At 64.3% G+C, this 56929-nt stretch carries 49 protein-coding genes (1 of these 49 cut by a window edge); 27 read left to right on the top strand and 22 right to left on the bottom strand.

Going from position 1 to position 56929, the window contains the following annotated elements; all coding sequences use genetic code 11:
• The 4 genes from DGA31_RS23360 to DGA31_RS23345 form a co-directional block, all read left to right on the top strand.
• Positions 1-5: the 3' end of an NUDIX hydrolase gene (locus DGA31_RS23360; RefSeq protein ID WP_241509637.1), read on the top strand. It extends 559 nt beyond the left edge of the window; only the last 5 of its 564 coding nucleotides appear in the window; the start codon falls outside the window, past its left edge; the stop codon is at positions 3-5.
• 165 nt (positions 6-170) lie between these two features.
• The gene (locus DGA31_RS23355; protein ID WP_056840741.1) at positions 171-542 is read left to right on the top strand and encodes a translation initiation factor Sui1; all 372 of its coding nucleotides are present in this window, start codon (positions 171-173) and stop codon (positions 540-542) included.
• Between the two features lie 99 nt (positions 543-641).
• Positions 642-2555, top strand: coding sequence for an arginine decarboxylase (speA, locus tag DGA31_RS23350; RefSeq protein WP_109514135.1), 1914 nt, complete (start codon positions 642-644; stop codon positions 2553-2555).
• 307 nt (positions 2556-2862) lie between these two features.
• The gene (locus tag DGA31_RS23345) at positions 2863-4296 is read left to right on the top strand and encodes a contractile injection system protein, VgrG/Pvc8 family (RefSeq protein ID WP_109514134.1); all 1434 of its coding nucleotides are present in this window, start codon (positions 2863-2865) and stop codon (positions 4294-4296) included.
• Here DGA31_RS23345 and DGA31_RS23340 read toward each other — a convergent pair.
• Positions 4198-5550 carry an MATE family efflux transporter gene (locus DGA31_RS23340; protein ID WP_109514133.1) on the bottom strand — a complete coding sequence of 451 codons (1353 nt, stop codon included), beginning with the start codon at positions 5548-5550 and terminating at the stop codon, positions 4198-4200. The genes DGA31_RS23345 and DGA31_RS23340 overlap by 99 nt on opposite strands.
• 225 nt (positions 5551-5775) lie before the next feature.
• Here DGA31_RS23340 and DGA31_RS23335 point away from each other — a divergent pair, with 225 nt between their 5' ends.
• Positions 5776-10737: an alpha-2-macroglobulin family protein gene (locus DGA31_RS23335; RefSeq protein WP_109514132.1), complete on the top strand. Its 4962-nt coding sequence runs from the start codon at positions 5776-5778 to the stop codon at positions 10735-10737.
• Positions 10738-10808: 71 nt separating this feature from the next.
• Here the strand turns inward: DGA31_RS23335 and DGA31_RS23330 are convergent, their stop codons facing one another.
• On the bottom strand, positions 10809-11102 hold the full coding sequence (locus tag DGA31_RS23330) for a hypothetical protein (RefSeq protein ID WP_056840746.1): 294 nt from the start codon (positions 11100-11102) through the stop codon (positions 10809-10811).
• 86 nt (positions 11103-11188) lie between these two features.
• On the opposite strand from DGA31_RS23330, the gene pbpC reads away from it, so the two are divergent.
• Positions 11189-13525, top strand: a complete 2337-nt coding sequence (gene pbpC, locus DGA31_RS23325) for a peptidoglycan glycosyltransferase PbpC (protein WP_109514131.1) — start codon at positions 11189-11191, stop codon at positions 13523-13525.
• A gap of 231 nt (positions 13526-13756) precedes the next feature.
• Here the strand turns inward: pbpC and DGA31_RS23320 are convergent, their stop codons facing one another.
• Both DGA31_RS23320 and DGA31_RS23315 read right to left on the bottom strand, forming a co-directional pair.
• The gene (locus tag DGA31_RS23320) at positions 13757-14167 is read right to left on the bottom strand and encodes a response regulator (RefSeq protein ID WP_056840748.1); all 411 of its coding nucleotides are present in this window, start codon (positions 14165-14167) and stop codon (positions 13757-13759) included.
• A gap of 59 nt (positions 14168-14226) precedes the next feature.
• A complete protein-coding gene (locus DGA31_RS23315; RefSeq protein WP_109514130.1) occupies positions 14227-14430 on the bottom strand; it encodes a Flp family type IVb pilin in 204 nt (67 codons plus the stop codon).
• A 342-nt stretch (positions 14431-14772) separates the two neighbouring features.
• Between DGA31_RS23315 and cpaB the strand changes: the two genes are divergently transcribed.
• From cpaB to DGA31_RS23275, 8 genes are all read left to right on the top strand, one after another.
• Positions 14773-15723, top strand: coding sequence for a Flp pilus assembly protein CpaB (gene cpaB / locus DGA31_RS23310; protein ID WP_109514129.1), 951 nt, complete (start codon positions 14773-14775; stop codon positions 15721-15723).
• A gap of 22 nt (positions 15724-15745) precedes the next feature.
• Positions 15746-17032, top strand: coding sequence for a type II and III secretion system protein family protein (locus DGA31_RS23305; RefSeq protein WP_109514128.1), 1287 nt, complete (start codon positions 15746-15748; stop codon positions 17030-17032).
• A complete protein-coding gene (locus DGA31_RS23300) occupies positions 17029-18219 on the top strand; it encodes a CpaE/TadZ family protein (protein WP_109514127.1) in 1191 nt (396 codons plus the stop codon). The genes DGA31_RS23305 and DGA31_RS23300 overlap by 4 nt, the downstream gene beginning before the upstream one ends.
• On the top strand, positions 18219-19478 hold the full coding sequence (locus DGA31_RS23295) for a TadA family conjugal transfer-associated ATPase (RefSeq protein ID WP_109514126.1): 1260 nt from the start codon (positions 18219-18221) through the stop codon (positions 19476-19478). The genes DGA31_RS23300 and DGA31_RS23295 overlap by 1 nt, the downstream gene beginning before the upstream one ends.
• Before the next feature lie 13 nt (positions 19479-19491).
• On the top strand, positions 19492-20376 hold the full coding sequence (locus DGA31_RS23290; protein WP_056840754.1) for a type II secretion system F family protein: 885 nt from the start codon (positions 19492-19494) through the stop codon (positions 20374-20376).
• A 1-nt stretch (position 20377) separates the two neighbouring features.
• A complete protein-coding gene (locus DGA31_RS23285; protein WP_056840755.1) occupies positions 20378-21268 on the top strand; it encodes a type II secretion system F family protein in 891 nt (296 codons plus the stop codon).
• A 409-nt stretch (positions 21269-21677) separates the two neighbouring features.
• Positions 21678-22460 (top strand): tetratricopeptide repeat protein, encoded by a 783-nt coding sequence (locus tag DGA31_RS23280; RefSeq protein WP_109514125.1) that lies wholly within the window; start codon positions 21678-21680, stop codon positions 22458-22460.
• On the top strand, positions 22457-22726 hold the full coding sequence (locus tag DGA31_RS23275) for a DUF3613 domain-containing protein (RefSeq protein WP_109514124.1): 270 nt from the start codon (positions 22457-22459) through the stop codon (positions 22724-22726). Before DGA31_RS23280 ends, DGA31_RS23275 begins: the two co-directional genes overlap by 4 nt.
• A gap of 19 nt (positions 22727-22745) precedes the next feature.
• On the opposite strand, the gene DGA31_RS23270 is transcribed toward DGA31_RS23275, so the two are convergent.
• Both DGA31_RS23270 and DGA31_RS23265 read right to left on the bottom strand, forming a co-directional pair.
• On the bottom strand, positions 22746-23519 hold the full coding sequence (locus tag DGA31_RS23270; RefSeq protein ID WP_109514123.1) for a response regulator transcription factor: 774 nt from the start codon (positions 23517-23519) through the stop codon (positions 22746-22748).
• Between the two features lie 140 nt (positions 23520-23659).
• Positions 23660-24130 carry a prepilin peptidase gene (locus tag DGA31_RS23265; protein ID WP_109514122.1) on the bottom strand — a complete coding sequence of 157 codons (471 nt, stop codon included), beginning with the start codon at positions 24128-24130 and terminating at the stop codon, positions 23660-23662.
• A gap of 73 nt (positions 24131-24203) precedes the next feature.
• Here DGA31_RS23265 and DGA31_RS23260 point away from each other — a divergent pair, with 73 nt between their 5' ends.
• Both DGA31_RS23260 and DGA31_RS23255 read left to right on the top strand, forming a co-directional pair.
• The gene (locus DGA31_RS23260; RefSeq protein ID WP_109514121.1) at positions 24204-24662 is read left to right on the top strand and encodes a TadE/TadG family type IV pilus assembly protein; all 459 of its coding nucleotides are present in this window, start codon (positions 24204-24206) and stop codon (positions 24660-24662) included.
• Positions 24652-27411: a PAS domain-containing sensor histidine kinase gene (locus DGA31_RS23255; RefSeq protein WP_161959222.1), complete on the top strand. Its 2760-nt coding sequence runs from the start codon at positions 24652-24654 to the stop codon at positions 27409-27411. The genes DGA31_RS23260 and DGA31_RS23255 overlap by 11 nt, the downstream gene beginning before the upstream one ends.
• Before the next feature lie 305 nt (positions 27412-27716).
• Here the strand turns inward: DGA31_RS23255 and DGA31_RS23250 are convergent, their stop codons facing one another.
• Positions 27717-29753 carry a TadG family pilus assembly protein gene (locus tag DGA31_RS23250; RefSeq protein WP_109514120.1) on the bottom strand — a complete coding sequence of 679 codons (2037 nt, stop codon included), beginning with the start codon at positions 29751-29753 and terminating at the stop codon, positions 27717-27719.
• A gap of 213 nt (positions 29754-29966) precedes the next feature.
• Between DGA31_RS23250 and valS the strand changes: the two genes are divergently transcribed.
• Positions 29967-32489 (top strand): valine--tRNA ligase, encoded by a 2523-nt coding sequence (gene valS / locus DGA31_RS23245; protein ID WP_109514119.1) that lies wholly within the window; start codon positions 29967-29969, stop codon positions 32487-32489.
• A 197-nt stretch (positions 32490-32686) separates the two neighbouring features.
• Here valS and DGA31_RS23240 read toward each other — a convergent pair whose 3' ends face one another.
• From DGA31_RS23240 to DGA31_RS23215, 6 genes are all read right to left on the bottom strand, one after another.
• A complete protein-coding gene (locus DGA31_RS23240; protein WP_109514118.1) occupies positions 32687-33250 on the bottom strand; it encodes a DUF4136 domain-containing protein in 564 nt (187 codons plus the stop codon).
• 18 nt (positions 33251-33268) lie between these two features.
• Positions 33269-33883 (bottom strand): DUF4136 domain-containing protein, encoded by a 615-nt coding sequence (locus DGA31_RS23235; protein WP_109514117.1) that lies wholly within the window; start codon positions 33881-33883, stop codon positions 33269-33271.
• Between the two features lie 18 nt (positions 33884-33901).
• Complete coding sequence (locus tag DGA31_RS23230; RefSeq protein WP_056840764.1) at positions 33902-34672, bottom strand: methyltransferase domain-containing protein; 771 nt, start codon at positions 34670-34672, stop codon at positions 33902-33904.
• Positions 34669-34974 (bottom strand): MazG-like family protein, encoded by a 306-nt coding sequence (locus DGA31_RS23225; protein WP_109514116.1) that lies wholly within the window; start codon positions 34972-34974, stop codon positions 34669-34671. The genes DGA31_RS23230 and DGA31_RS23225 overlap by 4 nt, the downstream gene beginning before the upstream one ends.
• A 101-nt stretch (positions 34975-35075) precedes the next feature.
• Entirely contained in the window at positions 35076-35936 is an 861-nt protein-coding gene (locus tag DGA31_RS23220) for a MaoC family dehydratase (RefSeq protein ID WP_109514115.1), read from the bottom strand.
• Positions 35937-35968: 32 nt separating this feature from the next.
• The gene (locus DGA31_RS23215) at positions 35969-37324 is read right to left on the bottom strand and encodes a 3-oxoacyl-ACP reductase (protein WP_109514114.1); all 1356 of its coding nucleotides are present in this window, start codon (positions 37322-37324) and stop codon (positions 35969-35971) included.
• Positions 37325-37473: 149 nt separating this feature from the next.
• Between DGA31_RS23215 and DGA31_RS23210 the strand changes: the two genes are divergently transcribed.
• From DGA31_RS23210 to DGA31_RS23200, 3 genes are all read left to right on the top strand, one after another.
• Positions 37474-38751, top strand: a complete 1278-nt coding sequence (locus DGA31_RS23210) for an acetyl-CoA C-acetyltransferase (RefSeq protein WP_056840768.1) — start codon at positions 37474-37476, stop codon at positions 38749-38751.
• Positions 38752-38851: 100 nt separating this feature from the next.
• Positions 38852-39130, top strand: a complete 279-nt coding sequence (locus DGA31_RS23205) for a hypothetical protein (RefSeq protein ID WP_109514113.1) — start codon at positions 38852-38854, stop codon at positions 39128-39130.
• Between the two features lie 31 nt (positions 39131-39161).
• Entirely contained in the window at positions 39162-40601 is a 1440-nt protein-coding gene (locus tag DGA31_RS23200) for a DUF726 domain-containing protein (RefSeq protein ID WP_109514112.1), read from the top strand.
• A gap of 94 nt (positions 40602-40695) precedes the next feature.
• Here the strand turns inward: DGA31_RS23200 and DGA31_RS23195 are convergent, their stop codons facing one another.
• Positions 40696-41724, bottom strand: a complete 1029-nt coding sequence (locus tag DGA31_RS23195) for a bile acid:sodium symporter family protein (RefSeq protein ID WP_056840771.1) — start codon at positions 41722-41724, stop codon at positions 40696-40698.
• Between the two features lie 79 nt (positions 41725-41803).
• On the opposite strand from DGA31_RS23195, the gene DGA31_RS23190 reads away from it, so the two are divergent.
• Both DGA31_RS23190 and DGA31_RS23185 read left to right on the top strand, forming a co-directional pair.
• A complete protein-coding gene (locus DGA31_RS23190; RefSeq protein ID WP_056840772.1) occupies positions 41804-42613 on the top strand; it encodes an AraC family transcriptional regulator in 810 nt (269 codons plus the stop codon).
• A 152-nt stretch (positions 42614-42765) separates the two neighbouring features.
• Entirely contained in the window at positions 42766-43662 is an 897-nt protein-coding gene (locus DGA31_RS23185; protein WP_056840773.1) for a PA4780 family RIO1-like protein kinase, read from the top strand.
• A 153-nt stretch (positions 43663-43815) separates the two neighbouring features.
• Here DGA31_RS23185 and cueR read toward each other — a convergent pair whose 3' ends face one another.
• The 3 genes from cueR to DGA31_RS23170 all read right to left on the bottom strand — a co-directional run bounded on the left by cueR (position 43816) and on the right by DGA31_RS23170 (position 46861).
• On the bottom strand, positions 43816-44226 hold the full coding sequence (cueR, locus tag DGA31_RS23180; RefSeq protein WP_109514111.1) for a Cu(I)-responsive transcriptional regulator: 411 nt from the start codon (positions 44224-44226) through the stop codon (positions 43816-43818).
• Complete coding sequence (locus tag DGA31_RS23175) at positions 44223-46412, bottom strand: heavy metal translocating P-type ATPase (RefSeq protein ID WP_109514110.1); 2190 nt, start codon at positions 46410-46412, stop codon at positions 44223-44225. The genes cueR and DGA31_RS23175 overlap by 4 nt, the downstream gene beginning before the upstream one ends.
• A gap of 68 nt (positions 46413-46480) precedes the next feature.
• The gene (locus DGA31_RS23170; RefSeq protein ID WP_056840776.1) at positions 46481-46861 is read right to left on the bottom strand and encodes a hypothetical protein; all 381 of its coding nucleotides are present in this window, start codon (positions 46859-46861) and stop codon (positions 46481-46483) included.
• 145 nt (positions 46862-47006) lie between these two features.
• Here DGA31_RS23170 and DGA31_RS23165 point away from each other — a divergent pair, with 145 nt between their 5' ends.
• Positions 47007-47201, top strand: a complete 195-nt coding sequence (locus DGA31_RS23165) for a heavy-metal-associated domain-containing protein (RefSeq protein ID WP_056840777.1) — start codon at positions 47007-47009, stop codon at positions 47199-47201.
• 94 nt (positions 47202-47295) lie between these two features.
• Positions 47296-48489: a multidrug effflux MFS transporter gene (locus tag DGA31_RS23160; RefSeq protein ID WP_109514109.1), complete on the top strand. Its 1194-nt coding sequence runs from the start codon at positions 47296-47298 to the stop codon at positions 48487-48489.
• Positions 48490-48776: 287 nt separating this feature from the next.
• Here the strand turns inward: DGA31_RS23160 and DGA31_RS23155 are convergent, their stop codons facing one another.
• Positions 48777-49790: a zinc-binding alcohol dehydrogenase family protein gene (locus DGA31_RS23155; protein ID WP_056840779.1), complete on the bottom strand. Its 1014-nt coding sequence runs from the start codon at positions 49788-49790 to the stop codon at positions 48777-48779.
• Between the two features lie 113 nt (positions 49791-49903).
• Here DGA31_RS23155 and DGA31_RS23150 point away from each other — a divergent pair, with 113 nt between their 5' ends.
• Positions 49904-50839: a LysR family transcriptional regulator gene (locus DGA31_RS23150; protein WP_056840780.1), complete on the top strand. Its 936-nt coding sequence runs from the start codon at positions 49904-49906 to the stop codon at positions 50837-50839.
• Between the two features lie 219 nt (positions 50840-51058).
• Positions 51059-51751 carry an ArsR/SmtB family transcription factor gene (locus DGA31_RS23145; protein WP_056840781.1) on the top strand — a complete coding sequence of 231 codons (693 nt, stop codon included), beginning with the start codon at positions 51059-51061 and terminating at the stop codon, positions 51749-51751.
• Positions 51752-51774: 23 nt separating this feature from the next.
• On the opposite strand, the gene DGA31_RS23140 is transcribed toward DGA31_RS23145, so the two are convergent.
• Positions 51775-52728 carry an adenosine deaminase gene (locus DGA31_RS23140; protein WP_109514108.1) on the bottom strand — a complete coding sequence of 318 codons (954 nt, stop codon included), beginning with the start codon at positions 52726-52728 and terminating at the stop codon, positions 51775-51777.
• Positions 52729-52898: 170 nt separating this feature from the next.
• Here DGA31_RS23140 and DGA31_RS23135 point away from each other — a divergent pair, with 170 nt between their 5' ends.
• Positions 52899-53990, top strand: coding sequence for a calcium:cation antiporter (locus DGA31_RS23135; RefSeq protein ID WP_056840783.1), 1092 nt, complete (start codon positions 52899-52901; stop codon positions 53988-53990).
• A gap of 7 nt (positions 53991-53997) precedes the next feature.
• Here DGA31_RS23135 and DGA31_RS23130 read toward each other — a convergent pair whose 3' ends face one another.
• The 3 genes from DGA31_RS23130 to DGA31_RS23120 all read right to left on the bottom strand — a co-directional run bounded on the left by DGA31_RS23130 (position 53998) and on the right by DGA31_RS23120 (position 56393).
• Entirely contained in the window at positions 53998-54684 is a 687-nt protein-coding gene (locus tag DGA31_RS23130; protein ID WP_056840784.1) for an SDR family oxidoreductase, read from the bottom strand.
• Between the two features lie 425 nt (positions 54685-55109).
• Entirely contained in the window at positions 55110-55697 is a 588-nt protein-coding gene (locus DGA31_RS23125; RefSeq protein ID WP_109514107.1) for an IMPACT family protein, read from the bottom strand.
• A gap of 33 nt (positions 55698-55730) precedes the next feature.
• Positions 55731-56393: a TetR/AcrR family transcriptional regulator gene (locus DGA31_RS23120; protein WP_109514106.1), complete on the bottom strand. Its 663-nt coding sequence runs from the start codon at positions 56391-56393 to the stop codon at positions 55731-55733.
• Positions 56394-56929: the final 536 nt, after the last annotated feature.

Genomic DNA, 56929 nt, shown 5'->3' with positions numbered 1-56929 from the left:
TGTAAATTGCCGCATTCGCACCCTTAGCAATCGGGCAATTTGCCGTTACACTTCGCGCCCTTCGGGCAGCACAGGCTGTCCGAAAGCGCTGCCCCTGCCAGAGTGGGGCCTCGCGGTCGATGCGTTATCGCCTCCGACCCATCGTTCGGTCCTCAACAAGAGGATTTCCCGTGGCCAAGAAAGCCGCTTCCTTCGCCGCCCTTGGTGGGCTGGTGTATTCCACTGACGCCGGGCGCCACTGCCCCGACTGCAGCAAACCGGTCGACGCCTGTATCTGCAAGCAATCGGCCATCCCCGAAGGCGACGGCATTGCCCGCGTACGCCGCGAGAGTAAAGGCCGTGGCGGCAAGACCGTGACCACCATTACCGGCGTGCCGCTGGCCGAAGAGGCCCTCAAGGACCTGGCCAAGGCGCTCAAGCAGCGTTGCGGCACCGGCGGTGCGCTCAAGGACGGGGTGATCGAGATTCAGGGCGATCATGTCGAACTGCTGCTGGCCGAACTGGTCAAGAAAGGGTTCAAGGCCAGAAAGTCCGGCGGCTGATCAATACGCCCCGCACTGGCCAAACCGTCATTTGCGCACTTCACACTGCGCCCGGTCGGACTCGTCCGACGTTACCGACTTATCTATTAGGGGACTTCGATGTCCGTACGACGCACACGCAAAGACGATGGCAGCCAATGGACCGTGGCGGACAGCCGCAGTGTTTACGGGATCCGCCATTGGGGCGCCGGTTATTTCGCCATCAACGAAGCCGGTCGCGTTGAAGTCCGTCCCAGTGGCGCAGGCAGCACCCCGATCGACCTGTATGAACAGGTCGACAACCTGCGCAAGAGCGGCCTGAGCCTGCCCTTGCTGGTGCGCTTCCCTGACATTCTGCAAGACCGGGTCCGCCAGTTGACCGGCGCGTTCGACGCCAACATCGCCCGTCTGGAATACCAGAGCCAGTACACGGCGCTGTACCCGATCAAGGTCAATCAGCAAGAAGCGGTGGTGGAAAACATCATCGCCACCCAGAACGTGTCGATCGGCCTGGAGGCCGGCTCCAAGCCCGAACTGATGGCCGTGCTGGCGCTGGCGCCCAAGGGCGGCACCATTGTGTGCAATGGCTACAAGGACCGTGAGTTCATCCGTCTGGCGCTGATGGGGCAGAAGATCGGCCACAACGTCTTCATCGTCATCGAGAAAGAGTCCGAAGTTGCGCTGGTGATCGAGGAGGCCGCCGAACTCAAGGTGGCACCGCAGATCGGCCTGCGCGTGCGCCTGTCATCGCTGGCGTCGAGCAAATGGGCCGACACCGGTGGCGAGAAGTCCAAGTTCGGCCTGTCGGCGGCGCAACTGCTGTCGGTGGTCGAGCGCTTCCGCCAGGCCGGCCTGGACCAGGGCATCCGCCTGCTGCACTTTCACATGGGCTCGCAGATCGCCAACCTGGCCGACTACCAGCACGGCTTCAAGGAAGCGATCCGCTATTACGGCGAACTGCGCAGCCTCGGCCTGCCGGTGGACCATATCGACGTCGGCGGCGGCCTGGGGGTCGACTACGACGGCACCCACTCGCGCAATGCCAGCTCGATCAACTACGACATCGACGACTACGCCGGTGTCGTGGTCGGCATGCTCAAGGAGTTCTGCGACGCCCAGGGCCTGCCGCACCCGCATATCTTCTCCGAGAGCGGCCGCTCGCTGACCGCGCACCACGCCGTGCTGGTGGTGCAGGTCACCGACGTGGAGCGTCACAACGACCAGGTGCCGCAGATCGACGACAAGGAGAACCTGCCCGAGACCGTGCAGTGGCTGGTCGACCTGCTCGGGCCCACCGATCTTGAAATGGTCACCGAGACCTACTGGCGCGCCACGCACTACATGAGCGACATCGCCACCCAGTATGCCGATGGCAAGATCACCCTGGCGCAAAAGGCCCTGGGCGAGCAGTGCTATTTCGCCGTCTGCCGGCGCCTGCACAACTCGCTCAAGGCGCGCCAGCGCTCGCACCGCCAGGTGCTGGACGAACTCAATGACAAGCTGGCCGACAAGTACATCTGCAACTTCTCGGTGTTCCAGAGCCTGCCCGACACCTGGGCGATCGGCCAGGTGCTGCCGATCATCCCGCTGCATCGACTGGACGAAGAGCCGGTGCGCCGTGCGGTGCTGCAGGACCTGACCTGTGACTCGGACGGCAAGATCAACCAGTACGTCGACGAGCAGAGCATCGAGACCAGCATGCCGGTGCACGCCATCGAAGAGGGCGAGGACTACCTGCTGGGCATTTTCCTGGTCGGGGCGTATCAGGAAATCCTCGGTGACATGCACAACCTGTTCGGTGACACCGACTCGGTGAACATCTACCAGAACCAGGACGGCAGCGTGTACCACGCCGGTATCGAGACCCACGACACCATCGAGGACATGCTGCGCTACGTGCACCTGTCGCCGGAGGAGTTGATGACCCACTACCGCGACAAGGTCGCCAGCGCCAGGATCACCCCGCGCGAACGCACCCAGTACCTGGACGCCCTGCGCCTGGGGCTGACACGCTCGTCGTACCTGTCGTCCTGAAGTCCATGGAGCTGCCGTAGGAGCGCGCTTGCCCGCGACCGGCTGCGTTAGCAGTCGTAAATTTGTGGCGTTTCGCAGATTTTTAATGTGTTCACAGCCAAAGATTTGTGACATTTCATCAATTCTGCGAGCGCTGCGCACTCGGTCGCGGGCAGAGCGCGCTCCTACGACAAGGTGATGCGTTAACCCTTGGTGTAAGAAAAACCTTCAGGCGCTGTAGGGTTCTTCCTGTTCTTGCTCCGGCTCTCTACCTGGTCGTGCTTCTCGACCAGAATTGGCGTTTGCCTTGCCATGTAGAGAGCTCCCGATGCCCGATTCACCGCGCACGCCACGCTTTCGCCTGGAGGTCGCCGGCCTGCGGCGGCGCCTGGCCGTTGTGTCCTTTCGGGGGCGGGAGGCGATCAGCCAGCCTTATGCGTTTACCCTCGACGTGCTCTGCGACAACCCTGCCATCACCCCCTCGCAACTGATGTACCGCTCGGCGTTCCTGGCGCTGGGCGCCGATGGCGCAGGCGTTCACGGGCAGATCCAGGCCGTGGCGCGCACCCATCACCGACCGGGGCCGATGAGCCTGCGCCTGAGCCTGGGTCCGCGCCTGGCGTGCCTGTCCCAGCGTCATACCCCGCGGGTGTTCCAGCACATGAGCGCGCCGCAGATCATCGCGCAGGTCTTGAGCGAGCATGGCCTGCTGGAAGACAGCTACCGCTTCGACCTCAAGGCGCCGTGCGCCGAGCGGGTCTTCTGTGCCCAGTACCGCGAGAACGACCTGCAGTTCGTCCAGCGCTTGTGCGCCGAAGAAGGTATTCACTATCACTTCATCCATTCGCCGCACAACCATGATCTGGTGTTCGGCAGCGGCCTGCACGGCGCCCGGCGTACGCCCGAGGCGCCCTGGCGCACGCGCCTGGACATGGCCGGGGTGACGCGCTTCACGGTCAATCACGCCACGCCCGCAGGACCGGACGAGCGGGTCGAGGAACGCGCCGAAGGGCATAGCACCCTGGCCTTCGTGCACAGCGGCCACCTGCTGCCGGTGACCGGCCATGCGCGCAGCGAATGGAATCACTTGTGGCGCATCACTCATGTCGAGCATCGCGGCGCCAGCGCTTATGGCAATCGGTTTTTTGCCCTGCCCTGGGAGGTCGGTGTCAGCGTGCCACCGGCGCCGGGCGAGCCATTGCCAGCGTTGCAGCGCGCCTGGCTGGTCGGCCCGCCCGGGCAAGAGGCGATGCGTGATGCCGGCGGGCGTGTGCAGGTGCAGTTCGAGTGGGGCCTGCAAGGCCACGGCGCACGGTTCGCCGATTGCTGGCTGCCGGTCGAGGACGGTGTCGGTGGGCCGTTGCACGGCGGCATGGCAGTGCTGGTCCGAGGGCCGGCGCAGGCGCATGCGTTGCCCAGTGTCATGGCGTGTCTGGAGCCGGTCCCGCGTGCGCCGGGCAGCGTCGCCTCTGCGTCGCCGATTATTCAGGCGCGGCTCGACAGCGCCTGGTTGCTGGGCGAGGGCGGCGGGGTGCAGGTCGAGCAGGGGCCGCGCCTGCATCTGGCCCCGGGGGCTGTGTTGGCGGTGCAGGTTGGCGCCAGCGAGGTGCGCCTCGATGCCCATGGCCTGAGCCTGAGCAGCCCGGCGGTGAGCCTCAATGTTTCAGCGCACAAACCAGCCGTCGTGGCGGCTCAGGCGCCAGGCGATACGGCCCAGGCTGACGCCGCGCAGCAAGGTGAAGAGCAGGAAGGCCAGCCATAGTGCGTGGTTGCCGTGGCCGTAGGCCCAGGCGGCGACCGGCGTGATGAGGGCCACGCTGAGCAGCATGGCATCGCGCATTTCCCGGGCACGGGTGGCGCCAATGAACAGCCCGTCGAGCAGGTAGCTCCAGACCGCCAGCAGCGGCATGGCCGCTAGATAGGGCAGGTAGTCGATGGCCGTGGCGCGCACCGCCGGGATGTCGGTCTGCAGGATGATGAACCAGTGCCCGCCGGCCAGGAAGCTTGCCGCAAACAGCAGGCTGGCGAGCAGCGACCAGCCGCCGGCCACCAGCAGGTAGCGGCGCAAGGCCGTGCGATCGCGGGCGCCGATGGCATGTCCGCACAGGGCCTCGACGGCATGTGCCAGCCCGTCCAGGGCATAAGACGTCAGCATCAGGCCATTGAGCAGCAAGGCATTGGCAGCCACGGTGACATCCCCCAGCCGCGCGCCCTGGACGGTGATCAGGAACATCACCGATTGCAGCGCCAGGGTGCGCAGGAAAATATCGCGATTGACCCCCAGCAGGGGCCGCCAGGTGCGCCACAGCCTCAGCGCCTGCCAGGCAATCTGCCCCGGCCAGGCGCGCAGGCTGCGGCGGGCCAGCGCCAGGCCCAGCAAGACCCCCAGCCATTCGGCCAGCACCGAGGCACGGGCTGCGCCCGACACGCCCCAGTCCAGCCCCAGGACGAACCACAGGTTGAGCGCGATATTCGCAAGATTGGTGGTCAGCAGGATGGCCAGCGGCGCCCGGGCATTCTGGGTGCCGAGAAACCAGCCCACCAGGGCAAAGCTGGCCAGGGTCGCGGGCAGGCCGTAGAGCCTTGTCTGAAAGAACGCCAGTGCCGATTGTTGAAGGTCGGCCGAGGGCTGCATCAGCCCCAGCGCCAGGTGACTGAACGGCACGGCCAGTGCCGCCAGGCCCAAGGCCAGAACCAGCGCCAGCAACAGCCCTTGCAGCAGAATGCGCCGCAGCGCCGCCCCGTCATCGCGCCCGGCGGCCTGGGCGGCAAAGCCGGTGGTGCCCATGCGCAGAAAGCCCATGCCCCAGGCCAGGAAGGTGTACAGCGTCGAGCCGACCGCCACGGCGCCCAACTGATGGGCATGCGGCAAATGGCCGATGACGATGCTGTCGACCAACGCCACCAGCGGCACGGAAATATTCGACACGATCATCGGCATCGCCAATCCCCAGACCCGTTTGTGGGTCGGGCGATGACGCCAGTCGCCAGACAGTGTGGAGAAAGGGATAGGCATGCGGGCTCCGTGCAGGGGCGCGCATTGTAGCGTTACGGCACGCCGTATGCCTGGCCGCGTAGGACCGGCTTTAGCCGGGAAGCAGGCGCACCGGTCTTCGCGGCTAAAGCCGCTCCACAGAACATAAGGCTGAGAACAAAGTCACAAACTTGTGGTCTACTCGCCGATGAATCCTGGCGACTGCTATATAGTCGCCCCTTTCCCCTTGCTGTCGACGAGTGCCCCATGCTCAACAAAGGACTGTTCCTGGCTTGCGCGCTTGCGCTGCTCAGTGCCTGCGATTCTTCCTCCACCGATAAACCGGCCACCGCGCCTGCCCAGGCAGCAGCGCCTGCGGCCAGCCAGGCGGCCAGGCCCAAGCCTGCGGTCGACCTGCCGGCGCTGGCCAAGCGCTACGAAGGCCGTGCCTTGACGGTGGTGGACGTTTCGGAAATCCAGGTCGAGGGTGCCAGCACCCTGTCGGTGAGCCTCTCGGTGCCTTTGGACCCGGATCAGAAGTTCGCTGAAAAGCTGCATCTGGTCGACAGCAAGAACGGCAAGGTCGACGGCGCCTGGGAGCTGTCCGACAATCTCATGGAGCTGCGCCTGCGTCACCTTGAGCCACAGCGCAAGCTGGTGCTGACCGTCGACGCCGGCCTGCTGGGCGTGAACAAGGCCAAGCTGGCCAATGAGTTCGTGGCCCGTCTGGAAACCCGCGACCTGCAAGCCACGGTCGGCTTTTCCAGCCGCGGCAGCCTGTTGCCGACCCGCCTGGCCGAAGGCCTGCCGGTGATCGCCCTGAACGTCGACAAGGTCGACGTCGAATTCTTCCGCATCAAGCCCGACCAGTTGCCCAACTTCCTGGCCAACTGGGAAAGCTCGTCGAGCATCTCGGCCTATAATTCCGAAGAACTGCTGCCGATGGCCGAGCTGGTCTACGGCGGGCGCTTCGACCTGAAGCCGGCGCGCAATACCCGTGAAACCCTGCTGCTGCCGATCGCCGGCATCAAGCCGCTGCAACAGCCGGGCGTTTATCTCGCGGTCATGCGTGCCTCGGGCCAGTACAGCTATACCCTGCCTGCCACGCTGTTCACCCTGAGTGACATCGGCCTGTCGGTGCACCGCTACAGCCAGCGCCTGGACGTGTTTACCCAGGCCCTGGAAGGCGGCAAGGCCTTGAGCGACGTGAATGTCGATGTCTATGACACCGACGGCAAGGTGGTCGGTCAGGGCAAGACCGATGGCAAGGGCCATGCGCAATTGCCGCTGCCGGCCAAGGCCGCACTGATCCTCGCGCACAAGGACGAGCAGACCAGCCTGCTGCGTCTGAACAGCCCGGCGCTGGACCTGGCCGAGTTCGATATCTCCGGCCCTCAGGCCCATCCGCTGCAACTGTTTGTCTTCGGCCCGCGCGACCTGTATCGCCCGGGTGAAACCGTGCTGCTCAACGGCCTGCTGCGCGACCAGGACGGCAAGAGCGTCAAGGCCCAGCCGATCAATGTCGAAGTGCGTCGTCCCGACGAGCAGGTCAGCCGCAAGTTTGTCTGGGAACCGGGCAGCAACGGCCTGTACCAGTACCAGTTGCAACTGGCCGATGAAGCACCGACCGGTCGCTGGCAGCTGGTCTACGACCTGGGTGACGGCAAGCCGCAATTGTATGAATTCAATGTCGAGGACTTCCTGCCCGAGCGCCTGGCGCTGGAACTCAAGGGCAGCGAGACGCCGATCTCGCCCGAGCAGAACCCGCAGTTCGAAATCACCGGTCGCTACCTGTACGGCGCCCCGGCGTCGGGCAACAACCTGACTGGCCAGCTGTATGTACGACCGCTGCGCGAGGCGGTGGCAAAACTGCCGGGCTACCAGTTCGGCTCGATCACCGAGGAAGACCTCAAGATGGACCGCGACCTCGAGGGCACGACCCTCGATGCCAACGGTGAGGCCGTACTGGAAGTCGAGACCGAGTGGGCCAAGGCGCGCTCGCCGTTGAACCTGATCATGCAGGTCAGCCTGCAGGAGTCCGGTGGCCGGCCGATCACCCGCCGCGTGGTGCAGCCGATCTGGCCGGCCGAGCAGTTGCCGGGCGTGCGTGCGCTGTTCGGCACCAGCACCGGTGAAGACGAGTATGGCGACAGCGCCAGCCGTGGCGAGGCGCAGACCGATGGCGACGGCCCGGCCGAGTTCGAAATCGTGGTTGCCGACAGTGCCGGCAACAAGCTGGCCGCCAACAACGTCAAGGTGCGTCTGGTGCGCGAGCGCCGCGACTACTACTGGACCTACTCGGACAACGACGGCTGGAGCTACAACTACAACGAGAAATTCCTCAGCCTCAACGAGGAAATCGTCAACATCAAGAAAGATTCCACGGCCAAGATCAGCTTCCCGGTCGAGTGGGGCCCGTACCGCGTCGAGGTCGAAGACCCGAGCACCGGGCTGATCAGCAGCCTGCGTTTCTGGGCCGGCTACCGCTGGCAGGACAACGCCGAAGGCGGCGCTGTGCGTCCCGACCAGGTCAAGCTGGCGCTGGACAAACCGGCCTATGGCGATGGCGACACCGCCAAAGTGACCGTGACCCCACCGGCTGCCGGCAAGGGCTACCTGTTGGTCGAATCGAGCGAAGGCCCGCTGTGGTGGCAGGAAATCGACGTGCCGGCCGAAGGCAAGGCGTACGACATTCCGCTGGACAAGAAGTGGGCCCGTCATGACCTGTACGTCAGTGCCCTGGTGGTGCGTCCTGGCGAGCGCAAGGCCAATGTCACGCCCAAGCGTGCCGTAGGCGTGCTGCACCTGCCGCTGGAACGTGGCCAGCGCAAGCTGGCCCTGACCGTTACCGCGCCTGAGAAGATGCGTCCCAAGCAGCCGCTCAAGCTCAAGCTGACGGCGAAAAACGCCGACGGCAGCGTGCCCAAGCAGGTCCAGGTGCTGGTGTCGGCGGTGGACGTCGGCATTCTCAACATCACCCGCTATGCCACCCCCGATCCGTATGCCAGCCTGTTCGGTCGCAAGGAATACGGCGCCGACCAGCTCGACGTCTATGGTCAGTTGATTGAAGCCGGGCAAGGCCGTGTGGCCAGCCTGGCGTTCGGTGGCGACGCCCTGGCCAAGGGCGGCAAGCGTCCTGACACCAGCGTGACCATCGTGGCGCTGCAAAGCGCGCCGGTGACCCTCAACGAACAGGGCGAAGGCGAAGTCAGCGTCGACATTCCGGACTTCAACGGCGAGCTGCGCCTGATGGCCCAGGCCTGGACCGACGAGCGCTATGGCATGGCCGAGGCCAAGACCGTGGTGGCCGCGCCGCTGATCGCCGAGCTGTCGACCCCGCGCTTCCTGGCCGGTGGCGACCAGACCAGCGTGGCACTGGACCTGTCCAACCTGTCGGGCAAGGCGCAAAAGCTCGATGTACAGCTGTTTGCCGAAGGCCAGTTGAGCATTCCCGGCGGCGACCAGTTCAAGACCGTGCAATTGAAAGAAGGCCAGCGCATCACCCTCAAGGTGCCGGTGCAGGCCCAGGGCGGTCTGGGGCAGGGCAAGCTGCGCGTGCAGATCGACGGCCTGGTATTGCCGGGCGAGAGCCTGCCGCCGCTGTCACGCGAGTGGACCATCGGTGTGCGTCCGGCGTACCCGGCCATGCTGCGCCATTACCGGGCAGTGCTGGAACAGGGGCAGGACTGGAGCCTGCCGGACGGTGCGCTGCAAGCCTTCGAACCGGCCGGTCGCGAGGCCATGCTGTCGCTGTCGAGCCGTCCGCCGCTGAACCTGGGCGAGCAGATTCGTGCGCTTAAAGCCTACCCGTATGGCTGCCTGGAACAGACCGCCAGCGGCCTGTACCCGTCGCTGTACGCCGATGCCGCCACCCTCAAGCGCCTGGGCCTGACCGGCGAGCCGGACGCCGAGCGCAAGCGCAAGGTCGAAATCGGCATCGAGCGCCTGCTGGGCATGCAACGCTACAACGGCAGCTTCGGCCTGTGGGGCGCCGATGGCGACGAAGAGTACTGGCTGACCGCCTATGTCACCGACTTCCTGTTGCGGGCTCGCGACCAGGGCTATGCGGTGCCGGCCGACGCATTGAAGAAGGCCAACGAGCGCCTGATGCGTTACTTGCAGGAGCGTGGCCAGATCCAGGTCAACTACAGCCAGGATGCCGAGCACACCCGCTTTGCCGTACAGGCCTATGCCGGCCTGGTGTTGGCGCGTAGCCAACAGGCGCCGCTGGGGGCCTTGCGCACCTTGTTCGAACGCCGCAGCGATGCCCGTTCCGGTCTGCCACTGGTGCAACTGGCGGTGGCACTGGAGAAGATGGGCGACAAGCCGCGTGCCGCTCAGGCCCTGCAGGCGGGTCTGGCGGTCGGACGCCCGGCCAACCAATGGCTGGCCGACTACGGCAGCCCGCTGCGTGACCAGGCGCTGATCCTGGCGTTGCTGGAAGAGAACGACATGGGCGGTGAGCTGCGCAGCCAGCGTCTGTTCGAACTGGCCGACCAGTTGGCGGCCAGTCGCTACCTGTCGACCCAGGAAAGCAATTCGCTGTTCCTGGCCGGCCGCCACTTGCTGGGCAAGCCGGAGAAAGACTGGACGGCACTGCTGTCGGCCGGCACGCAAAGCCGTGATGTCAGCAACCGTCAGCCAGGCCTGAAACTGGACGGCCCGCTGTTGGCCTCGCCGCTGTCGCTGAGCAACCAGAGCAGCGAAACCCTGTACCAGCAACTGACCGTGTCCGGTTACCCGACCCAGGCCCCGGCGGCCGGGGGCGAGAACCTGAGCATCCGTCGTGAGTACCTGAGCCTCAATGGCCAGCCGCTCAATGTCGAGGCGCTCAAGACCGGGCAACTGGTGCTGGTGCACCTGGAAGTCGCCGCCCGTCAGCGGGTGCCTGATGCCTTGGTCGTAGACCTGCTGCCGGCGGGCCTGGAGCTGGAAAACCAGAACCTGGCGCAAAGCGCGGCCAGCCTGGAAGATGCCAGCGAGTCGGTGAAAAGCTACCGTGAGTCGATGGAGAACGCCGGCATCAAGCACCAGGAATACCGTGGTGACCGTTATGTCGCGGCCCTGGACATCAACGGCAGCACCCGTGCCACGCACTTGCTTTACCTGGCCCGCGCCGTGACGCCGGGCATCTACCGGGTGCCACCGCCGCAGGTCGAGTCGATGTACCGTCCGAACTGGCAGGCGCTGGGCGAGACGCCGGTGCAGATGGTGGTCAGGGGCAAGTAAGCGACCTGGCCAGCCAGTGCCCAAAGCACTGGCTGGCCCAGTAGGAGCGACCAGCGGTCGCGAATGCTTTATCAGCTGATAATCCAGCTCAACAGCCATAACCCGAGCAGCAGCCAGATGATCCCGGCGATGATCGAGGCGCGCATGAAGGCGCGGATGGCCGCGTACAGCAGCATCAGCCCGACGATCAGGGCCAGGATGCTGATCAATGACGTGTCCATGCCCAGGGCACGAGATAACCCATCGACGAAGTTGCCACCGGCATGCGCCAGCAGATTGAACAACCATTCCAGCCCGTCGACGAAGAAGCGGATGACCGCGCCGATCGCCTGGCCGAGCCACTCGAAGAAACCTTGTGCCTGCATGTCATTGTCCTGCCTGAAAGAAATGTCTGTGGGCTTTGGCCCCTGGCCGGCCGTTGCGGTTCCCCGGGCCGGGATGCGTATTTGCCATGAACCTGCGTACACGTAAATGGCTGCGCCTGGCGCTGCTGATCATTGTCGTGCCGCCGGCCTTGCTGTGGCTGGCCGACCGCTTGTGGCCACTGCCGCTGCCGGCCGACGACCTGGCCCGTGTGGTGCTGGCCGAGGATGGTACGCCCTTGTGGCGTTTTGCCGATAGCGACGGCGTATGGCGTTACCCGGTCAGTGCCGGGCAAGTGTCGCCGTATTACCTGCAAGCGCTGCTGACGTACGAGGATCGCTGGTTCTACAGCCACCCCGGGGTCAATCCGTTGTCCCTGGCGCGGGCCACCTGGCAGAACCTCAGTGGGGCGCGGGTGGTGTCCGGCGGCAGCACGCTGTCGATGCAGGTGGCGCGCCTGCTCGACCCGCATGCGCGGACCCTGCCGGGCAAGCTGCGCCAGTTGTGGCGCACCCTGCAACTGGAATGGCACCTGTCCAAGGACCAGATCCTGGAGCTGTACCTGAACCGCGCGCCTTTTGGCGGCACGTTGCAAGGCGTGGCGGCGGCCAGTTGGGCGTACCTGGGCAAGTCACCGTTGCAGATGACCCGCTCCGAGGCGGCACTGCTGGCGGTATTGCCCCAGGCCCCCAGCCGGCTGCGCCCGGACCGTCACCCGGAGCGGGCGCAATTGGCCCGTGACAAAGTGCTACGGCGTATGGCCGAGTTCGGCGTATGGCCGCAAGGCAGTGTCGAGGAGGCGTTGCAGGAACCCTTGTTGCTGGCCCCGCGCCAGGAACCGAGCCTGGCGCCGTTGCTGGCCCGGCGCCTGAACCGGGCCGGCAGCCCGCCGCTGATCCGCACCACCCTCGACGCCAGCCTGCAACGGCGCATGGAGGACCTGCTGCTGGGCTGGCGGGCACGGCTGCCGGAGCGCACCTCGGCGGCGATCCTGGTCGTCGAGGCCGAGACCATGGCGGTGCGTGCCTATGTCGGGTCGGTGGACATCAATGACGCCAAGCGTTTTGGCCACGTCGACATGATCAGCGCGGTGCGCTCGCCGGGCTCGACCCTCAAGCCGTTCCTGTACGGCATGGCGATGGACGCCGGGCTGATCCATTCCGAATCGTTGCTGCAGGATGTACCGCGCCGCTATGGCGATTACCGCCCCGGCAACTTCTCCGCCGGTTTTGGCGGCGCGATTGCCGCCAGTTCGGCGCTGTCGATGTCGCTCAACCTGCCGGCAGTGCAACTGCTGGAGGTCTATGGCCCCAAGCGCTTTGCTGCCGAGCTGCGCAATGGCGGCCTGCCGCTGACCCTGCCGCCGCTGGCCGAGCCGAACCTGGCGTTGATTCTGGGCGGGGCAGGCGCACGCTTGCAGGACCTGGTCACCGGCTACAGCGCCCTGGCGCGCGGCGGTGTCAGTGCCGATGTGCGCTTGCAGCCGCAAGACGCGCTGCGTGAGCGGCGGATGCTGTCGCCGGGGGCAGCGTGGATCATCCGGCGCATTCTCAGTGGCCAGTCGCGCCCGGACCTGGACGCGCATGCCGAACTGGTGCAACGCCCGCAGCTGGCGTGGAAGACCGGCACCAGCTATGGCTTTCGCGATGCCTGGGCGATCGGCGTGGGGCCGCGTTTTCTGGTCGGGGTCTGGATCGGGCGTCCGGACGGCACGCCGGTGCCAGGGCAGTTCGGCCTGGCTTCGGCGGCGCCTTTGATGCTGCAGGTGCACGATGTGCTGGCCAACCGCGACAGCCAGCGCGGCATCGCCAGCCCCGTAGTGCCGGTGCCGATGAACGTCGGCGTGGCCGCGATCTGCTGGCCGCTCGGCCAGCCACTGAGCAAGAACGACCCCAATTGCCGGCGCCAGCGCTTTGCCTGGACCCTGGACGGCACCACGCCGCCTACCTTGCAGGCCGGCGATCAGCCGCTGGGTCTTGGGCTGCTGGAAAAAATCTGGGTCAACGAAGCAGGCCTGCGCGTCGATGCGGCTTGCCCGGGGGCGGTGGCGCATGATGTTGCGCTGTGGCCGGCGCCGCTGGAGCCCTGGCTGGCGCGTGCCGAGCGCCGCGATGCGCGCCTGCCGGCGATCGACCCCACGTGCCCGCCGCACAACCTGAGCCTGGCCACGCCGCTGAGCATTGTCGGGGTGCGCGAAGGCGATAACCTGCGCCTGCCGGCAGGCAGTCGCCAGGCCTTGCACCTGAAACTGTCGGCACTGGGCGGCAGTGGCCGGCGCTGGTGGTTCATCGACGGCGTGCCGGCGGCTGATACCGATAACCAGGACTTCTTCAATACCGACCTGAAGCGTATCGGGCGTTACCAGTTAAGCGTGCTGGACGAGAGCGGGCAGACGGCGCAGGTGCAGTTCAACGTGATCGAGTAGGGCCGCAGCCCCTGGATATTGAATTTTCCCCGTAGGAGCGCGCTTGCCCGCGACCGGCTGCGCAGCAGTCGTAAAATTTCAGCGTTTCATAAATCCCTGATGGGTTAGCGATCGTAAATGTGTGGCGTTTCGCAGATTTTGCGAGCGCTACGCACTCGGTCGCGGGCAAGCGCGCTCCTACGCGAGGGGCTGTTCATGCAGCTGTATTGCGCGCCATAGGGTCAGTACGAATCAATGCCCGACCTGGAAGATCTTCGGTTCAGGAAACAGGTTGTTGAGGGTTTCGATCAGGCGCACGTGGTAGATCGGCTTGCGAAACAGGTCGAGCACCTGCAGGCGCAGCATGTCGCTGACGTCGTCCATGTCGGCATGCCCGGAGGTGACGATCACTGGCAGGTGCTGGCGCGAGGTGTGTTCGCGCAGGCGCTTGATCAACTGGATGCCGCCTTCCTCGGGCATGCGCAGGTCAGTGATGACCAGAGCGATGTCGGGATGCAGCGTCAGCTCCTGCAAGGCCTGGGTAACGGAAGACGCCGTGAAGCAGCAGAACCCTTCACCTTCAAGCAGCTCTGCCAGTTCTTCATTGGCATCCTCTTCGTCGTCAACCAGCAGCAGCTGTTGGCGGATGGGCTGGACGGCCATGGAGGTACCTGTTGGTTGATAGCAATCCGGAATCCTATCTCATTGCCCGGCGGCCAGTCTCAGATTTGTTTGCCTCCCAGCGCACCAAGAACATCATTGAGTACGAGTTTGACTTGAGTACCAATCGGGCTCACGAACAAGACGATCACCACCGACACCATGGCGGCAATCAAGACATATTCAATGGCGGAGGCAGCCTCCTTGTCCTTGAAGAATTGCTGAACACGCACTTGCGTATCAATAAACAGACGGGTCAGTGACATGGGGCTTCTCCTTGCACCCGCTCAAGGCGCAGACAATCACAGAAAGGGGGGCGTTCTTCTTCCTTGCACTGACAGCATTGTCCTCCGTGTCGCTTCCTTCAATCACAAGAAAGCATTAATCCCAAAGTTATAAACACGCTTTCAGCGGCCGGATCCACCAGGGACAGGTCGTGGCGTGCCTGACGCCGCACGGTTATTTGCCCGCCCGATAATGGCGCTTTCGAATGCTTGAACTACATTGCTAGAGCGAAATGGAAGGATCTATCGCACCGTCTTGAGGGTAGAACCCCCCGTTCACCGAGGATCAGGCGTGTGCAATGAGTGACAGAAGGAGAGGTCGTCATGAGCAGTCGCGCAACCCTGATCCTGGCGTCGCTTTTTCTGCTGGGCGCGATTCTGGTCGGCTACCTGGGGGTGATGGTCAGCACGCCCGCCACCCCGGAACCTGCCCCCGTGGCGGTCGTCGCACCGCCATCGGCCCCTGTGGCCCCGCTGCCGGTCGCTGAAAAGGCCGAGGATGCCCTGCGCCAGAGCGTGCTGGTGCTGGCCCGCGACCTGCCGGCCTACACCGTCATCAAGGCTGAAGACCTGACGGTCGAACGCCTGAAGATTGCACCACCCGGCAGCCTGACCACCTTCGATCAAGCCGTGGGCCGCAGCACCTGGCGGACCCTGGCAGCCGGCACCTGGCTCACCGAGGATAGCTTTGAAGCCGGCGGCAGCCTGGCGCGGATGATCCGTGCCGACGAGCGCGCCCTGGCCGTTGCCGTAGACGAGGTGGCCGGCGCGGCCGGGCATATCACCCCCGGCGATTACGTCGACGTGTTGCTGTACCTGCCCTCCGACACTGAAAACGCCCAGCGTTCGACCCAGGTGGTGGTGCCGGCGCTGCGGGTGCTGAGCATCGGTGAACTGCTGGGCCCGACCCTGGACGGCAGCCCGGCCCAGCCGCTGAGTGCCGATGAACGCCTCAAGCAGGAACAGCGCCGTGCCAGCGCCCGCACCGTGGTGCTGGCGGTGCCGGAGCCGCTGCTGGGGCGCCTGATGCTTGCCACCCAGAACGGTGTGCTGCGCCTGGCCGTGCGCAGTGCCGAGGAAAAATACCTGCAGGACTATTGGGCGGCCGAGGCGGGCAGCCGCGATGTGGCCCTGCGCCTGGACACCGCCAATCGCAGCCTGGTGCGCTTTGCCCAGTTGACCCTGGCCGGCCCCGGCGGCAGGACCACGGCCCCCGCTGCGGCCAGGCCTATCGAGGTGATTCGCGGCAACCAGGCCGGGCAACCGGCCCCCTGACTCTGTGCTAAGGATGCAGTCGATGAATGTTCGTTTCCTTTCGATGACTGTGACGCTGGCCGGGGCGTTGGCTGGCGCATGGGCCCCGCCGGCCCTGGCAGTGCCAGCGGGGTGCTCGGCGCAGGTTATCCTGCCGTCGGTGCTGGAAGTGGACCAGGGCTCCCAGCGCGACATTCGTCCGGGCGTGGCGATTACCCGGGTGGCGGTGGGTGATCCGGCGATTGCTGATGTGCAGGTCACCGGTAACCACGGCGTGGTGCTCACCGGCATGGCACCCGGTGCGACGAGCCTGATGGTGTGGACCGACTGCGCCAAGGCCCCGCAACAAGGCATGGTGTTCGTGCGCGGCAAGGCCACGGCGGCGATGACCGAGGCGGCGCGCCTGCCGCTGGACGCCGAGCCCTTGCCCAGCCAGGTGCAGACCGACATCCGCTTTGTCGAAGTCAGTCGCAGCAAGCTCAAGGAAGCCAGCACCTCGATCTTCGGCAAGGGCTCGAACAACTTCCTGTTCGGCTCGCCAGGCACCGTTTCCGGGCTGGGCGTCACCCCCGGCACCGTGCCGTCGATCATTGATGCCGGCACCAATGGCGTGGGCCCGATCATGCGCGCCAATGCGGTGGTGCCGCTGAGCAACGACATGTTCAACATTGTCTGGGGCGGTGGCAGCAGCAAGGTGCTGGGCATGATCAACGCCATGGAAAACAGCGGCTTTGCCTACACCCTGGCGCGCCCCAGCCTGGTGGCGCTGAGCGGGCAGAGCGCAAGCTTTCTGGCCGGTGGCGAATTCCCGGTGCCGGTGCCCAATGCCGAAGGCAGTGGCATCTCCATCGAGTACAAGGAATACGGTGTGCGCCTGACCCTGACGCCCACGGTGGTCGGTCACAACCGGATCCTGCTCAAGGTGGCGCCCGAAGTCAGCCAGCTGGATTTCAGCGCCGGCATTACCATTGCCGGCACCACCGTGCCGGCGCTGAACGTGCGGCGCACCGACACCAGTATTTCCCTGGCCGATGGCGAAAGCTTCGTGGTCAGCGGCCTGATCAGCTCCAACAACAGCTCGCAGGTGGCCAAGTTTCCGGGGTTGGGCGATATCCCGATCCTGGGCGCGTTCTTTCGTAACTCACAGATCAACCGTGAAGAGCGCGAACTGCTGATGGTGGTCACGCCGCATCTGGTCCAGCCGCTGGCGCGCAATGCGCAGTTGCCGTCGCTGCCGGGCGAAGGCTTGCGCAACTACGACCCGAGCTTTCTGCGCATGTATTTCCTGGAGAAGGGCGACTTCGACCGTCGCAGCGGGTTATCCCAATGAGCCAGAGCCTGAGCCAGACCTTTCTGGCCATCACCCGCAATGGTGCTGACCTGGAGTGGCTGCAAGGCGCGCTGGGCTCGCTGGGCCAGGTGGTCAGCGCCGGCACCGGCAGCCTCGATGACCTGTTGGCACTGGTGGATGTGACCTTCGCCAGCGTGGTGTTCATCGGCCTGGACCGCGAGCACCTGATGACCCAGAGCGCGCTGATCGAAGGCGCCCTGGAGGCCAAGCCGATGCTGGCCATCGTCGCGCTGGGCGACGGCATGGACAACCAGTTGGTGCTCAACGCCATGCGCGCCGGCGCACGCGATTTTGTCGCCTACGGTTCGCGCTCCAGCGAAGTGGCCGGACTGGTGCGGCGCCTGAGCAAGCGTCTGCCGGCGGTAGCACCCAACCCCAACATGAGCGGGTTGTCGGTGCTCTATGGCGTACAGTGCGACGGCGACGGCGCGTTGATTTCCAGCCATCTGGCGCTGGTGGTGCAAAAGACCCTGCCGCGCACCTTGCTGCTGGACCTGGGCCTGCCGCGTGGCGACAGCCTGGCGCTGCTGGGCCTGGAGTCGACCTTCAGTTTCGGGGATGCCCTGCGCCACCTGCGCAGGCTGGACGCCACGCTGATCGACAGCGCGTTCACCACCGCCGCCAGCGGGCTGCGCATCCTGGCCTACACCGAAAGCGACGATAACCTGGAGCACTCCAGCGCCGCCGAGCTGTACATGCTGCTCAGCGCCCTGCGCCAGCATTTCGAACACGTGATCATCAACCTGGTCGGCCAGCCGGACAGCGAGGCGCTGCGCACGCTGGTCAGCCATTGCGACCAGTTGATCTGGTACACCGACCAGAGCGTGCTGGCGTGCCGGCGCAACCTGGCGATTCTCAACCTGTGGCGCGACAAGGGCATGAAGCTTGCGCATGCCGTGCTGCTGGTCGACCGCTACCTGCGCCCCGTGGCGCCCAATGCCGAGACCGTGGGCAAGACCTTCGGCCTGCCGGTGGCCTCGGTGCTGCCACTCAGCCCCGAGCTGCGCCTCAATGCCAAGAACCAGGGCGTGTCGCTGTTCGAACTGGCGCCACGCGAAGCGCTGTCGGCAGGACTGCGCCAGTTGGGTGAGCACCTGGTGCGTCACAGCGGCAGCGTAGAAAAACCCACTCAAGGCTGGTTCAGCCGGCTGCGGAGAAATCGCTGATGCCCGACAGACCCTTTGGCGCCTCCTCGCGCGCCCAGCATGCCGCCGACGATGTCCAGGGCCTCAAGCTGGTGCTGCACCGCTATATCATCGACGGTATCGAGGAAAACGGCCGCAACCTGCTCGAAGGCTCACGCCCGGCGCTGGCGCAGTTCGTCATCGACAAGGTGGCCGAATATGTCGCCCGCCTGCGCTTGGCCATCTCGCGCTACGAGATGGAGCGCCTGGCCGAGGAACTGGTCGACGAACTGACCGGGTTCGGTCCGCTGGAAGTGCTGCTGCGTGACAGCTCGGTGACCGAGATCCTGGTCAACGGACCGTCCAAGGTGTTCGTCGAGCGCGACGGGGTGCTGCACCACACCGACCTGCGCTTTATCGATGCGCACCATGTCGAGCGGGTCATGCAGCGCATCCTGGCGCCGATGGGCCGGCGCCTGGACGAATCGTCGCCGATGGTCGATGCGCGCCTGCCCGATGGCAGCCGGGTCAACGCGATCATCCCGCCGATTGCGCTGGACGGGCCGTGCCTGTCGATCCGCAAGTTTCGCAAGGACATGCTCAAGAGCACCGACCTGGTGGCGATCCAGACCATTGACCAGGCGATCTTCGAGTTTTTCCAGGAGGCGGTGGGCAAGCGCTGCAATATATTGATCAGCGGCGGCACCGGCACCGGCAAGACCACGCTGCTCAACGTGCTCAGCCAGTTGATCGACAGCCACCAGCGGCTGGTGACCATCGAGGATGTCGCTGAACTGCAACTGAGCCACCCGCACGTGGTGCGCCTGGAAACCCGCCCGCCCAACGCCGAGGGCCACGGCGAAGTGCGCTCCAGCGACCTGATTCGCAACGCCCTGCGGATGCGCCCGGACCGCATCATCCTGGGCGAGATTCGCGGCGTGGAGGTGCTCGATGTACTGACGGCGATGAACACCGGCCACGACGGCTCGATGAGCACGGTGCACGCCAACAATGCCCAGGACGCCTTGCTGCGCCTGGAGACCCTGGTCGGCCTGACCGGGCGGCAGATCCCGGAAAAGACCCTGCGGCAGATGATCTGTGCGGCGCTGGACGTGATCATCCAGCTGACCCGCCTGCCCGATGGCCGGCGCTGCGTCAGCGAGGTGGTGGAGGTGGTCGGCATGCGCGACGACATCTACGTGACCAACACCCTGTTTCGCCTGGACCGGCGCACCGGCTTTGGCTTTCACCGCGAAGCCCTGCATGCCGCCGGCGACAAGCTGCGGCCGATGTACGGCTGAAAGGAGGGTGGGCATGAACGTGGTCTGGGTGCTGGCCCTGGTGTGTGCCCTGTTGCTGGGCATCGCCCTGTATCTGTTCTACCTGAGCCTCAATCGCGGCGCCAGCGAGCGGATCATGCTGCGGCTTAATCAAGGGCGGGTAGCGCCGACGCCGGAACGACCCGGCCTGCAGCGCCTGGAACGTGCCTTTTTGCGGGCGGGGTTGGGACGCCCGACCGACCGGCTGGGGCTGGCATTGACGGTGTGGAGCCTGGCGATGCTGCTGGGGTATCTGCTGGCCGGCCTGCCCGGCCTGGGCACCGGGCTGCTCGGCGCGCCGCTGGCCTTGCGCCTGTTCGTGTCGTGGCGCTATCGCAAGCGGGTACGGCGCATGATCGAGCAGTTGCCGCAGATGCTCGACCATAGCGTGCGCAGCCTCAAGTCCGGCCGCACCCTGGCCGATGCGGTGCTGCACGGTATCGAGGCCGCCGACCAGCCGCTGCGTGACGGCATGGGACGGATCGAGCGCAATGTGCAACTGGGCGTGAGCCTGCCCGATGCGGCGCAGGATTTTGCCGAGCTCTACGAGCGCGATGAATTTCATATGTTTGCCCTGGGGCTGCGGGTCAACCACCGTTATGGCGGCAACGCCAGCGAGTTGATGGAAAGCCTGATCACGCTGATTCGCGAGCGCGACCAGATGGCCCGCCAGTTGAGCGCCATGACCGGCGAGACACGCATGACCGCCGTGGTCCTGGCCTCGCTGCCGCTGGCGATGGTCGGCTACTTCATGCTGACCAACCCCGGCTACCTGATGCACATGTGGAACGACGACGGCGGCCAGACCCTGCTGCTGGCGGCCTTTGGCTTTCAGGCCATGGGCTGCCTGGCGCTGTGGCGCATGATGCGGAGTATCTGACATGGTCCTGTTGCTGATGAGTGGCTTGATGCTCCTGATGGCCCTGGCGCTGCTGCTGTCGAACATCGCCGGCCAGCGCCGCAACGAGCGCCTGGTGGCCCAGCGGCTCAAGGGCCAGACAGTGCGCGAGAGCCATATCGGCAGCTGGTTGCGCCTGCTCGGTGATACCCGCCTGGGGCATCGGGTGATCAGCATGGACAGCGAAACCCGCGACCTGCTCAACCGGGTCGGCTGGCGCCGTGCGAGCAAGCGCTCGCTGTTCGCCGCCTGTCAGATCGGTGTGCCGATCGGGCTGCTGGTGCTGACTTTGCTGGTGCAGTTCATGTTCTACAAGGACGTGGCGCAGCCGATCGTGGCGCCGATGTTTGCTGTCGGTCTGGGCTACCTGTTGCCCAAGCGCGTCCTGGCCGCAGTCGCCAGGCACCGGCAAAAACAGGTGGTGATCGAGATTTCGACCTTTATCCCGCTGCTGCGCATCCTGTTCGAGTCCGGCATGGCGGTGGAACAGGCCCTGCGGGTGCTGAGCCACGAGGGGCGGCAGCTGTTGCCAGTCTTGTCCGAAGAGATCCGCCTGATCCTGGTGCGGGTCGACTCCGGGCTGGAGCTGGGTGAAGAGTTGCGCAAGACCGCCCGCCTGCTGGCCGTGGACGAGTTCAGCGACACCTGTGTGATTCTCAATCAACTGATCCACCAGGGCGGTGGTGCGCTGCGCTCGTTGCTGGCGCTCAAGCAACTGATCGACGACCGACGCCTGACGCGCCTGCAGGAATACATCTCCAAGCTGTCGGCCAAGATGTCGGTGGTGATGATGGTGTTTCTGTTTCCGGCCCTGCTGATCGTCCTGGCCGGCCCCGGATTTATTGCCCTGAGCCATGCACTGGGGAGCAAATGATGAACGACCTTCTGGCACCCGACCGTAGGCGTAATGCCGAGCAGTCAGGAAGGATTTGGTCAGATGCTGAATGTGTGGGAGGGCGCTCTGCTCGCCAATACGGTGGCGCAGACGCAGTAGATGTGCCGATTTTACGGGCCTCATCGCCAGCAGAGCGGCCTCCCACAATTGAGTGTCAGGCGCAAGATCGGGTGAACCCCGGCTTGACTGATCGGCATGACACCGCAGGAGCCCACCCTGTGTTGCTGACACCGCGCCAAGGCGGCACGCTGTCGCGCATCAAACAGGGACCTGTGGGAGGCGGCTTGCCGGCGATCGGCTGCGCCAGCAGCCGCAGGTTTTTCATGCCTCATGGATCTCTACATGTGCCAGGCCCCCGCGCCCGGCGTCTACAAGGAAAACCCACCCGATGAAAGCCATGATCATGACCTGTGTCCTCATGCTGCTGGGCGGCTGCGCCTCGGACGATCGTGCGTCCTGGGTGCCGGGGAGTGCCAGCCAGGGCGAGTGCCCCAAGCTGACCTCCGACCAGGAGTTCACCCTCAACATGGCCCAGACCATGGCCGATGAAGGCCGTCTGCACGCCAGCCTGGCCAATCTGGAAAGCCTGCCGGCTGACCTGGGCGAGGTGCGCTTGCGCAAGGCCCGTATCCTGCGCCTGCTGGGCAGCCGCGAGGCCGAGCCGCTGTACAGCAGCCTGCTCGGCACCTGCCGTGCGGCCGAAGGCGAACATGGCCTGGGCCAGTTGGCGGCGGCGCGCAGCGACTACCTGCAGGCCCTGCAGCACCTGCAGCGCGCCGCGAAACTGGCGCCCACCGATGAAAAGGTGCGCAATGACCTGGGCGTGGCCTACCTGAACCTGATGAATGTCGACCAGGCGCGCTTTCAGTTCCTGACCGCGTTGGAACTCAAGCCGGCCGACACCCTGCCGGCGCAGAACCTGGTCACCCTGCTGATTTATGAGGACAACTGGCAACGCGCCGCCGAGCTGACCAGCCGCACTGGCCTGACCCCGCGCCAGGTCAGTGAGGCCCAGCAGCGTGCCGAACAGTTGATCCGGCAGGGCACAATCCCCGAGCCTGCCGTGCTGCGCAAGATCCCGGTGCCGCGCAACGCCGCCTTGAACCGCGAAATCCCCATGAGCGTCGGCCTTGGTCCGGTTGCCAGTGGTCATGAAGGAGTCACGCCATGAAGCCTGTCATCCTGGCCGGGCTCTGGCTGCTCGGCACCTGCGGCAGCGCCGGGGCCATCGACCCCGGTCCGTCCTCACCGGCCCAGGCCCAGACCGAAGCGTGGTTGCAACTGCAAGTGCGCGGTGAGGCCGCCAGCAAGACGGTGCAGACCTCCACGCCTGCCGAGCGCGAGCAAAGCCTGCAACGCTGGCTGGACAGCTACAAGCACCCGATCCCCGAGTTCTACGATCAGGGCGCGGAAGGCAAGGTAGGGTCGGGCAAGTAGGAGCCGTGTTATGGCGGCCTCAATGCGCCGTCGTCTGCCGGCGCACGGTGCTGTTGCCCAGGGCCAGGGCCAGTTGTGTGCGGTTGTGCATGTGGGTCTGGCGCAGCACTTGCGAGACGTACAGCTTGACGGTGTTTTCGGTGATGCCCAGTTCGCAGGCGATCTGGTAGTTGGTCTGGCCCTTGCCCACCAGCCGGGCGACGTCCATTTGCCGGGGGGACAGGGCGGCGAACAGCGCCGGTACTTCGGCGTCGCTTTCTTCCAGCGCCTGATCGTTGACCGAAGGCCGGTCACGGTGGGTGCGTGCCTTGTCCAGGTCCTGGTACAGGTCGTCGATGGAGGCAGCCAGGTATTGCAGCTTTTCGTTGAGCAAGCCCAGTTGCTTCAGGCTGCGCTGGCGTTCCTGCAGCGCGATTTCCTGGCGTTGCACGCCCTCCAGCAGCTCGTCGAGATCAACCGGCTTCTGGTAATAGTCGGCAATGCCGGCGCGCAAGGCGCGAATGACGTCTTTTTTCTCGGCCCGGCCGGTGAGCATGATGGCCTCGAACAGGTGTTGCTTGCCGCCGATCAGCTTCATGGCCTCGACCAGCTCGATGCCGTTCATGCCGGGCATGTCCAGGTCGCAGAGCACCAACCCGATGTCGGGCGTGTCACGAAACCGCTCGATGGCTTCGCGACTGTTGGTGCAGGGAACACAGATGTAACCACTGGCTTCGAGAAATTCACTGAGTTCCTCGACGATCAGCGGTTGATCGTCGACCACCAGTACCTTTACCGCCGAATACTTGACCACGCATGACTCCCTGGCGACTTGTCCCTGATTACGCTCGACCGCCTGCGATCTGCGAGGCAGAGCGCGACGAATATGGCGGGCATGCAGTAAACCTAGACGCACTTTCTGACTCTGTACACCGACCCCGGGAGTGATTCTGACTAGTGGGTAAAAAACGCCACGGATAACAGCCCGGCAAACAGTAACGGTGAAAAGGGAAATTTTTCCGTCACTTCAGGATTCATCGCCGCATAGCGCCGGGCAAGGCGTTGACCGGCATGGCGAAACAGCAGGCGGCGAATGGCCAGCCATATCAGCGCGGCCACGGCGGCACCGATAAACGTGCCCAGCAGGTACAAGCTGCTGCTGGCCAGGGCCAGGGCGGCGAGCAGCTTGACGTCACCGGCCCCCAGCCGGCCCAGCACGTAGCCGGGCAGGGTCATGGCCAGCGCCAGCAACAGCGCCCGGCCGCCTTCAGCCGCGTCGGCGCCCAGCCAGGTCTGGCCGCTGTACAGCAGCCAGCCCAGGGCGGCGACAAAACCACCCAGGGTCAAGGCATTGGATATCTGTTTATGGCGGGCATCCTGCTCGGCACATACGGCAAACCAGGTGAGTAGGAAAAGTAATTTCATGGTGTAAAAAACGTCCTGTTTTTCTGAAAGAACCTATGCTCACTGCAGGAGCATCGTCAGGGTAGACGTCGACATGCGTGCCAATCAATTATCTGGACCACGCCACCAGAAAGGCGCCGCTGCCATCGAGTTTGCTGCGGTGTTCGTGATCTTTTTCGGTCTGTTTTATGCCTTGGTCAGCTACAGCCTGCCGTTGCTGATGATGCAGTCGTTCAATGCGGCCACCAGCGAGGCGGTGCGTCGCAGTGTGGCGTTGAGCCCGAACATCGGCACCGCCACCTACAACGCCCTGGTGATTACCCAGGCGCAAGCCACAGTGCAAAGCCAGCTGAGCTGGATGCCGCCCTCGCTGAACCTTGCGGCCAGCGACATCGAGGTGAAGTTCGTCGCCGGCCTGCTCACGGTCAGCATCAATTACCCCAAGGCCAAGCTCACCCAGGTGTTGCCCCTGCTGACCCTGCCGGTCATCGGCGAAGTGCCGAGACTGCCTTCCGTCCTGTCTGCCCAAGCGAGTCTTCAACTTGTCCCTTGAAAAAAGCCGTCTGGGTCGTTGGCTGGGGCGCTCCGAGGCGCCGGCCAGCGCGCCTGTCATTGCGACGAATGCCGAACCCGAGGCGATCGGTGCCGACCTGTACCTGTTGCTTGACGAAGAGGGCCGTCTGCAAGGCCTGAGCACCCTGTTGCTCAATCGCCTGGGGCTGAGCAGCCAGGCGGTGGTCAACCAGCGCCTGATGAGCCTGTTGCTGCCCAATAGTGCGCTGGTGATCGAAGGCGTGCCGCAGGACTGGGTCGGGCACATGCTCGACCTGGACTTTCGCAGCAGCGACGGCCACACCCTGCATGCCCGCGGCTGGGTGCAGCATCACGGCAAGGACTGGTTATTGCAGTTACTCGACATCAGTGACCTGATGGAGGAGGCCAGTGCCGCACGCATCCGCCAGCAATGCCTGCGCTTTGCCGGGCTGATGGCTGAAAAGATCCGCGTGTGCAGTGCCGAGCGGCTGGTCAGCGTGGTTGCCGAGCAGTTGCAGGAACTGGCGCAGATGTGGCACGTGCCCTGTGTGGCGCTGGCGCTGCCCGAAGCCAGTGGCGTCGGCTGGCGCGTCTACAGCCAGTACAGCGCGCATACCGCGCCCGAGCTGTGGCAGGTCGGCCAGCGGCTGGGCAGCGAGTTCGACCGGCTGGACGTCAATGTGGCCCATGCGCTGCATTTTGCCGGACAGACCGAGCTGTCGCCGCTGCAAGGCATGTTTGCCAATGCCGACGGTTTTCTGCTGGCGCACAGCCGTGATGGCATCGCCCGTGCCTGGCTGATGTTCGGCTTCTACGATGCCGCCCGGCAGGCGCCGGACCTGGGCGAGCGCGAATGGCTGAACCTGTGCTCGGCGCTGGCGGGGCCTGTGCTGTTTCGCCTGTCCGAGCAGCACAACCGCCATCATGTCGAGCGCCTGGCGGTGTTGCAGGACCTGCTGGGCACGGGTTGGTGGGAGCTGTTGCCTGACAGCGACGAGATTCTCATGGCGCCGCAGTTGGTGCGCAGCCTGCGCCTGAGCGATCGGATCGACCGCCTGTCGCGTCCTGAATGGCTGGCGCTGATTCACCCTGCCGACCGTCAGGAGCTGTCGAGCCGCCTGGTGCAATTGCGCGACAAGGGCACGCCCATGCTGCTGTGCGTGCGCCTGGCACAGGTCGATCCGGGACAGGACACGCTCTGGCTGCGCATCCAGGGCCAGGCCTTGATCAGCGGTCAGGTGCAGCGGGTGCTGGGTTTCATGCTCGATGTCAGCGACATCAAGAACCAGGAGACCGAGGCTGCCGCCGCCCATGCCCGGCTGGGCAACCTGATCGCCAGTTCGCCGGCGGTGATCTACGTGCAGCGTTACGATCAGGGCAATCTGGAACCGACCTTTTTCAGCGACAGCCTGACCCCGCTGCTGGGCTGGACCCTGGCCGACTGCATCGACGGGCAACTGGCCGACTACATTCACCCCGAAGACCATGACATCTGGTTCGAGCGCAACCGCCAGTTGCTGCGCGAGGGCCTGGTCAGCCGGCGTTACCGGTTGCGCGACAAGCATGGCCGTTATCACTGGCTGCTGGACGAGGCTCGGCTGCTACGCGACGACCTGGGCATGCCGGTGGAGGCGGTGGGCCTGTGGCTGGATGTGACCGATGCGACCCTGGCGGCCGAACGGGTGCGCGAGAGCGAGGAGCGCTACCGGATCCTGGTGGAGGATTCGCCGGCGATGATCTGCCGTTACACCCCGGACCTGGTGCTGACTTTCGGCAACCGGCCGTTGGCGATCTATCTGGAGTGCGACCCGCAGCAACTGCCCGGGGTCAACCTGGGCGACTGGTTCAGCCTTGAGCAACGCACTGATTTCATGCAGCGCATTGCGCAACTGACGCCCGAGTCGCCCTTGAGCACGGCCGAGGTCTGCCTGGAACTGCCGGGCCGCGAGCATGCCTGGTGGGTGTGGGCCGATCGCGGGGTCTTCGACCAGGCGGGCACGCTGGTCGAGGTGCAGGCGGTGGGCCGCGACAACACGGATGTGCGTCGCTCGCGCATGCAGCTCAACCAGAGCGCGAAAATGGCCACGCTGGGCGAAATGGCCACCGGCCTGGCCCATGAGATCAACCAGCCGCTGAACGTGATGCGCATGGCGGTGATCAACGTGCTCAAGCGTCTGGAGCGCGGCAATATCGATGTCGAATACATCACCGAAAAGCTCAACCGCATCGACAGCCAGGTGCAACGTGCGGCCCGGGTGGTGGACCACATGCGCGTGTTCGGTCGGCGCTCGGAAGTCCAGGAGCAGGTGTTCGATCCTTTCGATGCACTCGAAGGCACGCTGGCCATGCTCAGCGAGGGCATGAAAGGCAAGGGCGTGCAGGTGCAGGCCAGTGAACGCGGGGCGCCGTTGCAGGTGCGCGGGCATGGCGACCAGCTGGAACAGGTGTTGATCAACCTGATGGTCAACGCCCGTGATGCCATGCTCTCGCGCAAGGAAACCCGGCCTGAGCTGGCGCCGATGATCGAGGTGCAGGTGCGGCCAGAGGCCGATCAGGTGGTGATCACCGTGCAGGACAACGGTGGCGGTATCGACCCACGGCTGATGGAGCGCATCTTCGAGCCGTTCTTTACCACCAAGCCGGTGGGTGTCGGCACCGGACTGGGGTTGTCGGTCAGCTATGGCATCATCGAGCAGATGAGCGGCCGGTTGAGCGTCAGCAATGTGGGGGAGGGCGCGCAGTTCAGGATTGCCTTGCCACTGCTGTAGAGACCGGCGGCGCCTGGTTCCCGGCTGAAGTGGATCGCCGCCCGGCCCCTCCTGCACGTTAGCGTTCGACGACATTCAGCTTGACTGACTGGCATTACCCCGTAGGAGCGACCACCGGTCGCGAATGCAGGCTGTCAGGCACTGAAGAGGTTGAATCTACTGCCCTTTCGCGACCGCTGGTCGCTCCCACAGGATTGATGTGGCCCTGAATTTCGGGCCTGACACCGGACTGTGGGAGGCCGCTCTGCTGGCGAATGCGGCGGTACGGGCGCAGCAGATGCTCCTGTTTTCCTGCGTGATAGCGCCTATATCACCAGCGTGGCCTGGCCGATATTACAACTGAGGTTGGCGCCGACGTCGGTCGGGTTCAGGGTCAGGCCCAGGCCGTTCAGCAACGGGTCGATCAGGGCCGTCAACAGCGGCTTGAGCGTCTTGTCGATGATTTCGGTATTCACCAGCCCCAGCAGAGTATTGAGCAGGGTCCCGGTGCCGGTGATCACATTGCCCAGCGCGTTGTTGGCCAGGGGTTTATAGACTTGCACCTTGACGCCGGAAACCAGGCCGTCGAGTACGGTGCTGGGCAGGACGGTAGCCACGTTACCGAGGTAATAGGGGGGCGTGCCGATCTCCGGCAGATTGGGGGAAGTGAAGGTGCTGTTGATACTTGCAGCCGTGCCGACAATGGCATTGTTCAGTGGATTGAAACTGAGCCCCACGCCGCCGCCACCGAAAGGCACACGGGCTGTGCAGGTGCCCAGCAGGCCGCCGAGCAACTGTGTGCAGGTCTGGGTGCCGATGTCGATGATCGGCAACGGCTGGGCGACCACGGCCAATGGGTCGGTACTGGCCGGAAAGGCCGCTGCGCTGTCGATCAGCCCCAGACGGGCATTGAGCAGCGTGGCCGTGGTCCGCACGTTCAACGACTTGTTGGTGTTGCTGGTGCAGGTGTAGCCGGTCACATAACTTTCGGCAGCAGCCAGGGCCAGGCTGAGGTCGATGCGCGGCCCTGCGGTGCCCGAGGTCATGAATTTGAAGTCGGTGAACATGCATTTGGCCCCCAGCAGGCAGCCCACGCCTCCGAGCAAGCCCTTGATGTCCAGGCTCAGGGCGCTGTTGAGGATCGGCGTCAGGCTGCCGACCAGGCCGGTCACGGCCGACAACGGTGGTTTGTTCAGCACATCCAGCAGCGGCAGGTTGATCGACACCAGTGCCCGGGTCTGTGCGGTGCGCACATAGATACGGTTCGGGTCGCTGGCCACCGGCAGGGCAGGGTTGATCTTGCTGGGGTCGCCAATGGCCGACAACTGGGGCGGCTCGATGACCTGGATGCGTGTGGTGATCATCGCCAGCGGTGCCAGATTGATCTGCGCCGACGCGGTGATGCTGTTCTTCTTGTTCGCCACCTGGGCCAGGGTCTGCAACAGGTCGACCAGCCGCAGGCTGGTCGACAGCCCGGCAATGTCGGTGCCGCCCTGCACTTTGATCAGGTCACCCAGCGTGACAGTTGCGCTGCCGACGGCGGCCTGCAGCGTCTTTAGGCCTTGTACGGTAACGGCGGTCGTGGCGGTGCTGTTGGTCTGCAGGAGGTTGATCATGCTCTGGATCAACTGGCTGATCGTGACGTTGGTGGCCAGCACCTGGTTGTAATCCAGGGCTGTCAGGTTCAGATCAAGCTTGAGCCGGTCGAGGTAGTCGAGCAGCTTGAGGTCAGTATCGAGCAGGCCTTTCCAACTGGCGGCACCCAGCTGCAGATTGCCACCGAGCAGGCTGCTGAACAGCAGGTCCAGCAGTGGTGACTGGCTGCTGTCGATGCCCGCTGCGATGTTGCGCAGGCTCAGCTGTGCCAGCGGCGGCGCGGCGGCGGCCACTGCCCTGGCGCTGAGAGTGAAGGTGCCCGGCTGTGGCTCGCCGCTGAACGAGGCCGCGATACCGGCGGCCACGCTGCGCTGGACGGCGCGTGACACGATCACCTGTACGGCCTGGGTGCTGGTGGTGTTTTCGACGAAGGTGCGTCGGCTGTCAGCGGCGTCGACGCTCATAGTGCCGCAGGCAACCCTGATGGCCTGCCCCTCGGCTTCAGGGTCAAAGCCGTTGCGGATTGCGCTCTGGCGGGCAAACTGCGCGGCGCTGCTGCCGGCGGCGCAGTTGCCCTTGAGGGTCGCCGCCTCCAGCGCTGACATATCGGCCACGCGCTGCAGCGAGCGTTTTTCCAGGTACAGCCGGCCGCTGTCGATCACCGTCAGCATGAACAGCATCGCCAGAGCCAGGGTCAGGGCCGCCACCAGGCCGATGGCGCCCCGCTGCCTGGCGGGTTGCGCGACATCACGATTCAGGCGAGACATGCGGCACTCCTTTGACTCACTCACCCATGCGTCATGCAGTGTAGTAAAGGCCGCTGGCCGGCGCTGGCTATGGGCCACTCAAGTGGATGGGTGGTCATTGATCGATGCGCACGATTTACTAATCGTACGCCGACCGTTATAAACGGTACTCGGGCGCAGCATTTGGCTGTACCCCAAGTGATAACAGGAGGATGCCATGTCACCGTTAAACGTATGACCTTGTCGCCGGACCCCACCGCCACACCCTCGCTCGACACCCTCGAAAACCGTCTGTACCGGCGCTGGCTGCAAGAAGGCACCTACACCTTCGACCGCAGTGCACCGCGTCACACCGTCTATTCCATCGACACACCGCCGCCCACCGCTTCAGGCGCCCTGCATGTCGGACACGTCTTCAGCTACACCCATACCGATATCATTGCGCGCTTTCAACGCATGCGTGGCAAGGCCGTGTTCTACCCCATGGGCTGGGACGATAACGGCCTGCCCACCGAACGCCGGGTCGAGAATTTCTATGGCGTGCGCTGTGACCCCGATGCGGCCTGGCAGGCGGATTTTGCACCGCCAGAAAGCGTACCGGCCCGGCGTGGGGATTTTGTGCCTGTCAGCCGGCGTAATTTTGTCGAATTGTGCCACCGGTTGACGGCCATCGATGAGCAGGCCTTCCGGGCCTTGTTCATGCAACTGGGCCTGTCGGTGGACTGGAGCCTGACCTACGCGACCATCGATGCGCGTGCGCAGCGCATCAGCCAGCGTGCCTTGCTGCGCAATTACCGGCGCGGCGAGTTGTATAGCCAGCAGGCGCCTTGCCTGTGGGATGTCACTTACCAGACTGCCGTGGCCCAGGCCGAGCTGGAAGACCGCGAGGTCGCCGGCGCCTGGCACGACCTGCGGTTTACGGCTGCCGACGGTGCGTCGCTGAGCACTGCCACGACCCGGCCGGAGTTGCTGGCGGCCTGTGTGGCCTTGATCGCTCACCCGGACGACAGCCGCTATCAGGCGCGTTTTGGCCAGCGATTGCGCTCACCCTTGTTCGATGTAGACGTCCCGCTGCTGGCCCATGTCCTGGCCGACCCGGAAAAGGGCACGGGGCTGGTCATGGTCTGCACCTTTGGCGACCTGAACGATGTGCTGTGGTGGCGGGAACTGGATTTGCCGACCCGGCCCATCATCGGTCGTGACGGTCGCTTGCTGAGCGAAACCCCCGACTGGCTTGGCACGGTGGGCAGCCGTCAGGCCTGGGCGGAACTGGCCGGCCTGACCCTGAACCAGGGGCGCAAGCGCCTGCTGGCGTTGTTGCAAGCCTGTGGCGGGTTGATCGGCGAGCCGCAGGCGATGCGCCATGCAGTGAAGTTCTTCGAGAAGGGCGACCAGCCGCTGGAAATCGTCGCCACCCGCCAGTGGTACCTGCGCAATGGCGGGCGCAGCGAGGCGTTACGCGAGCACCTGCTGGCGCATGGGCGGACGCTGGACTGGCAGCCGCCGTTCATGCGCAGCCGCTACGAACATTGGGTCGGCGGGCTCAATGGCGACTGGCTGATCAGCCGCCAGCGCATCTTTGGCGTGCCGCTGCCGCTGTGGTATCGCCTGGATGCGCAGGGTGAGCCGGACTTCGACACACCGATACTGCCGGACGAAGCTGACCTGCCGGTCGACCCGACTCTGGACACACCGCCCGGTTATTGTCCTGAACAGCGCGGGCAGGCAGGTGGTTTTATCGGTGAACGCGACATCATGGACACCTGGGCCACCAGTTCGCTGACCCCGCAGATTGCCGCCGGCTGGGAGGAAGCCGACAGCCTGTTCGATCAGGTCTGGCCGATGGACCTGCGTCCGCAAGGCCACGACATCATCCGCACCTGGCTGTTCTCGACCCTGGTCCGCAGCCATTTCGAGCACGCCGCCGTGCCGTGGCGGCATGTGGCGCTGTCGGGCTGGATCCTTGATCCGGACCGCAAGAAGATGTCCAAGTCCAAGGGCAATGTGGTCACCCCGCAAGCCTTGCTGGATCAATACGGCAGCGACGGGGTGCGTTACTGGGCGGCGCTGGGTCGGCCGGGCAGCGACACTGCGTTCGAAGAACAGCAGATGAAGATCGGTCGGCGCCTGGCGCTCAAGCTGGTCAACCTGTCGACATTCGTGCCGGGGCTGCCGGGTGACTTCGAAGGCGACATTGACCAGCCGCTGGACCTGGCCATGCTGCAACGGTTGGGCGCGGTGACGCTGGAAGCCACGACGGCACTGGAAGGTTATGACTACAGCCGCGCGCTAAACCGCATCGAAGGGTTCTTCTGGTGGTTCTGCAACGACTATGTCGAGCTGGTCAAGCGCCGCGCCTATCGTCCTGAAGGCACCTCGGCTCGCCAGGCCCTGGCGCAGGCGCTGAGTGTCCTGCAGCGGTTGCTGGCGCCGTTCCTGCCCTTTGCCTGCGAAGAGGTGTGGTGTCGCTGGCAGTCGGGGTCGGTGCACCGGGCCCAATGGCCGTCGGGGCAGGTGGCCGAAGGGGATGTCGACGCTTCGCTGGACAGCGTGAGTGCGGTGCTGACCGCGATTCGCAAGACCAAGTCCGACGCCAGGCTGTCGATGAAGGCGCCGGTGGCGCGCGTCGAGGTGGTCAACGCGGCCGGGCGATTGGCGTGGCTGGCGCAGGTGCGGGCGGATCTGTGCGAGGCCGGTCAGGTCCAGGTGCTGGACATGAGCGAAGGCGCCCAACAGACGGTGCGGGTCTGGTTGTAAGCACTTCAGAACGCCTTCGCGACCGTGCGCTCGCTCCCACGGATTTTGTGTCGAGCCCGGATCCAGGCACGACACCCATCCCGTAGGAGCGACCAACGGTCGCGAAAGGGCTGGCCCGTGCAATCGTTTTGGCCTTTGACACGCCGCTTTTATAAGCCTTGCTCACGCTGATCTGGCACAGGGCATCAAGCGTGAAATCACCGTGGCGGGTACTGTTCCAGAATCTTTGCCACGGTGTTGCGCACCGCTGTATCGCGTGCGGCGGGGTTGGCCGGGTTCTGGTCCAGAATCCGCTCGGTGCTGCCGCGCCACACCAGCTTGCCGTCCTTGCCGTCGAACAGGTCGATCTGCAGGGTGGTGACCTTGTAGTCGACGCTGCGGGTTTCAGTGGCCATCGGTCCGCCCCAGGACCCGTAACCGCCCCACGGTCCCCAGGCGCTGCCGTAGTTTGTGCTGACCAGTTGCTGACGGTCTTCGACAATCAGCCAGGCCTGGACCTTCAGGTCGGCCGGTGCGCCGGCTGCTGCCTGGCGCAGGCCACGCTGGTCGAGCTGCTGGTTGATCGCATCGCGCACACGCTGCTCGGTCAGGTCGCTCTTGAGGCGCGGGTCGGCGGGCTGGTACTGCACCGCCGGCTCTTGCCAGCTCCAGTTGCGATAGCCGCCAAAGTCGCGACGGGCGTCGAAGTCGCGGTTGACCTGGCTGCTTTGGCAAGCGCCCAGCAGCAGGGTAAAGGACAGCAGGGCAAGGCGAAGGTACATGGCCGTTTCTCCAAGGGGTCAGGACGGAGGATACGCCGTCAGGGCCTGTTGCACAGCCTGGCGCAGCGCCTGGCTGCGGGCGGCCTGATCGTTGCCGCCGGGTGCTTCGGCGCTGGCGCTCCAGACCGGTTGGCCGGTCCGGGCATCGAACAGGCGGATACTCACCACCAGCACTTGCTCTTGATAGGTGCGCACCACCGGTACCGTGGCGTAGCCGCCATAGCCCTGCCGATAACCGCCATAGCCCAGTCCACCCCCGTAATACGGGTCGCGGTAGTCGTCACGCACCTGGCGCACGCGGGTTTCGAGGCGACTGTCGGCGCTGACGTACAGGTCAGTGGCGGCCGTGCGCGCCGGGCGCAGGCCGCGCTGGTCGAGGCCATTGCTGACTGCTTCGGCGATCAGCGCAGGGTCCACCCAGGCCGAACCATCGGGGCCGCGATTATCCTGCCAGCGCCAGCTGCGGTAGCGTGCATAGTCACGCGGCGCCGGCGGGTAGGCGCTCAGGTCCACGGCCTGCGCGGCCTGTGGCGGGGCCGGCGGCAGGGGGCTGGAAACGGCGCGGTACGGGTTGTCGCTCTGACAGGCCGTGATCCCCAGCGCGATGACAAGCATGGCGAGTCGAGGGTTCATGACAGTCTCCGTGGTGGTTTACACCGGTCGGCAGATCCAGTGCAGGTAACGGCCCAGGCCGGCAAAGGCCGGATGGCGGCGGTGGGCCAGTTCCATTTCCAGCAAGGCGTCCAGATCGGCACGCTTCTGGAAATCGACGGGCATGTAGTCGTGGAATACACGCACGCCGCTCTGGCTTTCGACCTGCCAGTGAGCGCCAAGTTGCGTCGCCATTTCCCGTGGGTCCAGCGGCTCTTGCGGCGTCAGGCTCTGTTTCTCGCCGGCCAGGCTGTCGCCGCGCAGCTTGCGAAAGTGCCCCTTGAGCAGGTTGCGGTAGACCAGCGCATCACGGTTGTAAAAAGCCAGCGACAACCAGCCTTGCGCGGCGGTCAGCCGGTGCAGGACCGGCAAGAGGGTGTAGGGCTCGGCCAGCCACTCCAGCACGGCATGGCACAGCACCAGATCGTAAGGCTCATGCAGCAGGCCGGGCAGGGCCTGCCAGGGCGCCTGGATAAAGGTGGCATTGCAACCGGCCTCGGCAAAGCGTTGCCGGGCGCCTTCAAGCATGGGGCCGGCCGGCTCGGCCAACGTGACCTGATGGCCCAGGCCGGCCAGCCACAGCGACATGTGGCCCAGGCCTGCGCCGATGTCCAGCACGCGCAAGGGGCGCTCGGGCAAGGCTTCGGTCAGGTCGGCCTGCAGCACGGCCAGACGGATCGCGCCCTTGGCGCCGCCATAGATCTTTTCGGCAAAGCGGGTGGCCAACTGGTCGAAGTGCCGGTCGCTGCCGGGCGCCTGAACGTCGCTCATTTGGCAAACCTGCGTTCGCTGTCGGCCAGCTTGCTGCGCACCACTTCGTTCATGTCCAGGCCCAGTTCACTGCACAGCAGCAACAGGTACAGGATGATATCGCCCACTTCCTGGCCTGCATGCGCGAGCTTTTCCGGTGGCAACTGGCGTGACTGGTCTTCGCTGAGCCATTGGAAGATTTCCACCAGCTCGGCCATTTCCACGCTGGCGGCCATGACCAGGTTCTTGGGGCTGTGAAATTGCTTCCAGTCGTTGGTATCGCGAATGCGGTGCAGGCGGGTGGTCAGTTCTTCGAGGTTCATCAATGGTCTCCTGAGGCGGCATAGCTTCAGGGGCAATGGCTCGACAGGCAAGCATCTTTGCTGGTGCGCAGGAGTCGCCCGGCAGCTCCTGCGTGGTGGGGTTAGCCGTCGATCGGCTTCCATTCGCCGGTCAGGTGCTCGATGCCGGCCTGCTGGCCGTCGACGCGGAACTGGCCGTGGGAGCCGGCGGCGCTGGCCGACAGGGTCACGTGGCCGGGCAGGCGCACCGGTTTGTGGAACTGGACGGCGATCTCGACGTTCGAGGCCGGTAAGTGGTCATCCAGCGCCGCCAGGGCGCGGGCCTTGAGCCACATACCGTGGGCAATCGCGGTCGGGAAGCCGAACAGCCTGGCACTGGGTGCGCTGAGGTGGATCGGGTTGTAGTCACCCGACACCTTGGCGTACTGCCGACCGATGGCCGCCGGGGTGTCCCAGCGCGTGACTTCGGTCAGTGGCAAAGGCGACGGCTCGAAGTCGCCGCCAAGCGGGCCGTCGACTTTCACGTTTTTGCACAGAAAGGTGCTGTGTTCTTCCCAGAGCAGGCCCATGCCATCGTCGACCTGGGTGACCAGGCTGAAGGTCGCGCCCTTGGCGTGGGGTTGCAGGTCAACGGCCTGCACACTGACATAGACCTTGCTGACCCCGCCCAGCGGCCTGTGGATGCTGATGCGGTTGGCCAGGTGCACCAGGCCCAGCAGCGGGAAAGGAAAATCCGCCGAAGTCATCAGTTGCATCTGCAGCGGGAAAGCCAGCACATGCGGGTAGGTCGGCGGCAGCAGGCTGCTGTCGGCAAAGCCGCACACGCGTCGATAATCGGCCAGCTTGTGGGCATCGACGTCCAGCCAGCTGCGCAGGCCCAATTCCGGCAGTCGAGTGCCATTGACCTTGCGCCGCAGGGCGGCCTGGAGAAACAGGCTGGGCAGCGGTTGCAGGCTTTCCAGATAGCGCCAGTGAGCAGTCATCTTGCAGGTTCTCCTTGAACGGATTGGCGGCCTCAGGCCCCGATGACACTTTGTCCACAGACGCGCAGCACCTGGCCGCTGACGGCGCCGCTGCCCGGCTGGCCCAGCCAGGCCACCGCTTCAGCCACGTCCTGGGGCAGGCCGCCCTGGCCCAGCGAGCTCATGCGCCGTCCGGCTTCGCGCAGGGCAAACGGCATGTGCTCGGTCATGCGCGTTTCGATGAAACCCGGTGCCACGGCATTGATGCTGATGTCGCGGGCTTGCAGCGTGGGCGCCAGGGCGCGTGCGTAGCCGATCAACCCCGCCTTGCTGGTGGTGTAGTTGGTTTGCCCGCGATTGCCGGCCAGGCCGCTGATCGAGGCCATCAGCACAATGCGGCTGCCGTCGCGCAGGGTGCCGCTGTCGAGCAGCGCCTGGGTGAGTTTTTGCGGCGCATCAAGGTTGATGTCCAGCACCGCGTCCCACAGGTCCGGCGTCATGTTGGCCAGGGTCTTGTCGCGGGTGATGCCGGCGTTGTGCACCAGGATGTCCAGGCCGTCGGGCAGGTGCTCTGCAAGTTGGGCGGCGGCATCGTCGGCGGTGATGTCCAGCACCAGTGCCTGACCGCCCAGGCGCGAGGCGAGGGCTTCGAGGTCGGCGCGTGCCTGCGGTACATCGAGCAGCACCACTTTGGCGCCGTCACGGGCCAGGGTTTCGGCAATGGCCGCCCCGATGCCCCGGGCACTGCCGGTGACCAGTGCCCGGCGTCCGGCCAGCGGGCGGCTCCAGTCCTGCACCTGGCGGTCGCAGGCACTCAAGTGCAACACCTGGCCGGAAATGAACGCGCTCTTGGGCGACAGGAAAAAGCGCAGGGCGCCTTCAAGCTGGCCTTCGGCTCCGGCTTCAACGCGAAGCAACTGCACAGTGGCGCCGTCGCGCACTTCCTTGGCCAGGGAGCGGCTGAAGCCTTCGATGGCCTGCTGGGCGCTGGCGGCCAGCGGATCGTCCAGGGTGTCTGGCGCCTGACCGAGAATGACGATGCGCGCACTGCGCTCCAGGTTGCGCAGCAATGGCTTGAAGAAGTCACGCAGTTGCACCAGGTGCTCGGTGCGCTGCAGGGTGCTGGCGTCGAACACCACGGCCTTGAGGCGCGGGCCCTGCTCGGCGATCCAGGCGGTGGCACCGGGCACGTCGCTGCCCAGACTGTAGACCGCATCGGTCAGGCGCTGGGCGCACAGCCGGACCTGATCGGCCAGCGGGCCTGCGCTGATCAGCAGGGGGCCTTCGATGGGGCGTAGGCGTCCTGCCTGCCAGCGTTCCAGACGCGTCGGGGTGGGCAGGCCCACGGCTTTCACCAATCGCCGCCCCATGTCGGAGTTGGCGAAATTGATATAACGGTCGGACGACATGGAACACTCTCCTTGAGTCGGGGTTCAAAGCAGTGGACCACAGGGGGACGACATTTGTTCGTGCCTGGACAGTGCTGTTCGTCCAGAGCACATTCGCTTCAGATTCGCTCCAAAAGCCTGTCCGATCCTTGAGAAAAGGGAGTTTTTCCATGAATCAGCCACGTCGTGTCGCCATTATCGGCGGCAATCGCATCCCGTTTGCCCGCTCCAACGGTGCCTATGCGACCGCCAGCAACCAGGCCATGCTCACCGCCGCCCTTGAAGGGCTGATCGAGCGTTATAACCTGCACGGCCAGCGCCTGGGCGAAGTGGTGGCCGGCGCGGTGCTCAAGCATTCGCGCGATTTCAACCTGACCCGCGAATGCGTGCTGGGCTCGCGCCTGTCGGCGCAGACCCCGGCCTATGACCTGCAACAGGCCTGTGGCACGGGGCTGGAGGCGGCGCTGCTGGTGGCCAACAAGATTGCCCTGGGGCAGATCGAGTGCGGCATTGCCGGCGGGGTCGACACCACCTCCGATGCACCCATCGGCGTCAATGAAGACCTGCGTAATATCCTGCTACAGGTTAATCGCAGCAAATCGACGGCTGACAAGCTCAAGGCCCTGTTGCAGGTGCGCCCGCAGCACCTCAAGCCTGAACTGCCCCGCAATGGCGAGCCGCGCACCGGCCTGTCGATGGGCCAGCACTGCGAGCTGATGGCGCAAACCTGGGGCATCGAGCGCGAGGCGCAGGACCGACTGGCGCTGGACAGCCATCTGAAGATGGCCGCAGCCTATGCCGAAGGCTGGCACGACGACCTGCTCACGCCGTTTCGTGGCCTGACCCGCGACAATAACCTGCGCACGGACCTGAACCTGGACAAGCTGGCCAGTCTCAAGCCGGCCTTCGAGCGCAGCGCCAGGGGCACGCTGACGGCGGGTAACTCCACGCCGCTGACCGACGGTGCCTCGCTGGTGTTGCTGGCCAGTGAAGACTGGGCCCGGACGCGCGGCCTGCCGATCCTGGCCTACTGGCGCGACGGTGAAGCGGCAGCGGTGGATTTTGTGCGCGGCGAAGAGGGGCTGCTGATGGCGCCGGTGTATGCCGTGCCGCGCCTGCTGGCGCGCAATGGCCTGAGCCTGCAGGACTTTGACTACTACGAAATTCACGAGGCCTTCGCCGCCCAGGTGCTGTGCACCCTCAAGGCCTGGGAGGACCCCGGGTATTGCCGCACGCGCCTGGGTCTGGACGCGGCGTTGGGCAGCATTGACCTGGCGCGGCTGAACGTGAAGGGCAGCTCGCTGGCCGCCGGGCATCCGTTCGCTGCCACCGGTGGGCGCATCGTCGCCAACCTGGCCAAACTGCTGGACGTGGCCGGTTCAGGACGCGGGCTGATTTCGATCTGCGCCGCCGGCGGGCAGGGCGTGACCGCGATCCTGGAGCGCTGACCGCGGGTCTTGCGTGATAGCAATCGATCAGGGCGGTGGGCATAATCGACGCGCGGCGGCAGTACAGCGCGCACCGATTGGCTCGTTCGGCAGGTCATCCATGGGACTCATCATTGCGGTACTGGTTTTTCTCACCCTGGTGGGCATTGCGCTGTACCTGTTCGACAAGGGCGCCAGAACCCGCTGGCTGCAACCGCATATCGGCCTGTTGCTGATCGGTCTGCTGATTGCCGGCATGGGCTGGCTGATGGGTTTGCTCAGTCCTGAAATCGAAGGCTGGTTCATGCTGGTGGCCAAGGCGGTGATCGCCCTGGCCGGCGTGATGCTGTGCCTGCGCCTGATCAAGCGCATCGCCAAGCGCTTCATTTTCAGGAATTGAACGCGGCGGTGCCGCCAGACGCGTGAGGCCTGTGGACAATCACTTCAAGTTTCTGACGCTGCCCAGGGCCACCGGCAACGTCGCCAATATCTTCGTTCATGGCTATTCGGCCGGCCACGATCTGGATGACCGGCGCCTGCTGGCCAACAGCATTCCCGGCGAGCTGCGCCAGAGCGTCAATGTGCTGGCTTTCTGGCCGTCGAGCCATTTTGCACAACTGGACAACCGCTCTCGCGGTTTGTTGATGGCCGCCGCCCGTGTGCACCCGCTGGCCGCTGCCGCCGCACTGGCCGGTGACCGGGCGCTGCACTTTGCGCGCATCCGCGCCAAAGCCGAAGCCATGGGCAAGGTCCTGCTGCCGCAATTGACGGGCTACCTGGCCGAGCATCATCCGCACATTCGTCAGATCAACCTGATCGGTCATTCGCTGGGCGGCCGGTTGTTGGTCAGCGTGCTCAGGCAGCAGCGCGATGCGCCCGATACCTCACTGACCATCGGCGATGTGTTGCTGATGGGCGCGGCGGTGCGCATCGAGGCTGCCGAGGCGGCGCAGTTGCGCCCGTGCATTACCGGGCGCCTGATCAATGCCTGGTCACGTGACGATCAGATCCTGTTGCTCAACCTGGGCGAGCGCAGCCTGGGCAGGATGGCGCTCGAGCCTTTCGATAACGTGCACATGCAGGGGTTTGGCCATAACCATTACTGGATGCGTTTGCGTGAAGTGCTGGTGGCCTGCGCATTCAGTGGTTTTCGCGAGCCGACCGTGGATGAGGTTTTGCCACGCGATGTCGACCTGGACCCGGTGCTGCAGGACGCGTACCTGCACAGTGTGCTGCAGCGTTCACCGGCGTATGTGCTGGACGAGGCCATCCGGCAGTTGCGCCGCAGCCGCTGGACCCGCTTGAAGGACTCAGAGACCGACCGCGCCTATGCCTTTGTGCGTGAGTTCCAGTTGGTGGGCGGGCATTTTCTGCTCAATGCCGCGCGCCGCCATGGGGTGTCCTACACCCGGGTGCTGGGCATGCTTGCCCGCCAGTATGGCCTGGGCGAGGCATTGCATCAGTGCGCGACGGTGGTGGAGGTCGAGGTGCTGTTGCTGCGCAGCTTCTTTCGCCATGCCTTTGCCGATGATCACCCGTTTGTGCAGGCCTTGATTCAGGCACCGCAGGCCCATGTCAGGGCCATGCCGTGGGCGGTGTATGCCCGGCACGTCGATGCCTTGGCCGAGCGGCTGACCCTGGCAGCGTCGTTCAAGGCGGCCGACGCTTCGACCGGGCCGGGCAAGGCGTTGGTGGCCAACGGGACGCGCGGTGCGCTCAAGGGCTGGCTGGGGGCCGTGCGCCAGGTGCCGGTGCAGCGCCTGGTGACGCGGCTGGGCAGCGCGCTGCGGCCGGGGTATTCGGCGCTGATCCCCACGGTGGCGATCGTGTTCTATGCGCGGGTCATGCTCGATGATGAAGGGTTGATGTAGGCGCGCTCATCAAGCACAACGTATGAGCGGCATGAAAACCACCTTGGGGGGGCGCGAAAGGCGCAGGTCATTTCATGCCTGCCGAGGGCGTCCCTCAGGCCGCACGCGCCTCTTCCAGTGCGGCCTCGGACAGGCTGCGTTTGTGCCGGCTGGCGTAGTTTTCGGCAATCACCGAGCAGACGATCAGTTGCAGCGGATGATAGATCATGATCGGCAGCAGGATCAGACCCATGGCCGGGTGTCCGCTGAAGATGATCGCTGCCATCGGCGCGCCGGCTGCCAGGGATTTCTTGGTCGCGCAGAACACCGCCGCGACCTTGTCGGCATGGTCAAACCTGAGCACCCGTGCGGTCGAGGTGGTCAGCAGCAGGATCACGGCCAGCAGCAGCGCACTGCCGACGATGGCCGCCACGATCACACTGTTGCCCTGTTGCTGCCACAACCCCGACAGCATCGAGTTGCAGAAGGCTGCGTACACCAGCAGCAGGATCACCAGTTTGTCGATGACGTTGGTGATTTTCTTGTAGCGCGCAAAGAACTTGCCCAGCAGCGGGCGCAGCAACTGGCCCAATATCAACGGCAGCAACAGAATGCTGCACAGGTCCAGCAAGGTGTCGCCCAGGTCGATGCCGCCGGCGCCGGTGCCCATTTCCAGGCTCATCAGCCACGGCGTGATGAAAATGCCCAGCACACTGGACAGGCTGGCATTGAGGATCGCCGCCGGCACGTTGCCGCCGGCGCTGCCGGTCAGCGCCACAGACGATGAAATGGTCGACGGCAGCGCGCACAGGTACAGGAAGCCCAGCATCAGCATGGCCGGCAGGTGCGTACCCAGCAGCCGGTCACAGGCCAGCCAGATCAGCGGGAACACCACGAACGTGAATGCCTGGATCATCACATGCAGGCGCCAGTTCTTGAGGCCCTTGACGATCTGCTCGCTGGACAGGTGGATGCCGTGCAGGAAGAACACCACGAACACGCCGCCCTTGATCAGGTATTCGGCATGCAGGGTGCCGCCCGTGCCGCCGAAGTGCGGGAAGAAATACGCCAGTATCGTCATCAGCACCATGCCGCACAGGAACCAGTCGGTGACGACGCGCTTGAGGTGTTTGAGTGCTTGCATGGCCTTGGATCTTTGTAAAAGAGAATGTCGGCAGGCTACTCTGATGCACTTCTGCCGTCTTGCGACATAAGGCCATTAGATGCCGAGTAACGGACAATCTGTCGAATCCTCAAGAGTCGGGCTGCGCAGCATTCCGGACCTGGAAGATCTGCCGCGACCGCTATATGCCCGGGCCGAAAGCCTGGGGGCGGGGTCGTGGACAGCACCGCACTGTCATGACTGGGTGCAGTTTTCCTACGCCATCAGTGGCGTATTGGGGGTACACACCAGCGAGGGCAGCTTTTTCGCGCCGCCGCAGTGGGGCGTGTGGATTCCGGCCGGGCTCGAACACCAGGTGCTGACCTCGATGCAGGCCGAGATGCGCAGCCTGTACGTGCGCAGCCGCGACTGCGAGTGGGCACCCGGGCGTTGCCGGGTGTTGGAGGTCACGCCGCTGGCGCGCGAATTGATCAAGCATTTTTGCCAGTTGCCTGCCACCTACCCCGAGCACGACAGCGCCGAGGCGCGTCTGGTGCAGGTGCTGCTGGATCAACTGGCGACCTTGCCGGAGGTCGGTTTCAGCCTGCCCTTGCCGCGTCATGGGCGTTTATTGGGCTTGTGCAACGAATTGATCGGCGACCCGGCCGTGCCTGTGAGCCTGCAGGCATGGGCGGCACGGCTGGGCACATCGGAAAAAACCCTGATGCGTTTGTTTCAGCGTGAAACAGGCCTGAGCTTTCGCGGCTGGTGCCAGCGGGCGCGGTTACTGTCTTCGCTGGAGGCCTTGCACGGCGGTGCCAGCGTCACCCAGGCCGCGCTGCAAAGCGGCTACGACTCGACATCGGCCTTTATTGCCGCGTTCAAGCGCCTGTTCGGGTTTACCCCTGGCGAGTTGTTTCGCCACGGATGAAACTGGCGTGAAAGCTGCTACTCCAACAGCCGCGACACGCCCGGATTATCATCGGGTGTCAAACCCTGTCACTGCTCCCTCTACTCGCGTGTAGAAGATTGCCGTATAACGGCGGTACCGCGTATCAGGCAAAGGACCCACACTGAAAGCCGATGAAAACTCCAAAACGCATTGAACCCCTGATCGAAGACGGTCTGGTCGACGAGGTGCTGCGTCCGCTGATGAGCGGTAAAGAGGCAGCTGTATATGTGGTGCGCTGCGGCAAGGAACTGCGCTGTGCCAAAGTCTATAAGGAGGCCAACAAACGAAGTTTCCGTCAGGCGGCGGAGTATCAGGAAGGGCGCAAGGTGCGTAACAGCCGACAGGCACGCGCCATGGCCAAGGGCACCAAGTACGGGCGCAAGGAGGCTGAAGAGGCCTGGCAGAACGCCGAAGTGGCGGCGCTGTTCAAGCTGGCCAGTGCCGGTGTGCGCGTGCCGACGCCGTATGACTTCCTCGACGGCGTGCTGTTGATGGAAATGATCACCGACGGCTACGGCGATGCTGCGCCGCGCCTGAACGATGTCGAGCTTGAGCCCGACCAGGCGCGCGAGTACCACGCCTTCCTGATCAAGCAGATTGTATTGATGCTGTGCGCCGGCCTGGTGCATGGCGACCTGTCCGAGTTCAACGTGCTGCTGGCGCCTGACGGCCCGGTGATCATCGACCTGCCCCAGGCGGTGGATGCGGCGGGCAACAACCATGCGTTCAGCATGCTGGAGCGCGATGTCGGCAACATGGCCAGCTATTTTGGCCGCTTTGCGCCGGAGCTGTTGCAGACCCGTTATGCCCGCGAAATGTGGTCGCACTACGAGGCGGCCACGTTGACGCCCGAGACGGTGTTGACCGGCGAGTTCCCGGACGACGAGGAAAGCGCCGATGTGTACGGTGTGATGCGCGAAATCGAAGCCGCCCAGCGCGACGAAGCCCGCCGACAGGCCGCCCGTGCGGCGGCCGAAACGACGGCCGAGCCGGCCAACGAAGAGCCGATTCCACCGTGGATGCGCTAAAGCAGGTCATGTAAGGCAGCGCTGCCCTGTGGGAGGCAGCGCAGCTGGCGAAAGCGGTCGTGGGTCTGGCGCATTTCTGGCGTCTGTCACGGCCAGTCGCGAGCAGAGCTACCTCCCACATGATCGCTAAAGCGCAGTGCCATCTGGCCGTGTTCATGTCGACGTGCTGTTGCAACCGCCCGACGCTAGGTCCTTGAGGATCGGGCAGTCGGGGCGGTCGTTGCCCTGGCAGTGGTCGATCAGATCATTAAGGGTGTCGCGCAGGCTGGCCATCTCGACGATCTTTCTTTCCAGTTCTTCCACATGGCGCAGGGCCAGGGCCTTGACGTCGGCGCTGGCGCGTTCACGATCCTGCCACAGGGTCAGCAGCTTGCCGGCTTCCCCCAGTGAAAACCCCAGGTCCCTTGAGCGCTTGATAAAGCTCAGGGCGTGCAGATCGTGCGGGCTGTAGCGGCGATAGCCACTGTCGCTGCGCTCGGCCGGTTGCAGCAGGCCGATGGATTCGTAGTAACGGATCATCTTGGCGCTCAGGCCGGTGCGTTGTGCCGCTTGACCGATATTCATGCTTGATCCACCGGGGTTTTCGGCTTCCAGGCCTTGAGCAGCAAGGCATTGCCCACCACGCTGACACTCGACAAAGCCATGGCCGCGCCGGCCAGCACCGGGTTGAGGTAGCCCAGGGCGGCCAAAGGCAGGCCGATCAGATTGTAGACAAAGGCCCAGAACAGGTTCTGGCGGATCTTGGCGTAGGTCTTGCGGCTGATCTCCAGTGCCGCCGGCACCAGGCGCGGGTCGCCACGCATCAGGGTGATGCCGGCGGCCTGCATGGCCACATCGGTGCCGCCGCCCATGGCGATGCCGACATCGGCGGCGGCCAGGGCCGGCGCGTCGTTAAGGCCGTCGCCGACCATCGCCACCACCCGGTCACGCTTGAGGGCGCTGACAATCGCGGCTTTGTCGGCCGGCAACACCTGCGCATGCACTTCAAAGATGCCCAGCGCCTTGGCGATGGTCCGGGCGCTGCCCTGGTTATCGCCGGTCAGCAGATGAGGCACGATGCCGCGCTTGATCAGTTGCTGCACCGCCTGCCCGGCGCCGGGCTTGACGGTGTCGCCAAAGGCGAACAGCCCGATCACGCCCGGCTCCGGGGCCAGTTCCACCAGCCAGGACACCGTGCGGCCTTCGGCTTCCCAGGTGTGGGCGGACTCGGCCAGTTCGCCCATCGACAGGTTGTTTTCGTCCAGCAGGCGGTGATTGCCCAGCGCCAGCTGCCGGCCTTGCACGCTGGCGGTGATGCCGCGACCCGGCAAGGCCTGGCTGTGTTCGGGCATCTCCAGCGGCAGTTGCCATTGTGCGCACACCTCCAGCACAGCTTTGGCCAGCGGGTGCTCGCTGCCCCGCTGCAGCGTGCCGGCCCATTGCAGCAGTTGCTCTTCGTTGACCCGGGCGGCGCTCATGTTGGTGATGCGCGGGGTGCCGGCGGTCAGCGTGCCGGTCTTGTCGAACACCACCACGTCGATCTGATGAGCGCGCTCCAGGGCTTCGGCATCCTTGATCAGAATGCCGTGTCGGGCCGCCACGCCGGTGCCGGCCATGATCGCCGCCGGCGTGGCCAGGCCCAGGGCGCACGGACAGGCGATCACCAGCACGGCGACGGCATTAAGCAGCGCGACCTCCAGGCCGGCACCGGCATACAGCCAGCCTCCCAGGGTCAGCAGGGCGATGACCAGCACCGCCGGTACGAACACCTGACTGACCTTGTCGACCAGGCGCTGGATGGGCGCCTTACCGGCCTGGGCGTCTTCGACCAGACGAATGATGCGCGCCAGTACGGTTTCAGCACCCAGGGCCGTGGCCCGCACCAACAGCCGGCCTTCGCCGTTGATGGCGCCGCCGACCACCGTGTCGCCCGGGTGCTTGGGCACTGGCAGGCTTTCGCCACTGATCAGCGCTTCATCGGCATGGCTCTGGCCCTCGATGATCTGGCCGTCCACCGGAAAGCGTTCGCCAGGGCGCACCAGCACCACGTCGTCGATGCGCAGCGCATTGATCGCCACGTCGTGTTCCTGGCCATCGATCACTTGCCAGGCCCGTTCCGGACGCAGCGCTTCCAGGCCGCGCAAGGCACTGGCGGTCTGACGCTTGGCGCGGCTTTCGAGGTGTTTGCCCAGCAGCACCAAGGCAATGACCATGGCCGAGGCTTCGAAGTACAGGTGCGGTGTGGTGCCGGGTGCCGCGCTGATCCAGGCGTAGACGCTCAGGCCGTAACCGGCGCTGGTGCCCAGGGCGACCAGCAGGTCCATGTTGCCGGCGCCGGCGCGTACGGCTTTCCAGGCGGCGACATAAAAGCGGGCGCCGAGGATGAACTGCACTGGTGTGGCCAGCGCGAACTGCAGCCAGGCCGGTAGCATGGCGTGCACGCCCAGCGGCGCCAGCAGCATTGGAAGGACCAGCGGCAAGGCCAGTGCCAGGGCCAGCAGCACCGCCCAGCGTTCGTGATTGCTTTGGCGTACCCGGGTCTCGGCAGGGGCGGGCGCGAGGCTGGCTGCGTAGCCGGCACGGCTGACCGCCGCGATCAAACTCTGCGGATCAAGGCCGGGGCGGGCCTGGACATGCGCTCGTTCGTTGGCCAGGTTGACCGTCACGCTGTCGACCCCCGGTACCTTGGCCAGGGCGCGTTCGACCCTGCCGGCGCAACTGGCGCACGTCATGCCGCCAATCGGCAGGTCGAAGACGATGGGTTCTTGCATGGTATTCACTCCCTGAAGGCTCGATGCCTGCAAGGATCAACCTTGACCCAGGGGCAAGGTCAAGGCAATCAGTAATTCAGGCCAGCCGGTGTGAGGTAGTAACCGTTCAGGTTGGCGGCGATACGGTACTTGAGGATGTCGCCGGCACGCACGTTGATGCGCATGCTGCTTTGCGCTTCCAGCCCTGCGGCGCAGCCGGGCACGGTGCCGGGCAGGCGGGTCAGGCGTATGTTCACAGTGCCGGGCGGCAGGTTGAACGACACCGATTGTTCCTGGAACACCCGGCCGGCCAGTTGGTCCTGGACATAAATACCGATTTCGCAGGCGCTGCCTATTTCCAGGCGCTCCCGGGAAATGATCAGGATGCCGTATTCCTGTTGGGCCTGGACGCTGGGGGCCGCTGCCAGAAGACCGAGAATGCCCAAGAGGCCCAAAGCTGATCGACGCATCGCGGATGCTCCTGTGAAAACCGATGATGGCCAAGCTTGGCCCAGTGCCAGTCCGAATGCCAGCCCGGCAGACAGACGCGGAACTTGACCTTGCCACGATGGCAAGGTTGAGAATGCACTCATCCCACTCACGGAGGTCATTCATATGCACGTATTCAACGTTCAAGGCATGACGTGCGGGCACTGTGCCCGTGCGGTCACCCAGGCGATTCAGGGCGAAGATCCAGCGGCGCAGGTCGAGGTTGACCTGCCTGGCAAGCAGGTCAAGGTTGCCAGTACGCTGGCGGCGCAACGGATCATCGAGCTGATCACTGAGGAGGGTTATCAGGTTCAGCCTTGATCACGTTCAAACGGTAATTTTTCATCGCCCCGCAGTTATCCGTGCGCAAGCCGAGTAGACTGGCCCTAATGCTTAGCTTGCTTACGGATATTCGATGAATCCTCGCATTATTCTTATTCTCGGCGCCTTGAGCGCCTTCGGCCCGCTGGCCATCGACTTCTACCTGCCAGGCTTTCCAGCCATGGCCCTGGCGTTCGGCACCGATGAAAAACACATACAACTGACCCTGGCCGCCTACTTTCTCGGTTTGTCGATCGGGCAACTGGTGTATGGCCCGGCCGCTGACCGCTTTGGCCGACGCAAGCCCTTGCTGGTGGGCGTAACATTGTTTTCCGTCGCTTCGCTGGCGTGCGCCTTTGCACCGAACCTGGAATGGCTGATCGGGGCGCGCTTCGTGCAGGCGCTGGGCGGTTGCGCCGGGATGGTCATCGCCCGAGCGGTGGTCAGCGACACGTGCGATGCCATTGGCTCGGCCAAGGTGTTTTCGCAATTGATGCTGGTCATGGGCCTGGCGCCGATCCTGGCACCGATGCTGGGCGGGGTGATGGTCAATGCCTATGGCTGGCAGTCAATCTTCCTGGCGCTGACGCTGTTCAGCGCTGCCTGCCTGATCGCGGTCACCCGTGGCCTGCCGGAAAGCCTGAGCCCTGAGCGGCGTGCACCGTTGAGTGGCGCGCCCAGGCAGTACCTCAATCTGCTCGGTGATCGGGTCTTTATCGGCTATGCCCTCAGTGGCGGCATCGCCATGGCCGGGATGTTTGCGTATGTCGCCGGTTCGCCGTTCGTGTTCATCAAGCTGTACGGTGTGCCGGCCGAGCACTACGGCTGGCTGTTCGGCATGAATGCCGCCGGCTTCATTCTGGTCGCGCAGGTCAACGCCCGCCTGCTGCGCCGCTTTGGCCCTGCCTTTTTGCTGTCGCGCGCCATTCTGGTTTATCTCACGGCGGCCTTGACCGTGCTGGGCATCAGCCTGCTGCGCACTGAAGCACTATGGCCTCTGCTGGTGCCACTGTTCATATGCCTGGCCAGCCTGGGGTGCATCATCCCTAATGCCTCGGCCTGCGCCATGAACGGCCAGGGCCGTCGCGCCGGCAGCGCTTCGGCCCTGCTCGGTTGCCTGCAGTTCAGCGTGGCGGCCGGCGCGTCCAGCCTGGTCGGGGTGCTGCATGATGGCACCGCCACCGCCATGACCCTGGTGATCAGCCTGTGCGCCGCGCTGGCCGTGACGATGTCGGTTTACACCCGGCGCCAGGTGCGGCGCCGGGAAGCACAGAAAGTGGCGGCCTAGGGGCTGTTGCCGTTTCAGCACGAGCCGCGTTGCCGGGCCCAATCTCGCCAGGCCAGGCCAGGCCAGGCCAGGCCAGGCCAGGCGCAGGACGCAGAAAAGGGTCACGCCCTTTTCAAGTCCTCCAACACCGCCTGGCGAGATTGGGCACGCAACCCGAAGGGCCGGGCCTGTTTTGCCGTGAGACTGTGTTACTCGCCACTCATCTGGAATGACCAGACTTTGCGGCGCCTGCCTTGCCTTGCGGCAAAACGGGCGCCGGCGCGGCCGTGCTGAAACGGCAACAGACCCTAGAACCCCTCAAGCACGATCTTGCCCTTGGCCTTGCCGCTTTCGAGCAGGGCGTGGGCGCGGCGCAGGTTGTCGGCATTGATGGTGCCGAAGTGCTCGCCGAACGTGGTTTTCAGGGTGCCGGCATCGATCAGCCGGGCGACGCGATCGAGCAGGTGATGCTGTTCGATCATGTCGTCGGTCTGGAACATCGAGCGGGTGTACATGAACTCCCAGTGCAGCGACAGGCTCTTGCGCTTTAGCTGCTTGATGTCCAGGTGCTCGGGGTCGTCGATCAGTGCCAGTTTGCCCTGGGGCCTGAGCACCTCGACCAGGTGTGCCAGGTGCTGGTCAGTGTGGGTCAGGCTCGCCACATGCGTGACGTCCTTGATGCCGATACGCTGTAACTCTTCCTGCAAGGGCCGGCTGTGGTCGATCACCTCATGGGCGCCCAGTTCACGCACCCAGGCGGCGGTTTCGGGGCGTGACGCGGTGCCGATGACTTTCATCGACGTCAGCTGCCGTGCCAGTTGGGTCAGGATCGAACCGACCCCGCCGGCCGCACCGACGATCAACAGCGTTTGCTCTTGCGGCGCACCCCCTTCGGCGACCTGCAGACGCTCGAAGAGCAGTTCCCAGGCGGTAATGGCTGTCAATGGCAAGGCCGCGGCATGGGCAAAATCCAGCGAGGCCGGCATGTGCCCGACAATGCGTTCGTCCACCACATGGCGTTCGCTGTTGCCGCCCGGGCGGGTCAGGTCGCCGGCATAAAACACCTTGTCGCCTGGCTGGAACAACGTCACTTCGCTGCCCACCGCCACAACCACGCCGGCAACGTCCCAGCCCAGCACCTTGGCCGCGCCGTCCTGCGGCGCGACATTGCGACGGATCTTGGTGTCCACCGGATTGACCGAAATGGCTTTGACCTCTACCAACAGGTCGCGCGGGCCGGCAACCGGCTCGGGCAGTTCGATGTCTTGCAGGGCCTTGGCGTCGTCAAGGGGCAGTGGCTGGTAATAGGCGATGGCTTTCATGGCGTGTCCTTGAAGGGGTTGAGCGATGGCGGGATCATTGCCTATTTGCACGCAGGGTAAAACCGGCTAAAACAGCAGGCTCTTTCAATTTTTTTTTGATAATCGAGGCGGCCATGCTGCGTTTTGACGATGTGCAGTTGTTTGTGCGCGCGGCCGACCTGGGCAGCCTGTCGGCCGCCGCCAGGGCAATGGATTTGTCGGCGGCGGTGGCCAGCGCGGCGCTCAAGCGTCTTGAGCAACGGCTGGGTGCCCGTTTGCTGGCCCGCTCGACGCGCAGCCTGCGGCTGACGGCCGAGGGCGAGGGCTTCTTGCAATATGCCCGCGCCGCGCTCAGCAGCCTGGAAGAAGGTCAGCGCGTGCTGGCCGGGCGCCAGGACCAGTGCAGCGGGGTGCTGCTGCTGTCGGCGCCTTCGGATTTCGGGCGCAATGTGCTGTTGCCCTGGCTGGATGATTTTCAGCAACAACATCCCTTATTGAGCGTGCGCCTGCTGTTGGGCGATGGCATTACCGATCTGTTCCGCCAGCCGGTGGATGTCGCGCTGCGCTATGGCGAACCTGAAGACTCCAGCCTGGTGGCCTTGCCGGTGGCGTCGGACAACCGCCGTGTACTGTGCGCTTCCCCGGCGTATCTGGCCCGGCATGGCGAGCCGCAGCAGGTCGAGCACCTGGCGTTGCACAATTGCCTGCTGTACCGGCTGGGCGAGCGCATCCATGACCATTGGCGCTTCGAGGACGGCAAGCGTGAGGTCGGCCTGACGGTACGCGGTGACCGATTCAGTGACGATGCCGACGTGGTGCGTCGCTGGGCGGTGGCCGGCATGGGCGTGGCCTACAAGTCGTGGCTGGATGTGGCCGCCGATGTCCGCGCCGGGCGGCTCAAGGTGCTGATGCCCGAGCTGCGTGGCGAATGGGCACCCTTGAATCTGTTGTGCAGTCATCGTGCGCAGTTGAGCCGACCGGTCAACCTGTTGCTGGCGATGCTCCGACAGCGCTGCGCTGAATGGGAGACGCAGGCTGGCGAAATGTCTTACAGCCATTTCGGAAAATAGCAAGGGTGAACACAGCTTTCAGCTGTGAAGTGTCAACATGAGCGCAATGGCCTCTGGTGCTGGCAGGCACCACGTCGATGATGGCCATTATCCCGGTGCCGGGGCACAGAGGCGGGACTTATAATTGCGGACCTGGGAGGGGTCGCACTGTCGTATGGCCAGCAGCACGGAAGGCTGGGCGGCAGGCGATGGATGAATGTTTCGACAGGGAGTGAATACATGGAATACGCACCTAGCATCAGCCAGATCGCGGCATTGCTGGCCGATCCCAAGCGCAGTGCGATGCTCTGGGCCTTGATGGATGGCGCTGCGCGCCCTGCCGATGAGCTGGCCTTGCAGGCGGGCTTGTCTACCGCGTCTGCCGGTGCGCACCTGGCGCGCCTGGCGGCCGGTGGCCTGCTCAAGCAGGAAACCCGGGGGCGCAAGCGCTTCTTCCGACTGGCCGCACCCGAGATCGGTGCCGCCGTGCAGGCGCTGGCGTGTGCGTCACAGGTCAGTGCCGAGCAGGTCAGCCGCCGGCAGGTACAGCCCCTGCCGCCATTGCCGCTGCGCCGGGCGCGGGTGTGTTGCGATCATCTGGGTGGCGAGCTGGCGGCCGAGTTGTACCAGCGCCTGCTGGGTGATGGCTGGATCGCCCAGCAGGAGCAGCGCATCGAAGTCACCAGCAAGGGCATGGCCAAGTTCGCCGAGCGTGGCATCTACGTGCCGGCCCTGGCTCAGCGCGAGCGTGAAACCGTGTGCGCCTGCCCCGCTTGCAACGAACTCAGCCCGCACCTGGGCGGTGCCTTGGGCGCGGGGCTGTTGCAGTTGTTCATCCAGATGGGCTGGCTGCGCCCCACCGAGGAGTCCGACACGCTGCAGATCTCTTCAAACGGCCAGCGTGAGATCAGCAAGATCGCATCGGCGGCCTGACAGGCTGATTGGCCGCACAGGCCTCAGGGCTTGACCAGCCGCGCATCCAGGCTGTTTTGCGCCAGGCGGCGGGCCTGGTCCTCGGTCATGCCCAGGTGGGTGTGCAGGGCGTGGAAGTTTTCCGTCACATAGCCGCCGAAGTAGGCCGGGTCGTCGGAATTGACCGTCACCTTCACGCCACGCTCGAGCATGTCGAGGATGTTGTGCTGGCTCATGTCGTCGAACACGCACAGTTTGGTATTGGACAACGGGCAGACCGTCAGCGGGATCTGTTCGTCGATGATGCGCTGCATCAGGCGCTCGTCTTCGATGGCGCGCACGCCATGGTCGATCCGCTGGATCTTGAGCAGGTCCAGCGCTTGCCAGATGTACTCGGGCGGGCCTTCTTCACCGGCATGGGCCACGGTGAGGAAGCCTTCGCTGCGGGCGCGGTCGAATACACGCTGGAACTTGCTCGGTGGATGACCCATTTCCGAGCTGTCCAGGCCGACGGCCACGAAGGCATCGCGAAACGGCAGGGCCTGGTCCAGGGTCTGCTCGGCCTGTTCTTCGCTGAGATGGCGCAGAAAGCTCAGGATCAGGCCGCTGCCGATGCCCAACTGCTGCTTGCCGTCCTTCAGGGCCTGATTGATGCCCCCCAGCACCACCTCGAACGGGATGCCGCGGTCGGTGTGGGTCTGCGGGTCGAAGAAGGGTTCGGTGTGGATCACGTTCTGCGCCTTGCAGCGCAGCAGGTAGGCCCAGGTCAGGTCATAGAAGTCCTGCTCGGTACGCAGCACGTCCGCGCCCTGGTAATAAAGGTCGAGAAACTCTTGCAGGTTATTGAAGGCATAAGCCTGGCGCAGGGTGTCGACGTCGTTCCAGGGCAGGGCAATCCTGTTGCGCTCGGCCAGGGCGAACAGCAGTTCAGGCTCCAGCGAGCCCTCAAGGTGCAGGTGCAGTTCTGCCTTGGGCAGGGCGTTCAACCAGTCGTACATGGAAGGCTCTCATCAGGTGCAATGGCCGGGCATTTTACAGATGGCCACCTTGGTGTGGGTGAAAGCTGACCGAACGGTCGGTGGGCGTCAGGTCTGCCGCTTGAAACCTTTTGACACATGGTGGTTCTGAGACTGCAAGCAACCTTGCGTCATTCAGATGGAAAACCACAATGGGCTCAGTCTTCAAGCAGGAAAAACTTCTTCTTCTGGCGATCATTGCCACCGTGGCGGCCTATGCGCTGGAGCATCTGCTGCTCAGCAACGGACGCACCGTGGCGCTGGTCGCGGGTCTTGTGCTGGTGGGCTTTATCATCTGTGCGTCGATGCGCGTGGCCCATCACGCCGAGGTGCTGGCCGAGAAGGTCGGTGATCCCTACGGCACCATGATCCTGACCTTGTCGGCGGTGCTGGTAGAGGTGGTGATCCTGGCCATCATGATGAGCAACGAGCCTTCGCCGACGCTGGTGCGCGACACGATTTATGCCGCGGTGATGCTGGACATCAACGGAATTCTTGGCCTGGCCGCGCTGATGGGCGGGCTCAAGCATGGCGAGCAGTCCTACAACGACAGTTCAGCGCGCACCTACAGCGTGATGATCCTGACCGCGATGGGCGTGTCGATGGTGGTGCCCGAGTTCATTCCCGAAGGCGACTGGAAGTTGTATTCAGCCTTCACCATTGGCGCGATGGTGGTGCTGTATGCCTTGTTCCTGCGCATGCAGGTCGGGCCGCACAGCTATTTCTTCAGCTACAGCTACCCGGAAAAGAAACAGCACAAAGACGCTGATCAGGCGCATGGCGGTGCCATCAACCTGACGCGTTCGATCGCGACATTGGTAGTGGGGGTCATTGTGATCGGCGCGCTGGCCGAGGTCATGGCGCAAACGCTGGACCTGGGGCTGGAGGGCAGTGGCGCGCCGCCGGTGATGACCGCCATTTTGGTGGCTGCGATCTCGGCGTCGCCGGAGATTCTCACTGCATTGCGCGCCGCCCTGGCCAACCGCATGCAGTCGGTGGTCAACATCGCCCTGGGCGCGTCGCTGTCCACGGTGATCCTGACGGTGCCGGTGATGGAGGCCATGGCGCTGTACAACGATCAGCCGTTCCAGATGGCCATGACGCCGGTGCAGACGGTCATGGTGTTCATCACCTTGCTGGTCTGTGCAATTAACCTCAATGACGGACAGACCAATGCCATCGAAGGCATGACGCATTTCGTGTTGTTTGCAACCTTCATCATGCTGTCGTGCCTGGGACTCTGACGCGGTTTTACCAGGTCAGGGGTTCGCCCTTGTAGTTGATGAAGTGGTGGCCGCCCTTGCCGGCGTAGGCATTGAGTTGTTGCACCAGGCCGGTGGTGCTGGTCAGGACGTCGATCTCGGCATGCTCGCCGCCCATGTCGGTCTTGACCCAGCCCGGATGCAGCGACAGTACGGTTGGCCGCGGTTCCGGCAAGCGGGTGACGAAGGTGTTGGTCATGGAGTTCAGGGCAGCCTTGCTGGCTTTATAAAGGCCCATGGTGTCGCCGTCCGGGCAAGCGACGCCGCCCAGCACCGAACTCATGAACGCGATGATGCCGGTGCCGGGTCGCACCTGGCCAACCAGGTATTCGGCCAGGCGGATGGGCGCTACGGCATTGGTCAGGAACAACTGGCCCAGTTCGGCGGCGGTCGATTGGGCCGCACTCTGATGGGCGGCGCCCAGCGTACCGGCATTGACGAACAGCACGTCGAACACTTCACCCTTGAGCTTCTGGATCAACACTTGCACCGAGGCATTGTCGTCGATGTCGAGGGTTTCGATGTGCACGCCACCAATGGCTTTCAAGGCGTCGCTCTTGTGCGGGTCGCGCACGGTGGCGATGACTTTCCAGTTCTGTTCGGTCAGGCGCTGGACCAGCCCCAGGCCCAGGCCGCGAGAGGCACCGATGATCAGCGCAGTTTTTTCGGCAGACATGGAAAACTCCTTTTCTGTGGATAGTTGTCGCGCCAGGCGTCGACAGTGCGGTCCGGCAGCGTAATGCAGGCGCGGACCTGTGGATACACTGTTTCTGACCGCAGCGGATGCTGCGCCGTGCGTTCGGCTTTTGGTTAAAAACTGTACAGGCTGCTGCAGGGGCGGTGCACAAGGCTGTTGCGCAAGGCTTGCACCGGTTATCCACAGGCTGATCCACCGTTATGGTGAGTAACGTGCAGGCCGCGAAATTCGGGCGCCTGCAGAAGATTGGCGGTCGTTCGGGCCGTCCTTCATGGCTTGGCTATGGCGCTTGGTCGAAAAGTGATCAGTTTCGTGTAAGGGCCGGCCTGCAAGGGCTGTAGCGCGGTGTGCTCAGCTTATCCACAGCCGGGTGCACAGTAGTTGTGGGCAATTGAGGTCCTGGATTATTCGGTGACGTGCAGCAGGATGCGACCGCGGCTCAGGTCGGCCAGTTGCCGGCGCAGGGTGTCGACCTGCTCAGGGCTCACGGCAATCGACAATTGCACACCGTTGGCCGTGAAGTGTTCTTCTTCTACCAGGCCATCGAGTTCGGCCAGTCGCAGCTTGACCTGCGTCAGTTCGCTGAAGCCGCACTCAAGGTGAAAAGCCTGGCGATGGATCAGGGCACGCCGCGGCGCCTGTTGCAGGCATTTGTTCGCACCGCCGCCATAGGCGCGGGCCAGTCCGCCAGTGCCCAGCTGGATGCCGCCGTACCAGCGAATGACCAGCACCACGACCTGATCGAAGTCCTGCGCCTCGATGGCCGCCAGGATCGGCCGCCCGGCCGTACCGCCCGGTTCACCATCGTCGTTGCTGCGGTACTGGTCGCCCAGTTTCCAGGCCCAGCAGTTATGGGTGGCGTCCAGGTCGCTGTGCTGTTCTATGAAGGCCTGCGCCTGAGCGGCGCTGGTGATGGGGCCGGCGAGGGTGATGAAGCGGCTTTTGCGAATCTCCTCGCGAAACTCACAAAAGTCGACAAGGGTCGAGGGCATGCACGGTGTCCGACGGATTACGGGAGCTGCATATTACAAGGCCGGTGGCGTCAACCCGCAACCCTTGAGAATGATACGGACCAGGTTGTCGCCTGCCAAGTCCATGTCCTGTCGGGTCAGGCGGCTGCGATCGGTGAGGCGGCAGATCTGATCGGCAAAGTCGGCGTAGTGCTGGGTGCTGCTCCATAAAAGGAAGATCAGGTTGACCGGGTCGATCGGGTCCATTTTGCCGGCATCGATCCAGGCCTGGAATATGGCGGCACGCTCGCGGAACCATTGGCGGTAATCCTGGTTGAAATGCTGGTTCATGCATTCGCCGCCACTGATGATTTCCATGGCAAAGATTCGCGACGCTTGGGGCTGGCGCCGTGAGAACTCCATTTTTGCGCGGATATAGGCGGTCAGCGCCGTGGCCGGGTCATCCTCCACCGTCAAGTGATTGAAGGTGGTGTCCCATTGCTCGATGATGTCATTGAGCAAGGCGATGTACAGCCCCTGCTTGTTGTTGAAGTAGTAATGCAGGTTGGCCTTGGGCAGGCCCGCCTTGAGGGCAATGGAATTCATGCTGGTACCCTTGAATCCGTGCCGGGCAAACTCGTCTTCGGCAGCCTTCAGTATCAGCTGCTGGTTTTTCTGACGAATACGACTGGCGGGCTTGCTGGGGGACGCGCTGTGCACAGGGAGTTCGAAGGGCATAAGGCACTTCCGCAGATCAGGGTTACGAGGGGCTATGCGCTGCACAGATAGCGCACCGATGCGAATCCGACAAGCGCTATTGGTAATTTTGTCTGACAATATCTTTGGGTGAATACAAAGTGCTTCTGTTTATATAGAAGAAGTGGTGCTTAAAGGGGATTGAAGCGTTAATTTCACATTATTGAAATTAAGTGTTGACGCCCTGTCTCAGCGCTCTATAATGCGCACCATTCCCGCCGCGGAAGAAACTGAAAACTTCTTGAATATCAATGAGTTGGATAAGAAATCGGCGAGGGGGTGGTGCTGGCCTCAGGGCCACAGCGGTGAAAAAAGGCAGTTGACAGCAAGTTTCAATGCTGTATTATTCGCCTCCCGCTGACGAGTTGATCGAAAGATCAGTCGGCACGCAAGTGATGAAGGCTTCAGAGTTGCTCTGGAAACTTCCGAAAATAATCACTTGACATGTTACACAGGCGCTGTAGAATGCGCGCCTCGGTTGAAGCGAACAGCTCAACCAACCGCTCTTTAACAATTGA

The sequence above is a fragment of the Pseudomonas ovata genome, from assembly GCF_003131185.1.
GTDB lineage: Bacteria > Pseudomonadota > Gammaproteobacteria > Pseudomonadales > Pseudomonadaceae > Aquipseudomonas > Aquipseudomonas ovata.
Note: the sequence above shows the minus strand (reverse complement) of the source record. Positions and strands in the feature narration are given on the sequence as shown.

Bases quoted from the DNA above. Each gene is read 5' to 3' on its own strand.
- DGA31_RS23155 (WP_056840779.1), bottom strand. From the start codon at position 49,790: ATGAAAGCCATCGCCTATTACCAGCCACTGCCCCTTGACGACGCCAAG.
- DGA31_RS23240 (WP_109514118.1), bottom strand. From the start codon at position 33,250: ATGTACCTTCGCCTTGCCCTGCTGTCCTTTACCCTGCTGCTGGGCGCT.
- DGA31_RS23275 (WP_109514124.1), top strand. From the start codon at position 22,457: ATGAAGCCTGTCATCCTGGCCGGGCTCTGGCTGCTCGGCACCTGCGGC.
- DGA31_RS23330 (WP_056840746.1), bottom strand. From the start codon at position 11,102: ATGCAGGCACAAGGTTTCTTCGAGTGGCTCGGCCAGGCGATCGGCGCG.
- DGA31_RS23160 (WP_109514109.1), top strand. From the start codon at position 47,296: ATGAATCCTCGCATTATTCTTATTCTCGGCGCCTTGAGCGCCTTCGGC.
- DGA31_RS23220 (WP_109514115.1), bottom strand. From the start codon at position 35,936: ATGACTGCTCACTGGCGCTATCTGGAAAGCCTGCAACCGCTGCCCAGC.
- DGA31_RS23120 (WP_109514106.1), bottom strand. From the start codon at position 56,393: ATGCCCTTCGAACTCCCTGTGCACAGCGCGTCCCCCAGCAAGCCCGCC.
- DGA31_RS23305 (WP_109514128.1), top strand. From the start codon at position 15,746: ATGAATGTTCGTTTCCTTTCGATGACTGTGACGCTGGCCGGGGCGTTG.
- DGA31_RS23165 (WP_056840777.1), top strand. From the start codon at position 47,007: ATGCACGTATTCAACGTTCAAGGCATGACGTGCGGGCACTGTGCCCGT.
- cueR (WP_109514111.1), bottom strand. From the start codon at position 44,226: ATGAATATCGGTCAAGCGGCACAACGCACCGGCCTGAGCGCCAAGATG.
- DGA31_RS23170 (WP_056840776.1), bottom strand. From the start codon at position 46,861: ATGCGTCGATCAGCTTTGGGCCTCTTGGGCATTCTCGGTCTTCTGGCA.
- DGA31_RS23340 (WP_109514133.1), bottom strand. From the start codon at position 5,550: ATGCCTATCCCTTTCTCCACACTGTCTGGCGACTGGCGTCATCGCCCG.
- DGA31_RS23230 (WP_056840764.1), bottom strand. From the start codon at position 34,672: ATGAGCGACGTTCAGGCGCCCGGCAGCGACCGGCACTTCGACCAGTTG.
- cpaB (WP_109514129.1), top strand. From the start codon at position 14,773: ATGAGCAGTCGCGCAACCCTGATCCTGGCGTCGCTTTTTCTGCTGGGC.
- DGA31_RS23150 (WP_056840780.1), top strand. From the start codon at position 49,904: ATGCTGCGTTTTGACGATGTGCAGTTGTTTGTGCGCGCGGCCGACCTG.
- DGA31_RS23315 (WP_109514130.1), bottom strand. From the start codon at position 14,430: ATGTCACTGACCCGTCTGTTTATTGATACGCAAGTGCGTGTTCAGCAA.
- DGA31_RS23335 (WP_109514132.1), top strand. From the start codon at position 5,776: ATGCTCAACAAAGGACTGTTCCTGGCTTGCGCGCTTGCGCTGCTCAGT.
- DGA31_RS23175 (WP_109514110.1), bottom strand. From the start codon at position 46,412: ATGCAAGAACCCATCGTCTTCGACCTGCCGATTGGCGGCATGACGTGC.
- DGA31_RS23225 (WP_109514116.1), bottom strand. From the start codon at position 34,974: ATGAACCTCGAAGAACTGACCACCCGCCTGCACCGCATTCGCGATACC.
- DGA31_RS23300 (WP_109514127.1), top strand. From the start codon at position 17,029: ATGAGCCAGAGCCTGAGCCAGACCTTTCTGGCCATCACCCGCAATGGT.
- DGA31_RS23290 (WP_056840754.1), top strand. From the start codon at position 19,492: ATGAACGTGGTCTGGGTGCTGGCCCTGGTGTGTGCCCTGTTGCTGGGC.
- DGA31_RS23260 (WP_109514121.1), top strand. From the start codon at position 24,204: ATGCGTGCCAATCAATTATCTGGACCACGCCACCAGAAAGGCGCCGCT.
- DGA31_RS23195 (WP_056840771.1), bottom strand. From the start codon at position 41,724: ATGCAAGCACTCAAACACCTCAAGCGCGTCGTCACCGACTGGTTCCTG.
- DGA31_RS23250 (WP_109514120.1), bottom strand. From the start codon at position 29,753: ATGTCTCGCCTGAATCGTGATGTCGCGCAACCCGCCAGGCAGCGGGGC.
- DGA31_RS23265 (WP_109514122.1), bottom strand. From the start codon at position 24,130: ATGAAATTACTTTTCCTACTCACCTGGTTTGCCGTATGTGCCGAGCAG.
- DGA31_RS23215 (WP_109514114.1), bottom strand. From the start codon at position 37,324: ATGTCGTCCGACCGTTATATCAATTTCGCCAACTCCGACATGGGGCGG.
- DGA31_RS23130 (WP_056840784.1), bottom strand. From the start codon at position 54,684: ATGTCTGCCGAAAAAACTGCGCTGATCATCGGTGCCTCTCGCGGCCTG.
- DGA31_RS23320 (WP_056840748.1), bottom strand. From the start codon at position 14,167: ATGGCCGTCCAGCCCATCCGCCAACAGCTGCTGCTGGTTGACGACGAA.
- valS (WP_109514119.1), top strand. From the start codon at position 29,967: ATGACCTTGTCGCCGGACCCCACCGCCACACCCTCGCTCGACACCCTC.
- DGA31_RS23345 (WP_109514134.1), top strand. From the start codon at position 2,863: ATGCCCGATTCACCGCGCACGCCACGCTTTCGCCTGGAGGTCGCCGGC.
- DGA31_RS23235 (WP_109514117.1), bottom strand. From the start codon at position 33,883: ATGAACCCTCGACTCGCCATGCTTGTCATCGCGCTGGGGATCACGGCC.
- DGA31_RS23125 (WP_109514107.1), bottom strand. From the start codon at position 55,697: ATGCCCTCGACCCTTGTCGACTTTTGTGAGTTTCGCGAGGAGATTCGC.
- DGA31_RS23145 (WP_056840781.1), top strand. From the start codon at position 51,059: ATGGAATACGCACCTAGCATCAGCCAGATCGCGGCATTGCTGGCCGAT.
- DGA31_RS23280 (WP_109514125.1), top strand. From the start codon at position 21,678: ATGAAAGCCATGATCATGACCTGTGTCCTCATGCTGCTGGGCGGCTGC.
- DGA31_RS23205 (WP_109514113.1), top strand. From the start codon at position 38,852: ATGGGACTCATCATTGCGGTACTGGTTTTTCTCACCCTGGTGGGCATT.
- DGA31_RS23185 (WP_056840773.1), top strand. From the start codon at position 42,766: ATGAAAACTCCAAAACGCATTGAACCCCTGATCGAAGACGGTCTGGTC.
- speA (WP_109514135.1), top strand. From the start codon at position 642: ATGTCCGTACGACGCACACGCAAAGACGATGGCAGCCAATGGACCGTG.
- DGA31_RS23210 (WP_056840768.1), top strand. From the start codon at position 37,474: ATGAATCAGCCACGTCGTGTCGCCATTATCGGCGGCAATCGCATCCCG.
- DGA31_RS23190 (WP_056840772.1), top strand. From the start codon at position 41,804: ATGCCGAGTAACGGACAATCTGTCGAATCCTCAAGAGTCGGGCTGCGC.
- pbpC (WP_109514131.1), top strand. From the start codon at position 11,189: ATGAACCTGCGTACACGTAAATGGCTGCGCCTGGCGCTGCTGATCATT.
- DGA31_RS23295 (WP_109514126.1), top strand. From the start codon at position 18,219: ATGCCCGACAGACCCTTTGGCGCCTCCTCGCGCGCCCAGCATGCCGCC.
- DGA31_RS23140 (WP_109514108.1), bottom strand. From the start codon at position 52,728: ATGTACGACTGGTTGAACGCCCTGCCCAAGGCAGAACTGCACCTGCAC.
- DGA31_RS23135 (WP_056840783.1), top strand. From the start codon at position 52,899: ATGGGCTCAGTCTTCAAGCAGGAAAAACTTCTTCTTCTGGCGATCATT.
- DGA31_RS23285 (WP_056840755.1), top strand. From the start codon at position 20,378: ATGGTCCTGTTGCTGATGAGTGGCTTGATGCTCCTGATGGCCCTGGCG.